Source organism: Thalassotalea fusca, from assembly GCF_053485835.1.
In genome coordinates, this window is the sequence record NZ_JBQRUN010000001.1 from 115,343 (window position 1) to 173,013 (window position 57,671).

At 40.8% G+C, this 57,671-nt stretch carries 51 protein-coding genes and 1 tRNA gene (2 of these 52 running past the window's edge); 32 read left to right on the plus strand and 20 right to left on the minus strand.

What is annotated here, in order from left to right; genetic code table 11:
• The 3 genes from lptF to ACSLUK_RS00505 all read left to right on the plus strand — a co-directional run.
• A protein-coding gene (gene lptF / locus ACSLUK_RS00495) for an LPS export ABC transporter permease LptF (RefSeq protein WP_448546527.1) crosses the window boundary here: on the plus strand, nt 1–390 show its final stretch. Its footprint begins 738 nt before the window's first position; only the last 390 of its 1,128 coding nucleotides appear in the window; the start codon falls outside the window, past its left edge; the stop codon is at nt 388–390.
• The gene (lptG, locus tag ACSLUK_RS00500) at nt 390–1,454 is read left to right on the plus strand and encodes an LPS export ABC transporter permease LptG (protein WP_448546529.1); all 1,065 of its coding nucleotides are present in this window, start codon (nt 390–392) and stop codon (nt 1,452–1,454) included. Before lptF ends, lptG begins: the two co-directional genes overlap by 1 nt.
• A 159-nt stretch (nt 1,455–1,613) precedes the next feature.
• Nucleotides 1,614–3,002: a serine hydrolase domain-containing protein gene (locus ACSLUK_RS00505; RefSeq protein WP_448546531.1), complete on the plus strand. Its 1,389-nt coding sequence runs from the start codon at nt 1,614–1,616 to the stop codon at nt 3,000–3,002.
• A gap of 89 nt (nt 3,003–3,091) precedes the next feature.
• On the opposite strand, the gene ACSLUK_RS00510 is transcribed toward ACSLUK_RS00505, so the two are convergent.
• Nucleotides 3,092–3,592, minus strand: a complete 501-nt coding sequence (locus ACSLUK_RS00510; protein ID WP_448546532.1) for an RDD family protein — start codon at nt 3,590–3,592, stop codon at nt 3,092–3,094.
• 179 nt (nt 3,593–3,771) lie between these two features.
• On the opposite strand from ACSLUK_RS00510, the gene ACSLUK_RS00515 reads away from it, so the two are divergent.
• Nucleotides 3,772–4,176, plus strand: a complete 405-nt coding sequence (locus tag ACSLUK_RS00515; protein WP_448546534.1) for a hypothetical protein — start codon at nt 3,772–3,774, stop codon at nt 4,174–4,176.
• A 49-nt stretch (nt 4,177–4,225) separates the two neighbouring features.
• Here ACSLUK_RS00515 and ACSLUK_RS00520 read toward each other — a convergent pair whose 3' ends face one another.
• Complete coding sequence (locus tag ACSLUK_RS00520) at nt 4,226–7,312, minus strand: efflux RND transporter permease subunit (protein WP_448546536.1); 3,087 nt, start codon at nt 7,310–7,312, stop codon at nt 4,226–4,228.
• A 10-nt stretch (nt 7,313–7,322) separates the two neighbouring features.
• Nucleotides 7,323–8,423, minus strand: a complete 1,101-nt coding sequence (locus ACSLUK_RS00525) for an efflux RND transporter periplasmic adaptor subunit (RefSeq protein ID WP_448546537.1) — start codon at nt 8,421–8,423, stop codon at nt 7,323–7,325.
• 167 nt (nt 8,424–8,590) lie between these two features.
• On the opposite strand from ACSLUK_RS00525, the gene ACSLUK_RS00530 reads away from it, so the two are divergent.
• The 3 genes from ACSLUK_RS00530 (at nt 8,591) to ACSLUK_RS00540 (ending at nt 10,696) form a co-directional block, all read left to right on the plus strand.
• Complete coding sequence (locus tag ACSLUK_RS00530) at nt 8,591–9,214, plus strand: TetR/AcrR family transcriptional regulator (RefSeq protein ID WP_448546538.1); 624 nt, start codon at nt 8,591–8,593, stop codon at nt 9,212–9,214.
• Nucleotides 9,215–9,348: 134 nt separating this feature from the next.
• A tRNA-Leu gene (locus ACSLUK_RS00535) sits at nt 9,349–9,435 on the plus strand.
• Between the two features lie 133 nt (nt 9,436–9,568).
• Nucleotides 9,569–10,696, plus strand: a complete 1,128-nt coding sequence (locus ACSLUK_RS00540) for a hypothetical protein (protein WP_448546539.1) — start codon at nt 9,569–9,571, stop codon at nt 10,694–10,696.
• A 103-nt stretch (nt 10,697–10,799) separates the two neighbouring features.
• Here ACSLUK_RS00540 and ACSLUK_RS00545 read toward each other — a convergent pair whose 3' ends face one another.
• The gene (locus ACSLUK_RS00545; RefSeq protein ID WP_448546540.1) at nt 10,800–11,252 is read right to left on the minus strand and encodes a GNAT family N-acetyltransferase; all 453 of its coding nucleotides are present in this window, start codon (nt 11,250–11,252) and stop codon (nt 10,800–10,802) included.
• A 1-nt stretch (nt 11,253) separates the two neighbouring features.
• The gene (locus tag ACSLUK_RS00550) at nt 11,254–11,862 is read right to left on the minus strand and encodes a LysE family translocator (RefSeq protein WP_448546541.1); all 609 of its coding nucleotides are present in this window, start codon (nt 11,860–11,862) and stop codon (nt 11,254–11,256) included.
• A gap of 115 nt (nt 11,863–11,977) precedes the next feature.
• On the opposite strand from ACSLUK_RS00550, the gene ACSLUK_RS00555 reads away from it, so the two are divergent.
• Nucleotides 11,978–13,366, plus strand: coding sequence for an aminotransferase-like domain-containing protein (locus ACSLUK_RS00555; RefSeq protein ID WP_448546542.1), 1,389 nt, complete (start codon nt 11,978–11,980; stop codon nt 13,364–13,366).
• A 633-nt stretch (nt 13,367–13,999) separates the two neighbouring features.
• Here the strand turns inward: ACSLUK_RS00555 and ACSLUK_RS00560 are convergent.
• Nucleotides 14,000–16,420 carry an ABC transporter permease gene (locus ACSLUK_RS00560; RefSeq protein WP_448546543.1) on the minus strand — a complete coding sequence of 807 codons (2,421 nt, stop codon included), beginning with the start codon at nt 16,418–16,420 and terminating at the stop codon, nt 14,000–14,002.
• 285 nt (nt 16,421–16,705) lie between these two features.
• Entirely contained in the window at nt 16,706–18,544 is a 1,839-nt protein-coding gene (locus tag ACSLUK_RS00565; RefSeq protein WP_448546544.1) for an acyltransferase family protein, read from the minus strand.
• Nucleotides 18,545–18,824: 280 nt separating this feature from the next.
• Here ACSLUK_RS00565 and ACSLUK_RS00570 point away from each other — a divergent pair, with 280 nt between their 5' ends.
• The 5 genes from ACSLUK_RS00570 (at nt 18,825) to map (ending at nt 25,109) form a co-directional block, all read left to right on the plus strand.
• Nucleotides 18,825–20,291 carry an HDOD domain-containing protein gene (locus ACSLUK_RS00570; protein WP_448546545.1) on the plus strand — a complete coding sequence of 489 codons (1,467 nt, stop codon included), beginning with the start codon at nt 18,825–18,827 and terminating at the stop codon, nt 20,289–20,291.
• A gap of 139 nt (nt 20,292–20,430) precedes the next feature.
• Nucleotides 20,431–21,225 carry a substrate-binding periplasmic protein gene (locus ACSLUK_RS00575; RefSeq protein ID WP_448546546.1) on the plus strand — a complete coding sequence of 265 codons (795 nt, stop codon included), beginning with the start codon at nt 20,431–20,433 and terminating at the stop codon, nt 21,223–21,225.
• A 474-nt stretch (nt 21,226–21,699) separates the two neighbouring features.
• The gene (locus ACSLUK_RS00580) at nt 21,700–24,066 is read left to right on the plus strand and encodes an SLC13 family permease (RefSeq protein WP_448546547.1); all 2,367 of its coding nucleotides are present in this window, start codon (nt 21,700–21,702) and stop codon (nt 24,064–24,066) included.
• Nucleotides 24,067–24,136: 70 nt separating this feature from the next.
• A complete protein-coding gene (locus ACSLUK_RS00585; RefSeq protein WP_448546548.1) occupies nt 24,137–24,343 on the plus strand; it encodes a ParD-like family protein in 207 nt (68 codons plus the stop codon).
• Entirely contained in the window at nt 24,336–25,109 is a 774-nt protein-coding gene (map, locus tag ACSLUK_RS00590; protein WP_448546549.1) for a type I methionyl aminopeptidase, read from the plus strand. The genes ACSLUK_RS00585 and map overlap by 8 nt, the downstream gene beginning before the upstream one ends.
• 162 nt (nt 25,110–25,271) lie before the next feature.
• Here the strand turns inward: map and ACSLUK_RS00595 are convergent, their stop codons facing one another.
• The 9 genes from ACSLUK_RS00595 to ACSLUK_RS00635 form a co-directional block, all read right to left on the minus strand.
• Nucleotides 25,272–26,912, minus strand: a complete 1,641-nt coding sequence (locus ACSLUK_RS00595; RefSeq protein ID WP_448546550.1) for a sensor domain-containing diguanylate cyclase — start codon at nt 26,910–26,912, stop codon at nt 25,272–25,274.
• Nucleotides 26,913–27,183: 271 nt separating this feature from the next.
• The gene (locus ACSLUK_RS00600) at nt 27,184–28,938 is read right to left on the minus strand and encodes a putative bifunctional diguanylate cyclase/phosphodiesterase (protein ID WP_448546551.1); all 1,755 of its coding nucleotides are present in this window, start codon (nt 28,936–28,938) and stop codon (nt 27,184–27,186) included.
• Nucleotides 28,939–28,960: 22 nt separating this feature from the next.
• Nucleotides 28,961–29,407 (minus strand): response regulator, encoded by a 447-nt coding sequence (locus ACSLUK_RS00605; protein WP_448546552.1) that lies wholly within the window; start codon nt 29,405–29,407, stop codon nt 28,961–28,963.
• Nucleotides 29,397–31,649: a sensor histidine kinase gene (locus tag ACSLUK_RS00610; RefSeq protein WP_448546553.1), complete on the minus strand. Its 2,253-nt coding sequence runs from the start codon at nt 31,647–31,649 to the stop codon at nt 29,397–29,399. Before ACSLUK_RS00610 ends, ACSLUK_RS00605 begins: the two co-directional genes overlap by 11 nt.
• Before the next feature lie 143 nt (nt 31,650–31,792).
• Nucleotides 31,793–33,019 carry a hypothetical protein gene (locus ACSLUK_RS00615; protein WP_448546554.1) on the minus strand — a complete coding sequence of 409 codons (1,227 nt, stop codon included), beginning with the start codon at nt 33,017–33,019 and terminating at the stop codon, nt 31,793–31,795.
• Between the two features lie 45 nt (nt 33,020–33,064).
• Nucleotides 33,065–33,880 carry an outer membrane lipoprotein-sorting protein gene (locus ACSLUK_RS00620; RefSeq protein ID WP_448546555.1) on the minus strand — a complete coding sequence of 272 codons (816 nt, stop codon included), beginning with the start codon at nt 33,878–33,880 and terminating at the stop codon, nt 33,065–33,067.
• Nucleotides 33,861–36,236 (minus strand): efflux RND transporter permease subunit, encoded by a 2,376-nt coding sequence (locus ACSLUK_RS00625; protein WP_448546556.1) that lies wholly within the window; start codon nt 36,234–36,236, stop codon nt 33,861–33,863. Before ACSLUK_RS00625 ends, ACSLUK_RS00620 begins: the two co-directional genes overlap by 20 nt.
• Before the next feature lie 168 nt (nt 36,237–36,404).
• A complete protein-coding gene (locus tag ACSLUK_RS00630) occupies nt 36,405–37,007 on the minus strand; it encodes a TetR/AcrR family transcriptional regulator (RefSeq protein ID WP_448546557.1) in 603 nt (200 codons plus the stop codon).
• Nucleotides 37,008–37,153: 146 nt separating this feature from the next.
• Complete coding sequence (locus ACSLUK_RS00635) at nt 37,154–37,606, minus strand: MarR family winged helix-turn-helix transcriptional regulator (protein WP_448546558.1); 453 nt, start codon at nt 37,604–37,606, stop codon at nt 37,154–37,156.
• 104 nt (nt 37,607–37,710) lie between these two features.
• On the opposite strand from ACSLUK_RS00635, the gene ACSLUK_RS00640 reads away from it, so the two are divergent.
• The 4 genes from ACSLUK_RS00640 to ACSLUK_RS00655 all read left to right on the plus strand — a co-directional run bounded on the left by ACSLUK_RS00640 (nt 37,711) and on the right by ACSLUK_RS00655 (nt 40,566).
• Nucleotides 37,711–38,160, plus strand: a complete 450-nt coding sequence (locus tag ACSLUK_RS00640; protein ID WP_448546559.1) for a hypothetical protein — start codon at nt 37,711–37,713, stop codon at nt 38,158–38,160.
• Nucleotides 38,161–38,315: 155 nt separating this feature from the next.
• A complete protein-coding gene (locus tag ACSLUK_RS00645; protein ID WP_448546560.1) occupies nt 38,316–39,512 on the plus strand; it encodes an MFS transporter in 1,197 nt (398 codons plus the stop codon).
• Between the two features lie 170 nt (nt 39,513–39,682).
• A complete protein-coding gene (locus tag ACSLUK_RS00650) occupies nt 39,683–39,928 on the plus strand; it encodes a DUF2798 domain-containing protein (RefSeq protein WP_448546561.1) in 246 nt (81 codons plus the stop codon).
• 11 nt (nt 39,929–39,939) lie between these two features.
• Nucleotides 39,940–40,566, plus strand: a complete 627-nt coding sequence (locus ACSLUK_RS00655) for a LysE family translocator (protein ID WP_448546562.1) — start codon at nt 39,940–39,942, stop codon at nt 40,564–40,566.
• Between the two features lie 33 nt (nt 40,567–40,599).
• Here the strand turns inward: ACSLUK_RS00655 and ACSLUK_RS00660 are convergent, their stop codons facing one another.
• Complete coding sequence (locus ACSLUK_RS00660; RefSeq protein WP_448546563.1) at nt 40,600–41,247, minus strand: glutathione S-transferase family protein; 648 nt, start codon at nt 41,245–41,247, stop codon at nt 40,600–40,602.
• A 141-nt stretch (nt 41,248–41,388) separates the two neighbouring features.
• Between ACSLUK_RS00660 and ACSLUK_RS00665 the strand changes: the two genes are divergently transcribed.
• The 3 genes from ACSLUK_RS00665 (at nt 41,389) to ACSLUK_RS00675 (ending at nt 43,661) form a co-directional block, all read left to right on the plus strand.
• The gene (locus tag ACSLUK_RS00665) at nt 41,389–41,823 is read left to right on the plus strand and encodes a winged helix-turn-helix transcriptional regulator (protein ID WP_448546564.1); all 435 of its coding nucleotides are present in this window, start codon (nt 41,389–41,391) and stop codon (nt 41,821–41,823) included.
• A 160-nt stretch (nt 41,824–41,983) separates the two neighbouring features.
• The gene (locus ACSLUK_RS00670) at nt 41,984–43,051 is read left to right on the plus strand and encodes a M35 family metalloendopeptidase (RefSeq protein WP_448546565.1); all 1,068 of its coding nucleotides are present in this window, start codon (nt 41,984–41,986) and stop codon (nt 43,049–43,051) included.
• Between the two features lie 94 nt (nt 43,052–43,145).
• Nucleotides 43,146–43,661, plus strand: coding sequence for a hypothetical protein (locus ACSLUK_RS00675; RefSeq protein ID WP_448546566.1), 516 nt, complete (start codon nt 43,146–43,148; stop codon nt 43,659–43,661).
• Between the two features lie 32 nt (nt 43,662–43,693).
• On the opposite strand, the gene ACSLUK_RS00680 is transcribed toward ACSLUK_RS00675, so the two are convergent.
• The gene (locus ACSLUK_RS00680) at nt 43,694–44,437 is read right to left on the minus strand and encodes a substrate-binding periplasmic protein (protein ID WP_448546567.1); all 744 of its coding nucleotides are present in this window, start codon (nt 44,435–44,437) and stop codon (nt 43,694–43,696) included.
• Between the two features lie 265 nt (nt 44,438–44,702).
• On the opposite strand from ACSLUK_RS00680, the gene ACSLUK_RS00685 reads away from it, so the two are divergent.
• Both ACSLUK_RS00685 and ACSLUK_RS00690 read left to right on the plus strand, forming a co-directional pair.
• Nucleotides 44,703–46,430, plus strand: a complete 1,728-nt coding sequence (locus tag ACSLUK_RS00685) for a diguanylate cyclase (RefSeq protein ID WP_448546568.1) — start codon at nt 44,703–44,705, stop codon at nt 46,428–46,430.
• Between the two features lie 18 nt (nt 46,431–46,448).
• Entirely contained in the window at nt 46,449–47,501 is a 1,053-nt protein-coding gene (locus ACSLUK_RS00690) for a putative porin (RefSeq protein WP_448546569.1), read from the plus strand.
• 20 nt (nt 47,502–47,521) lie between these two features.
• Here the strand turns inward: ACSLUK_RS00690 and ACSLUK_RS00695 are convergent, their stop codons facing one another.
• Entirely contained in the window at nt 47,522–48,445 is a 924-nt protein-coding gene (locus ACSLUK_RS00695) for a LysR family transcriptional regulator (protein ID WP_448546570.1), read from the minus strand.
• A 149-nt stretch (nt 48,446–48,594) separates the two neighbouring features.
• Between ACSLUK_RS00695 and ACSLUK_RS00700 the strand changes: the two genes are divergently transcribed.
• The 5 genes from ACSLUK_RS00700 to ACSLUK_RS00720 all read left to right on the plus strand — a co-directional run bounded on the left by ACSLUK_RS00700 (nt 48,595) and on the right by ACSLUK_RS00720 (nt 53,027).
• Nucleotides 48,595–49,080, plus strand: coding sequence for a GNAT family N-acetyltransferase (locus tag ACSLUK_RS00700; RefSeq protein ID WP_448546571.1), 486 nt, complete (start codon nt 48,595–48,597; stop codon nt 49,078–49,080).
• 35 nt (nt 49,081–49,115) lie between these two features.
• The gene (modA, locus tag ACSLUK_RS00705) at nt 49,116–49,904 is read left to right on the plus strand and encodes a molybdate ABC transporter substrate-binding protein (protein ID WP_448546572.1); all 789 of its coding nucleotides are present in this window, start codon (nt 49,116–49,118) and stop codon (nt 49,902–49,904) included.
• Nucleotides 49,901–50,587, plus strand: coding sequence for a molybdate ABC transporter permease subunit (modB, locus tag ACSLUK_RS00710; RefSeq protein WP_448546573.1), 687 nt, complete (start codon nt 49,901–49,903; stop codon nt 50,585–50,587). The genes modA and modB overlap by 4 nt, the downstream gene beginning before the upstream one ends.
• Nucleotides 50,588–50,607: 20 nt before the next feature.
• The gene (gene modC / locus ACSLUK_RS00715; RefSeq protein ID WP_448546902.1) at nt 50,608–51,714 is read left to right on the plus strand and encodes a molybdenum ABC transporter ATP-binding protein; all 1,107 of its coding nucleotides are present in this window, start codon (nt 50,608–50,610) and stop codon (nt 51,712–51,714) included.
• 173 nt (nt 51,715–51,887) lie between these two features.
• A complete protein-coding gene (locus ACSLUK_RS00720) occupies nt 51,888–53,027 on the plus strand; it encodes a PEP-CTERM sorting domain-containing protein (protein WP_448546574.1) in 1,140 nt (379 codons plus the stop codon).
• Between the two features lie 6 nt (nt 53,028–53,033).
• On the opposite strand, the gene ACSLUK_RS00725 is transcribed toward ACSLUK_RS00720, so the two are convergent.
• A complete protein-coding gene (locus ACSLUK_RS00725) occupies nt 53,034–53,498 on the minus strand; it encodes an EVE domain-containing protein (protein WP_448546575.1) in 465 nt (154 codons plus the stop codon).
• A 108-nt stretch (nt 53,499–53,606) separates the two neighbouring features.
• On the opposite strand from ACSLUK_RS00725, the gene ACSLUK_RS00730 reads away from it, so the two are divergent.
• From ACSLUK_RS00730 to ACSLUK_RS00750, 5 genes are all read left to right on the plus strand, one after another.
• Entirely contained in the window at nt 53,607–54,458 is an 852-nt protein-coding gene (locus ACSLUK_RS00730; protein ID WP_448546576.1) for an AraC family transcriptional regulator, read from the plus strand.
• A gap of 54 nt (nt 54,459–54,512) precedes the next feature.
• On the plus strand, nt 54,513–55,238 hold the full coding sequence (locus ACSLUK_RS00735) for an AzlC family ABC transporter permease (RefSeq protein ID WP_448546577.1): 726 nt from the start codon (nt 54,513–54,515) through the stop codon (nt 55,236–55,238).
• Entirely contained in the window at nt 55,231–55,557 is a 327-nt protein-coding gene (locus ACSLUK_RS00740; protein ID WP_448546578.1) for a branched-chain amino acid transport AzlD family protein, read from the plus strand. Before ACSLUK_RS00735 ends, ACSLUK_RS00740 begins: the two co-directional genes overlap by 8 nt.
• Before the next feature lie 125 nt (nt 55,558–55,682).
• Complete coding sequence (locus ACSLUK_RS00745) at nt 55,683–56,240, plus strand: NAD/FAD-utilizing enzyme (protein ID WP_448546579.1); 558 nt, start codon at nt 55,683–55,685, stop codon at nt 56,238–56,240.
• 357 nt (nt 56,241–56,597) lie between these two features.
• Nucleotides 56,598–57,671 carry the 5' portion of a c-type cytochrome gene (locus ACSLUK_RS00750; protein WP_448546580.1) on the plus strand. The gene runs 333 nt beyond the window's last position, so the window shows 1,074 of its 1,407 coding nt (coding positions 1–1,074); it begins with the start codon at nt 56,598–56,600; the stop codon falls past the right edge of the window.

Below are 57,671 nucleotides of genomic sequence, written 5' to 3' on the forward strand. Positions count from 1 at the left end.
GAGCACAAGCGAAGAAAGCTTAGTGCTGTTCCTACAAAAGAGTTATTTTCACAGACTATCCCTGAATATCAGGCTGAAATTCAATGGCGATTAGGTTTTCCTATTGCGTGCTTGATCTTAACGTTAGTCGCAGTGCCTTTGAGTGTCGTTAACCCTAGGCAAGGTAAATTTGCCAAGATGTTACCGGCTATTCTTTTATTTTTAGGCTATTACTTGTTGCTCATCGCAATGCGCTCAGCCGTTGAAAATGGCAGTGTTCCTAGCATTATCGGATTTTGGCCAGTGCATTTAATTGCGCTGATATTTGGCATCAGTTTATTAATGAAAAGCCGAAAGAGCGGTTTGAAATTGAAGTCGAAGTTGCCTCGTTTTCGTAAGGGGGCCCAGTAATGAAGATACTTGACGTTTATATCGGTCGCATTGTTGCATCAACGACATTCTTAACTTTAGCCGTATTTACGAGCCTCAGTGGCATTATTAAATTTGTTGAGCAAGTAAGAGCGGTTGGCCGTGGTAACTATGATTTATCACACGCTGCGCTTTACGTGCTCTATGCTGTGCCACGGGATATAGAGTTATTTTTTCCTATGTCGGCACTTATTGGCGGATTGATAGGGATCGGCATGTTGGCGAGCAATAGTGAACTAGTGGTGATGCAAGCTGCAGGCTTGTCACGTTTTACCATTATTCGTTCGGTGATGAAAACGGCATTGATACTCATTGTTATCAGCATGGCTATTGGTGAATTTGTAGCACCTCGAGGCGAGGCAGCCGCTCGAGAAGTGAGGGCTCAGGCTATCTCCGGCGGAAGTCTTATTTCAGCTAGCAGTGGTATATGGGCGAAAGATGGCGAATTTTTTGTTCATATTGGCGAAGTAGAAAGTAAGAACAAACTCAATAATGTGCAAATTTATCGCTTTAATAGCGATCTTAAGCTCTCAAGTTGGTTGGCCGCAGATAGCGCTACCTACATTGGTGATTCTTGGCGCCTAAAAAACGTTGTTGATACCTATATTACCGATACGGAAGTTACCACGGAAAAATTGTTGAATAAAACTTGGCAGTCTTCTCTGACGCCAGATAAATTAGGTGTGGTAATTGTTCCTGAAGAATCTCTATCAATTCGAGATTTAATCGAATACTTAGATTATTTGGAAGAAAATGCTCAGGATCCAAGCCGTTATCAACTGGCATTCTGGCGTAAGTTAATGCAACCACTAACGGTTGCAGTAATGTTGCTGGTGGCATTGTCGTTTATCTTTGGTCCGCTTCGCTCGGTATCAATGGGCGCACGAATTATGATGGGATTAGCCACGGGTATTCTATTTTTTATTGTCAATGAAGTACTAGGGTCGTTGAGTATCGTGTATCAGCTACCAGCAATATTCGGCGCAACGATGCCAAGCTTGATTTTTGTGTCTGTGGCCATTTACTTGATTAAACGTAAGGCTTAAGCGCGATTTCCTCAAATTTTAGAAAGCAAGTGTCCACTTGCTTTCTTCCTACCGTTTCACGTTACATTAAACGACTTGATAAATAATTCAGCGAATTTGAACTATTTCATGATGTGTCTCGACAATATTAGAGAGCACACAAATTTATAGGGAAATCGTATGAAATATATAAGTGGTTTACTTTCGCTCGCTGCGTTTATGTTTTTTGCCAGTGCCAGTGCCAGTGCCCAAGAGACACCTTCCGACACTCAACTTGAACAAATACAGCAGTTAGTTCAAGACAAGTTTCCTACCTCCGGTGCTGGTGCCGCGGTACTGGTCTTAAAGAATAATAAAGTGGTTTATGAACAAGCGTTTGGCCAAGCCGTGATTGAGTTTCAAGTGCCTATGCGTACCAACTCGCTATTGAATCTTGGTTCAATCACTAAGCAATTTACTGCCGTTGCTATTTTAATGTTACAAGAAGCGGGCAAATTATCGTTAGAGGACAATATTGCCCAGTACATTCCTGAATATCAGCAAACCAAAAAGAACATTATTACTATCAAACATCTGTTAACCCATTCTGCTGGTATACCGAACTATGATGGAAAAAATGGCTATACGCACCACGGTACCGACAAAGATAGCTTTGAGGATCTCTTGGCCACATTCAACGCACTGCCGCTGGAGTTCAAACCCGGTAGTAATGTGAATTACTCCAATAGTGGCTACATATTGTTGGGCAGAATTATTGAGCAAGTCAGTCATATGTCCTACCCAGAATTCATTTCTACGCGCATATTCGACAAACTTGGTATGAAAAACTCTCAATTTTATGATTACTACTCGGTTGTACCAGGACTTGCAAAGGGATACGAGATTGAAGAACAGGCACCAAATAAAATAGTTCATGGAAAAGCGGTTAAGCCTAGTTTACTCGGTGATGGCGGCATCGTGTCGACGCTTGCTGACCTAACTAAGTGGTACAAAGCGCTAGACACCAATACTTTAATCTCTAGCCAAAGCCTAGCATTAGCGCATACTGCGTATATATTGGAAGATGGCCGAAACGCTAAAATAGGTTTAGGTTGGAAAGTAGCGAGTTTAGGCCCATTCAAAACTGTAGAGCATGGTGGAAATAATCATGGATTTGAGAACTACATTCTTCAATTACCTGAAAAGCAGTTAGTTATCATGGTTTTTACTAACCTCAATCGCAGCTACCCAGGAAGTTTGGCCGAAAAAATTGCTGCGGTGGTAACAGGGCTTCCATTAGATGAAAAACAACAAGTTGCGTTATCAACTGCACAGCTAGAGCGATTTGCAGGCAAATATCAATATGCGGACGGTGATATCAGAGCGATACAAAGAGAGGGCGATATTTTAGTGTCGGTCAGAGACGGTGGTAAAAAATCACGACTAATTCCGTTTGAAGATAACAAATTTTATTTTGCCGACGCCCCTGTTTACTGGCTCAGATTTGAAAAGGATAAAGTGACAGGTGCTAACATGATGTATTCTGAAAGTAGAGTTTCGCCTTATATTCAGGCCAAACAAGTGCTTTGATTGGCGCACGTGCACAGAGACGCTTGTCCTTCGTGGTTGAGCGTCTTGAACTAGATAAATCGCGCGGATTGGTATAAAACATTGCTGGATCAGATTTTTTGCTTGTTAGCGTCTAAAGAAATCACAACTACTTCTGTGTTAGTTAAACGGTCTTGTAAGCTTAGTTTGTTTTTTCTGTCAAAAATTACCGTTAAATTACCAAGCCCCAGTAATGTTGGCAGTATCCTTTTAACTGCTGTTGCTTTGGAAATTAAACTTCCATCTCGATTTTGTACGCGTAAACGCCACGCTTTCATCCCTAAGGTTTGGCCGCTACGCGTCCAAAAAAATACAAAAAAATAGGCGACCCAAGCAAAGCTCCAAGAGTAAATCAAGGTGCTATAGAGTAACGAGGATTGCTGCACATCAATTAAGTGCTCATGTCCACCCATATTGACCAGCCCAAGCTCGGCAAAGCCCTTAAAGATAAAAAAGCCAATCGCACCAGCTACCATATAAACCGCAATTGCAACGAGAACGTCGTAAATCCAAGACGCGAAACGGCGGCGAAAACCTGCTCGGGGAAAATCTTGATAGGGAAAATCAGGCATAGAATGACATCTTGTTAAAATTTCGCGCTAGTTTATCAAAGCCAAGTTAAAAAGGTAATAGGCTGCACAGAATAGCGGAAACGCAATAAATTGCGTACTATGTTCAACAGTGCTTTTCAACAAAAACTGCTAACCTTATTAGAAGGGTAGTGATGGCGTCGTATTTTTAGAGGTAGGCAATGCAAGTTGATTATGATGCTCACGGGGAATGCAGCATTCAAATTGTCGATGATATTATACTGATTGAAGCAAAGGGGCCGTGGAATTTAGAATTCACACGAGACTTGCATCGCAGGCTATCTAGTGTCGCGTCAAACTTTGCTGAAAACCAAACATTTCTACTGATCCGTTTTTTTGGAGAGGCAATTGCTGTTGAAGAGGCAATAAATGAACACATTAAATTTATTAACTATCGTCGAGCTACCGCAGTAGCAATTGACTTTTCCAATTGTACAACTGCGCATATGTCGCGGGACATCTATACTCGCATCTACAACTTGACCCAACAGAAACACCGCTTTTTTGACGACTATGATGAAGCTTGGGCATGGATCAAAAGTCAGCAATCTGCAACAACAGGATAAGGGCAAGATAGAAACCCACCCTTACCCCGTTATCATCTAAGTTCATCGACTAGCTCTTAGACAGAGTTAAATCATCAGGTACGCTGACCTTATAAAACGCACAATATAACGCAGGTACTACGCCTAAAGTGAGGATTGTGCCAACAGCTAAACCAAATGCAATGACGTTTGCCATACCGTAAAACAATGGATCTTGACCAATAATCAGTGGTAAAAGCCCCATAACTGTCGTAATGGTTGTCATTGCGATAGGACGCAGCCGAGTCAAACACGCATCTACAACGGCTTGATAAGGCGACTTGCCCGCTGCTTGTTCAATGTCGATACGATCAATAAGTACAATGGCGTTGTTAATAATTATCCCAGCCAAACTATACAATCCAAGGGTAACCATAAAGCCAAACGGCGCTTGCATAACAATTAACCCAATCACCGCACCGATAAAAGACAAAGGTATTGTTAGTGTAATAATTAACGGCTTGCGATAAGAATTAAACTGCGCAACCAGTAGTATTAAGATGAAACCCAATACAATTGGTACGTTGGCACTAAGGGCTTTTTGCGCATTTGCAGATTCCTTGATAACCCCGTCGTACTCTATCACGTGGTTAACAGGTAGATCGTGGGCGAGCGCCATTATTTCTTCGTCGACGATACGTTTTAGGTCTTCAGCTGACATTTGTGTATTGCGAGCTTCAACACTAATGGTTCTAAACATATCTTCATGCTGTATTACCGAGAATTGTGCAACCGGCGCAAAGTCAGCCACTTGGAACAATGGAATGGCATTACCTGTTCTAGACGAATGAATATTCAGCGTGCGCAATCTATCTAAGCTATGACGTTCTGCTTCAGATGCTCTTAGCACGATCGGAATAACTTCGTCGTCATCTCTAAATGATGTTATGTGAGCACCAGTGAAATAGCTGTCCAATGCCTGAGCAATTTCGCTAGAGGTCAATCCTGCGCGTTTTGCTCGGTGTTGGTCTATTTGCACTTCCACTTTAACAATGAGATTTTCCCAGTCATTTCTTACGTTGATAGTATTAGGCACCTCATTTAGCACATCCATGATTTGCTGGGCTTTCTTGTAGATAACATTCTTGTCGGGCCCTTTAACCTGTACTTTTAAAATGCTTGAATCAGAAGGTCCTAAGAACATTTTTTTCACGCGAGCCGATACGTTAGGGAAATTAGCTTCAATCTGTTCATCGAGTGACAGCGTGAGTGCACTAATGTCAGCGCCTTCGACCGTATTAATAACAATAAAGCCTTTATTTTCAGCAGGGTCTTCTGGATTTAATGACAACACAAAGCGTGGCCCACTAAAGCCGACATACCCTGAAAAACTCTCGATGTAGTCGTGCGTTGATTTGTCATTCAGCCAGGCAAAAATGTCTTGCATTTGGCGGTTGGTTTCCTTGGACGATGTACCATTGGGCAAATCAATGTTGACTAATACTTGGGTTCGGTCTGAGTTTGGAAAGAATTGCTGAGCAACAAACTTCATTGAAGCACCTGCGCCAATAAACATGGCGAGCATTAGCAACATGAACACAGTCTTATGCTTTAAAACCCAATGTAGGAAACGAGCATATTGCAGCTGGTAGCTGGTTTTATTGCTACTTTCTGTTGTTAATGTTTGTGCGTCGGATGCTTTAGGTACCTTGATAAAGAAATAGCTCAATATTGGTGTAACACACAGTGCTAGTACCCAACTTGATAGCAATGTAATAAGTATAACTAGTGAAATTGAGCGCGTGTATTCGCCGGCAACATGTTCAGCTAACATCAGAGGAACAAAGAATAAAATGGTTGTTGCCGATGAACTTAACAATGGAATAGCCAGTTCCTTACAGCCTTGAATCATTGCATCATAACGTTCTATGCCTTCTTCCAGACGACGCTTAAAATCTTCTGCGATAACAATCCCGTTATCAACGAGCAAGCCAAGTGAGATGATCAAAGTGGCCAAACTCATACGTTCTAGCTTGATGCCGCTAAATTGCATGATAGAAAGCGTAACCAGCATAACAAACGGCACAATGGCGCCTACGATCAAGCCAGTGCGAACGCCTAGGAATAGCACGACAACGACCAACACTATTGCCAATGTTTGCAGCACGTTAAGCGAAACACCGCGCACGGTTTTTTCCACCTGCTCGGCTTGATAGGTCGCAATATCGAGTTGATAGCCAATGGGTAACGTTGCTTGAATATCGGCAAGCGCGAGTTTGAATCGCGGTGCGTATTCCAAGATATTGACATTGGATAGCATCGACGTTGCAAAGAATATGGCTGGCTCGCCATTGAAATAGGCCAGTTTGTCTGGCGGATCGATAAAGCCTTTACGAATAGAAACAACGTCTTTAAGCGCGATGAAATCTTCAGTGTTCGGGATGTTTATATAGGTATCTGCAATGTCAGGTACACTGTCAAAATTCCCTGTGGGTTCAATAATAAAACTACGAGTGCCGGTATCAACTTGTCCGCCTGACTGGATGATGTTTTGTTTTTGTAACTCAGAAATGAGTGTATATGGTGAAATGCCTAGTTGAGACAGCTTGGCATTTGATGCCTCCAAGAAAATACGTTCTTCTTGGCGCCCTAGAATATCAATTTTCTTTGTACCTTCAACGCCGTATAAACTGTCGCGAACATGCTGGGCAATGTCATACATTTCAGCCATGTCAAAACCGTCTGCGGTTAGCGCCAATGTAATCACAGATACGTCGCCGAACTGATCGTTAACAAATGGGACTGAGGCGCCGTCAGGTAACTGGGCACGAGCGGTGTTTACTTTGTTGCGTAAATCTTGCCAAATATCATCAAGATTAAAGAAACGATCGTATATCTTAACGTGGATGGTTGATAAACCCGTTGAAGACGTAGACTTGATCTCTTTTACTTCTGGAATTTTTCGTATTTCTTCTTCCAGCTTTCGCGTTATTAACTGTTCTACGCGATCAGGCGCCATACCGGGAAATGACGTCGTGACGATTGCTTCACGAATGGTAATTGAAGGATCTTCCTGTGCGGGTAGCGAGAAGTAAGCAAATACACCGTTGATTAACATTAAGCCGATAATCAACAACACCGTTTTTCGGTATTTAAATGCGAGTTCCGTTAAATTCATGGTGGCTACCTTAGTTGAAACGCTGGGTATGTTTGTCTAACAAGGTAACCTGTTGGCCATCGCGTAAAAATGCCACGCCAGCGGTTGCAACAATTTCACCATCTTTAAGCCCTGACGAAATAAATACATCATTATTAAGCACATTTTCAGTTTGTACTGGACGCTTATGTACGGTTTGTGTTTCTGGGTTATAAACAAAGACGAAGGATTCTTGCCCAACATCAGCACCAAGTGCATTGACTGGCACTTTGATTGTCATGCCGGTATAGCCAGTACGGCCAACACCTTCAAATGCAAACGCGACTTCTGCTGTCATACCAGCACGCAGGTTGCTGTTATCACCTTGTAGAACGACTGTTAGCGGAAAGGCATTGGCAGATTCTGCACGCGTCCCAATTTCAGTGATACGGCCGTTGCGTTCGAGGCTAGGTAAAACAGGAAATGTCACTGGCAGTATCGTGTTTTTCTTTAGCTGCTGAATCAAGTTTTCTGGCACCATGACACGCACTTCCAAGCCATGCTTACCTTCGATTTCAAATGCGGATTGACCAGCTGCAATTTGCTGGGAAGGTTCAATGAGGCGTTTAGTAATGATGCCATCATAAGGCGCTAACAAAATACTGTCCTGCAGGTTTTTACGGGCGATATCGAGTTGTGCCTGAGAAACAGCAACGGCACTTTTTGATGATTCATACATTGCTTTGGCATTGTCAAAACCTGAACGGGATACTAACCCTTGCTCAATGAGTTGTGCATAGCGTTTATATTCATTTTCTGCTTCGGCATACGATGCACGAGATTGGTTGAGCGCGGCTTGTGCGGATTGCAGGCTTAAATTAAAGCTGCGTTGATTTAGGCGCGCAAGTTCCTGACCTTTTTTAACCTCATCGCCTAATATCACCTTAATTGACTGTACTTTGCCGCTAACTTCAAAACTCAGGTTGGTGGCTTCAACAGGCGCAACAATGCCAGATAAAGTGCGTATCTGTTCAAGCTTGGCTAGTTTCACTTCTGTCCAGGCAATAGGACGGATAACGTTACGTTCGGGCGCGGGTTCTTTATTGCATGCCGCTAACAAAGTTAGCACAAGCAAAGAGGTCAGTAATCGCATAAATAATCCTATGGTTTTCGCCAAGTTAACTCATCTAAAGCCTAGCCTAGATTGCTAACAATGGTGTTAAATTTATCAAAAATGTTATTTGGTACTACAAAGTACCACTTATTCTGGTACTATGTAGTACCAATGTCAACAACAGATTTATACGAGTTAGTTACAAAGTGAAAAATATTGAGCAACAGTTCCCCTCAAAACCATTGTCAGATAGAGGAAAACTCATATTGCAAGCGGCACAAAAATTGTTCTTGTCGCATGGCTATGAAAACACCTCTTTAGAGATGATCATTACTGAGTCAGGAGGATCAAGGCGCAATATTTATAGCGAGTTTGGTAACAAAGAAGGTTTGCTCAAGGCGGTAATGCAAGAGCAAGTGCGTCAGCAAGTAGGTACACTAACCTCTATTGATTACACATTGCCACCTGCAGAAGCATTACAAAAGGTGTGTGTGCCTTTTGTTAGCGGGTTCTTAAGCGAAACATTATTAGGGTTATTTCGGTTGATGGTTAATATAGTGCCACAGCACCCAGAAATAGGTGAGCTTATCTATAACTATGGCCCTCTAACGGGTTGTCAGCCGCTAAGTGACTATTTAGCAAGCTTGAACGAACAAGGCATACTGGCAATTGATGATACGCAATTTGCCGCTAAACTTCTTATCGAAATGGTGAAAGGGCGTCTCCACATTCGCGCATTGCTATTACCGGAGCACACCATTCCGGAGCAAGATGTCGAAGACCATGTGGCCAAAACAATCGAGATATTTTTACGCGCTTATAGGCCATAAGAATACTTTCATCTATTTGAGTGCTTAATAAATCAGCAATTGAATGAAAGCGTTGAAAAAACCTGTTGCCATGCGTACTTTTTCTCGTATAATGCCAATCACTTCAAGCAGCAATGCTTGTTAGTCACTGTGTCGCCGGAGTGGTGGAATTGGTAGACACGACGGATTCAAAATCCGTTGCTTTTGCGAGCGTGACGGTTCAAGTCCGTCCTCCGGTACCATTTTCTTGTTTACGATAGCAAGAAAAACGAAACCAGCTATTAAGCTGGTTTTTTTGTGTCTGAAATTTGTGATGCAATCAAGTACTTGGTACCTTATTGTGTTGCATTATCTTGAACTGTCCAAGGAAGTGACGTGAACAAAAGCTTTATAGGAATATTTACCGTACTGGCGTTCATTGGCAGCTTTCTGCTTGCCAACTATTTCAGCGACCACAACGTTAATTTGCACACTCAGCTTAATAAGGCCATTCATTGGGCAGAGTCATTATTTCATGCTGAGCCAGAATTAATTCAGCAGCCAGTTATTGCGGAGCAAGCTACTGCTAAGGCACAACCTAAGAAACAATACCTACATGTAGAAGTTGGCAATTCCAAAGTCTGTAAAGACACTTCCTTAGGCGAAGTCAAATATAAAAAGGTCGGTGAGGTTTATACTTGGATTGATGAAAGAGGAATAGCCAATTTTAGCAGCACGCCACCTAAAAATGGTGACTACACGCTATTGAACTATGCAGGCGAAAAGGTATTTGATTATTTTAACTTAGACCTAAACACCGAAAACCTACCTTATGACTTTCATCAAAAACTAACATCAAAGCTAAATAAGTTATTTGAGATTTATGGGCTACTATTGGATAGATCATCTCTAAAAAAGGTAGATATTAATCTTCATGTATATCCATTTAAGGTGGCTTTTGATCAAATAAAAACCAAGTACAATATGCCAATTGGCGATAATACTCCCGGGTTTTATAGTCATGCCTCGAACCAAGCTCATATTTTGCTTACCAACCATGTGGCAACAATGCGAACTGCCACGCATGAAGCAGCCCATGCTATTAACCGAGGTATAATTGGCTATAGTCCAAAGTGGCTAAATGAAGGCTTAGCTGAATACAGTGAGTATATTGAGGTGAAGGGCAAGAGTACTATGATTTATCCCAATCAAAACTGGACTAACAATGGCTTTATATCAGAACAGTTGTTGCCTTTAGATGAATTGCTATCTGCCACCACAAGTGATTGGAAATCAGAGTTAAGCAAAAGGTTATATGCGACCAGTTGGGCATTTATCTATTTCATGATGGAAAATCAGAAAAGAAAAAGCATGTTATCTCAGGTTATCAAATATGAGCAACAAAACCTGTGTAATGTTATTGAGTATCAACAGATAGAGAAAGTATTGGGTGTTTCTATTCATGAGTTGCAAAGTAAATTCAGCGATTGGGCTAGCGTAAGACCTATGCCGCAAGCTTTATAAATAATAAGCTCAGGTCAGATTCAAATTAAAAGCTTGAAAATAATGTGTAGCTGACCCTATTTACCTATCTGACCCGATTTACATTCTGACCCTATTTACATACTCACCCTTGTTTCAAATAAATTCCTGGCCTTGCAATTTGCATCATCATTTCTGGGTTATCTACTGAACTAAAGCCGAATTTCTTATATAGGTTATGTGCATCTCTGGTACATAGCATGAATCGTCTTAATCCCTGTAGATCTTGGTGTTGCATCACAAAACCAATTAAGGCTGTTCCTAATCCTCTTTGGCTGAATTCTGGCAATACAAAAACATCAGCCAAGTAAGCAAATGAACACTTATCTGTGGTCACTCTGGCAAAACCAATCTGGCTTTTGTTCAAGTACAGACCAAAACATAATGAGTTGTCTATGGCTGTAATGATCAGGTTTTTTGGAATGCCTTCTGACCAATAACTCTGAGATAAGTAACTGTGAATAACATCAGGTTGCAATTTAGTTTTATCATCACTCAGAAAGTATTCCAGGCCATCATTAGTAAAGTGCTTTTCCATCTTAAACTCCAACCACCATAAATACACTGGCCAAGGTTGCGAACGCCAATGTAAAGTTGAATACTCGCCATTGACCATCAGTTTTTAAGATCTTTTGCATTGCCACACCACAACATACCCAAAACAAACTGCCAATGAGTCCAGTAACAGTCCATACCAATATCACCATTACCACAGAATACATATAACCATCGCCTGCCAGTGTAAAAGCCGTTAAGCAAGTGATTCCTGTCATCCAGGTTTTAGGATTGATGAACTGGAAACTTGCACCGTGCCAAAAGCCTAATGGTCGACCTTTGTTTTCACTTTGATTAGCAGGCGGCGCAAATGCGATTTTCATCGCCAGATAAACCATGTAACCAACACAAATTATCTTCAAAAAGTGCTGAGTTTCGGGGTAGGCGATAAACAGTGCACCCAGTCCTAAACTAAGTAACAAAACCAGTAATAAGTTTCCTAAGCGAATTCCCCAAACAAAAGGCATACTGGCCCTAAATCCGAAATTTGCACCATTTGCCGAGAGTAAAAGGTTATTTGGTCCAGGAGTAGATGTTGCCGTAATAGTAAAAATCATCAGGGGGATAAACAGAGCGAGCAATTGTTCGTACATAATTAATCCTTGTATTTTTAAATTGTATGGGTACAATTTTGTTTGAATTAGTATCAATGTGAAGAATTGATATCATATTAGAGAGAATTAAATAGACAAGGATTTTATTGTCACCATGACAATCTGGACTCCAACATTAGATTCAGGCACTGCCAAATACCTAGCCCTTGCAAATGCTATTGAGGCTGCAATAGAAACTGGCACATTAAAACCAGATGAAAAGCTGCCGCCACAACGCCGCCTAGCAGATGCACTTAAAGTAACTGTTGGTACCGTAACAAGGGCATATAGCGAAGCTGAACGAAGAGATCTGGTTGTCGCTAAAGTGGGCAGTGGTACTTTTGTTAAGGCAGCAAATAAAACCGACTCAACAGCATATACTATGGCGCACAGTGTTCCCGGCAAAATTGATATGCGCGCAGCCTTTGCGCCTCAAGGGCCACAAGCGAGAATGTTGTCAAATGCAATGTCATTAATGGCTACCGATCAAAGGCTACTCCAAGATCTGCTGTGTTATGCACCTGAATTAGGACACAAAAAACACCGAGAGTCCTTTCAACGATGGTTGGCAAATGAACCTGTCGAGCTAGACACCTGCGATTTCTTAATTACTCACGGTGGCCAGCATGCAATTAGTGTCTTAATCAATATGCTCTGCCGTGAAGGTGACTGTATTCTCACGGAAAATATGGTTTTTCCAGGTGTATTGTCTGCTGCACAAGACAGAGGAGTTAAAGTTGTCCCAATCGAGATGGATGAGAATGGAATAATCCCTGAAAGTGTCATTATTGCTTGTCAGCGTCATAAGCCAAGAGCGATTTATTTAACGCCAAATGTTCAAAATCCGAGTGGCACTCAACTTTCAGTCGAGCGAAGAAAACAACTAATCGATATTTGCCGTCAATTCGACATGAAGATCATCGAAGATGATGTGCAATTTTTAGCGAGAGAAGATAAACCAATAAGTATGCAACAGTTGGCACCAGACATTTGCTTCTATTTAACCAGCTTTTCTAAACGCTTTGGTGGTGCTATAAGAATTGGCTTATTAGTGACGCCAGAAGAATTTTTCAACAAAACCAGATTGTCTTTGAGAGCATCATCTTGGACGAATTCCCCGCTGCTCATTCACTGGTTGTCGCTTTGGATAGACAACGGTGAGCTAGCCAATCTGGAAAACTGGCTAGCTAGTGAAATGCGTAAAAGACATAAAATAGCCAAAGAGTATCTTTCTACTTGGCTTAAACCAACACCTGATAGCAGTTTTAATTTGTGGTTACAGTTACCTCCGGGCTGGTTAAGCCATGAATTTGTTTCACAGGCATTTGAACAAGGGGTATTAGTGAGAAGTGCTGATGAATATCGGGTCGCATATTATATGCCTGCGCCCGCCGTTCGTTTGTGTTTAAGCCGTCCAATCGACCACGAACAATTGACCGAAGCCGTGAAAGTACTTAGAGCCATCTTGGAAGGTGGTCCGTTGATTAAGGACGCGCTCATATAAGTAAAAAATAAATGGGTCAGGTACAATTAATCGCTAGAAAGTAATGTGTAGCTGACACTAAAACCTATGCTACTCCAATTCCATGAACATGACGATGTAATGCCCAGGGATCAGGTAACTTTCAGTTTCAGAGTAAACACAAAATTTTCTCGAACCTCTTGATTTGGTGCGGATTTCGGCATTCATGACCACGTGTTTACCATCACTTGCGTCGTAAGTTTCAACGGCCAACTCCCAATACCGAGCTACAACCTTTTGGTAAACTTTATCGGGAAATGCGGTTTCCTACCATGTGTTTTTGTCAGGAATACCTTCTACTGTATAACCTATTTTTCTTAAAAATTGCTCGTTCACAAATACAACTTAGTGATTAAGCGATTTTCGATCATCTTTCACGACAATTTCTCCCAGAGGGCTGGGGGAGTTTAAGTATTCTTCAGGTATTAGGCTCGAAGTCATTATTCAAGCTTCCTGTAATTCACCAAAGTCGTATTTTGATAATCTATTGTTGCCATGAATTAATTTTAGAACATCTAAGTTATTTGAATAGCCTTAAAGAAGGTGTCTCTAATGCAGAATAATTTATGTACTAGAGACGGGAATGTATTTTGTAGCCAACTTTTTCCTGTTCAATCAGTCATAACTGCTTCTTAAATTGTTGATAGGCCTTGTGTTAATGTACTTTCTCAATGGGAGGTAACATGCGAGCAGTGACATTGTCAGTATGAAAGTAAATGTTAGTGTAATTGAGATTAGAAAATCTAGATGCAGCCCACTATCGCTACCGAAATTCAAATAATTAATAGTGACTAGCATTATTATAGCGCTTGTGAACATGCCCAAATAAATGGGTCTCATATTGTCTGATAATACCAAATTAACAACATCTCGCTTTTTCGCGCCAATGGCTAAATGGATACCTAGTTCAAATTGGCGCAATCTAGTGTTGTGATTTACCAACCCATATATGCCAACACCCGACAAAAATAATGTGAATGTTGCAATGATAAGAGAAGAAACCGCTGCGGACACTTTTGTGAATAGCAATTGGTCATGTATTTTCTTCAATGGCGTATAGTCAAATAGCGTCCAGTTCGGTGCTGTTTCTTGTATGAGGTTTAGTAACTCACTTCTTGCAAGCTCTTGATTTTCTTGGGTGCTCAAAAGCAATGTTGCGCTTGACAATGTCGCTGGACGATAAGAGCGCATTGGAACGTTGCTCGAACCCGGTATGACTATTCCTTTCACTACACCAATAATTGTAAGTGACTGGTTGTTAGGTGTACTAAGTGTCATTCCTACAGCACTTTTATCAGGGGCAATATGTTTGGCGAATGATTGGTTAATAATAATCACAGGATTTTGGTCTTTAATATCTGAATAATTAAAGTACCGTCCTTCAAGCAATGGCTGTTGAATCAATTTAAAGTATTTATCGTCTACGCGTCTGTTTTCAACTGTATATCGAGAGTTTGTATCTGCAGTGATGAAAGCTGCTTGGCCTGTCGCTATCAACGGAGAATTGGATTGGCTTATCGAAGTAACAGAAGGCAAGCGCTTTAATTTTTCTATCATCTCTAACATGGTGGCCTTTCGCTCATCAGTTGATAAGTCTCTTGGGCTGGAAAGTACCATATGGCTGTTATTGTTTGTGCTAAAATTCAATGGTTGGATGATCTTGGCTAACGAATTATCAAATACATTCATGCTCGCAAACACAATAACGCTGGCTATTGTCACTTGAGCTGCTAAAAAAGCGTTTCGAACCAATTTAGACACTTGCTTACTTGTACCTTTTCCACCTGTATGAAGTTGAGTAATGAGGTGTTTTCGATCAATCATTTTATTGCAAACCCATGCAAAAAAAGTAGCAAGTAGTAAAACTGATATAACCGCGGAGACCAACGTCACATCGTTAATCGATAATTCTTCAATCCTAGGTAGTGTCGACATGAGCACTTCTTTGGTTAACCAAATGCCCGTGGATGCTACTAGTAAGCCAATAACTGTTGAGAAAAACATTAACAAAATGGATTCGGTAAAAAAGTGATTAAAAATATGATTAGATTTAGCGCCAACAGCCGCTCTAATGGCGTAGTTTCGCTTTTGTTCACTTACTCGAGACATAAAAAGGTTAGCGATATTGGTACAGGCTATAATCAATAACCCCAGAATAGCGCATAGCAATAGATAGGCTGTTTGGTCAGTATCTCCTAAAATTATTTCGTGTAGTGAACGAATGTGCATTTGGATTTGCCAACCGTCAAACAAACTGATATCAGCCACGTTTTGCTGCCAGATATCGTTTACTAAATTTGAAATACTTTGCTCAGCCTGTGCAAAAGATACATTCGTTTTTAACTTGCCGATAAAAGTTAAATTTGGTCTGATGTGGCCCCATTTATTCGCCAACATGGCATTTGAGTTAAAATCCCAAGGAAGCCAAATGGCAGTTGTGCTGTTACTGTAAATGCGTGGCTCAATGAATGATTTGTCCATCACCCCAATAATTGAGAAACTTTTGCCTTTGATAGTTACTTTTTTTCCTACAATATCTTGGTCAAATTGATACTCGTTCTTCCATGTTTCATAGCTTAATACTACGACAGGATTGTGTGTGTTTAACCCTTCCGATGGCTCAAACCCTCTTCCTAATACTAAAGATGCGTTGAGCAAAGAGAACCATTCAGGTGTTACGTAAGCGGTATTTACCAGAGGCTGAGCAATTGATGAAAGTAAAACATCATTTTCGTAATTAATGAGACTGGCTTGATCAAAAACGTTTTGGTTTTTATAGAGATGGATTAATCCGGGGTAGGTAAAGGCCGTAAGGTTATTGATATTGTTTTCATTGAATAGTGCATGATCAACTCTAACAAGCCTTTCTTGATCTGGATAAGGGAGTGGCTCTAGCAGAAGTAAATAAGCTAAGGTAATTACAACTAACAATGCACCAATCGTGGTTCCCAGTGTTGCTAAGACAGTTCCTACAAATACTGGCGTTTTTTTTAAACTAGCCCATGATTGCTGATAGGTATTTATCAAATTCAGCACAAATACAATCCCTTATATTAACTTTAGTTTTCGTATTAATAAGCGATAATCATGCCATACTACTTTGTTAATAAAAACAATAGATTAACATTAACTAAATAAATCAGAACTGCGCAACAGGTTCATTAGCGAACTTATTGGTTTCGAAATTGGGAATGCCGTGCAAAGGTTTTATGCTTGATTGGCGTCGTTGACATATGTGCCAATTTTAGGAACAGAGAAAAGCCGAATGCGTATCCAATTAAAACGAAATTTTTATCTGCACTTTTCTCTATAGTTCAAAAGTTATAAATACTTGGCAATCTCTTTCTTTAAGATGGTCTCTACAACAAACACAGAGCCTTCTAGTGACAAATGACCATAATCCCACACTAGTGGTGTATTTTCGTGGTCAACTTTTGCTAAGCAACGATTTTCTTCACATAAGTTATCTAGCAGAGAAATATGCAAAATGTCGGAACCTTTATAAGTCTGTTTTAGCTTATCGTTTACGTTGAATAGCTCTGAAACGAATGAGGGATCGTAAAAAGCGCGCTCGTCAGGATTGAAGTGTCGCTTAGCAATGGTGTTTGGTAGGGATGGTTGCCATTGTGGGACTGGGCCAACTAAGATAATTTGTGCATTAATACCTTGCTGCGTTAAATGGCGTTTTATCTCACGGAAGTCATTTTCATCGTGTCGTCTTCGTTGCACTAATAGAATCACATCAGGTTTGATATACAAAATGCTACTTATTGCTTTCTTGTTAGCTTTATCACAAATTCTCTTGGCAGAACCGGTCGTAAGTGTATCTTGCTTTACAAGTGGGCGACATCCTTGCGCTGTAACCTGATTTACAGTTGTTCCAGCGAAAGTTTCTCTTATTCCGTAAGATAAGGCGTGAGCGTGAGAATCGCCCCAGATAAATATGCCACCATGTCCGCTCAATTTGTTTTTATCAAATGTAGTGGCAGCTTTTTTAACTTTTCGGTAATTGTCTATATGATATTGGGCAAGATACTTGGCTTCGTTGGTGTTGCTAATGCTTCGATAAGTCGAATTTATGCCATCATTGTAATGGATTGCATATCCTAGACCTGAAGTGAACAACATTAGTATGACGGGCTTGGATGTTGTCATTTTAATAAGGCTCAACTTGTTGCTGAGCTTGGCCTGTTCAACAAAGCGATAAGACATATAGCCTAGCAACATTGAAAGTAATATCCCTAGGTAGGTTGCACTGCTGCCGAGTGAAAAGGTGTATATCGTTACGGCGATAGGCCAATGCCAAAGATAAATTGAATATGACCAAGATCCCAGCTTTTGCGAGATAATGTTACTAAATACAATATGGCTAGTGCACCGAGCTTGAATTATTAAAAACGTTGCGAACACTGGAAGCACTGTTAACGAGCTAGGCCATGGTGTGTGCGCATCAATCACAACAAAAGATAGTAGTAGCAATATGATCCCAGACCATACCATGTATCGCTGGTTATTTTTTTTGTGGGAATAGGGGTAAAGGTAGGCAAGTCCGCCTATGAGAAGTTCCCAAGCTCTCGTTGGTAATAGGTAGTATGAAGGTGTTGGCCATATATCAGTCGCCCAAACTGAAACCAAAAAACTCACTAATGCTGAAATTAAAACTAAGGCTTTTAGCTTTGCCACAGACATAAACTTCATCAAGGTGACAAGTACTATTGGATATAAAATGTAGAATTGCCACTCTACTGAAAGAGACCAAGTGTGGAGCAGCCACTTTTCATGAGAACCTGCTTCAAAGTATCCAGATTCCTTCCAAAAAACGAAATTAGAAATAAATGTTAGGCTGCTACTTATGTGTAACCCTAGCGCACTATACTCAACAGGGGTTAATACAAACCAACCTAAAATAGTTAATGCCAGGCACAGAACAGCTAAAGGCGGAATAATCCGATTTGCGCGAGCTAAGTAAAATTGTGAAATTGAGAAAGCATTCTGTTCGTGTTTTTCAATGATAATTTTGGTCATCAAAAAACCGGAAATGACAAAAAAGACATCAACACCGGCAAAGCCACCTGGCAACCACGCATCATTAAAATGAAACAAAACGACGGATATAACTGCGATTGCCCTCAGGGCATTTATATCTTCTCTAAATTGCACTTAAATCTTTCTTAAAAATAAAAAAACGTATTCTATACAAAACCACAACAGTTGAACATTCTTGAATAAGATTAGTACTTGATTCCGTAACCTTTATTAGAGCGTGTTGACCCTAAAAAGTAGCAGTATTACAAAGGGCTAGTTCTATTCTATATATTATCCATGATAAAACTGCGTCATTTAAACGTATAGGATTAAATAATTTAGACAACTAACTCGTTTGCGCGCATAGTTTATAGTACTTATGTCTTTATTCAATTGTGGATATTTAGTGTAATCAATGACGGACTATCTTTCTCAACAGAAGCAGCGTAAAACCACCCAGCAATGGATTGATCATATTGCTAACAGTGAGCTGCCCGCGATCACCTCTACAGTCGTCATGCTTGATAAATTTTCGAATGACGATAAATCTTCTTTGCCAAAACTCAGTGAGGCGATTTTGCATGATCAGGGTTTATCATCATGTTTACTTAAGGTTGCTAATAATACGCATCACTTTGGCGTAAACAAGGTTACTACGGTGTCTAGAGCCGCAGTGGTACTAGGGATTTCGGCAGTTAAGAATATTTGTTTAACCGCAAAGTTAGTAGAAAGTTTATTACAGAATAAAAACTTAGATATCAATGTTTACAACCGACTTACTCAGTTGATGGCTAATTCATTTTATTCAGGCATGTTGGCAAAAATGATGACGCCACAGTACAACGATGATACACAGGAAGAGGTTTATCTAGCAGCAATGCTCTATCGCATTGGCGAAACAGCATTTTGGAGTACTGGCGGCGAAGCAGTACAGCAACTGATACAACACACAAACATGCAAGATAAAGATTTTGCAGAGTTTTGTAAGCAAGAAATTGGCTGTAACTTCAACGAACTCAGTAGAGGTTTAGCCAGTACTTGGAATCTAAGCGACATATTACTCAAAGCCTTGGATGATCCAACCACGCGAACGGATGAAGTCAAAATTATTTATTTTGCTGATCAGCTAAGTTCGGCAATTGCTTCGCCTAAAAGTAGTTTTGAACAGTTCAATAAACTGCTGGAGAACATCGCTGCTATTATGAAAATCAATGTTAGGCAGTTAAAAGTGCGCATTGAGCAAACCCGTGAGTTGTCACAACAACTATTGGCATCTTATGGTGCTGACAAACTACAAGAATTAATAAAACCTTTGCCGTCTGCGGGTGAATTTGGCAAGCCTGTTCTACCGAAAATAGAACAGGCGAGTAAAGAGAAAATAGTGTTAGAAATGTTTATGAACTTGACTCAATTGACAACACATAGCAAGAATCTCAATGAATATATTCAAACGGTAATTCAGGGGAGCGTTCTTGCTTTTGGCTTTGAGCGTTGTTCATTCTTAATGCTGACAGATGATAAGTCTACCGTAAAATTACGCTTTTCCCACGACATTCATGGCAACAGCGAACCAAGCAATATTGCGATTAATTTGACGCGAAGTAATAATGTCATGGAAAAATCGCTTAAGCATAAATTACCGCTCCTGATTAATAATTATCAGGATAAACAATGGCATGATCTAATTACGAGAGAGCTGAGCGAATTTATCAATGAGGGAGCATTAGCTATAGCGCCAGTGAAAATTTCAGATAAAGCCATAGGTGTTATTTGTGCGCAAACATTTCAAGATAAGCGAAAAATACCAGACGATGATTTTCAACAACTGTGCTCGTTAACCGAACACCTGAATATGTGTCTTACTATGATCATGATACGTTAAATCCAATACGTTCATTTATATTAATATTCTGTTGTAACACAAAAAACAATCATACTTGAACATTCTTCAATTCTTATACGATTTTCCAGATTGAACTATACTCACACAGTAATGGTGAATTTATTTACGAGAAATTTATTTGAATAAACATTTCACGGTGCGTGGAGTTTCGTTCGCTAAACTATTGGCAACTATTGTGTTAGTCCTAGCCATATTGGGCGTCAACGGCCATGCCACGACAATTGTAGTTAAAGTAGGCGCTGGTACTCGTCCGCCGTTTCTCATCGATAAAGTTGCAGGCATGGGGCCTGAAATTATTTCTGCACTAAATTTAGTACAAAGCAAATTTACCTTTGAGCTAGTGCCTGTACCTATTTCCCGCCGTGTTCAGTCATTAAAAGATGGCTGGGTTGATATCGTCATGTGGGACAATATCAACTGGGGGTGGGAAGGTTTAGAGCTTGACGTATCCGTACCACTCTTACACTCGAAAGATATTTTTATTTCATATGCAAACGATAACAAAACACAGGCTTATTTTAGTAGTTTTTCAGATAAGCGGATATGCGGTGTGAGTGGTTACCATTATAAGTTTCTAAACTATGAAACTGAGTATTACAAGCTTAAGGAAATGTATGACATAAGGTTTGTTCGAACTGAAGAGGAATCTATTAAAATGGCGTTGCACAAACGGTGTGACGTAAGCGCTGTTAGCGAATCGGCGCTCAATTGGTTTTTTAAATTACACCCGCAAAACCAGGAAGAAATCATCATCTCCAATATTTATGATACTCAGTACACTAGACATTTTTTGCTGCCAAAATATGCGCCCATTTCTGCGGCAGAGGTTAATGTAATCGTAAAAAAAGCCTACGAACTTGGTTTGCTTGCGCCCATTTACAAAAAATACGGCCAAACCATAACGTTGAATTAATGTACTTAAAAGTGCGCAATCTCTCTAGCGCTGAATTAAAAAGTGCAACCCTTGATACCCGCCATGTATAAAATTGGTAAATGGCTTTCCGCTGCATAGTACTGATGATTCAGTGTGATGTTTGGTTAACTCGCTTCTTGTACACTTTTGACAAAGTCTTTAGCCCATAGTGTATTCGTTGTGTATTCGTTGCCTCGTGCTGTTCTAAGTAATCATTGTTGGCTATAGCAATGAGGGTTTTCGCATCAGCGTTTCTTACTCGTTCACAGCTTTCGGACAAAAGATTGTCTAAATAAATGTTATCCAGAACAAAAGCAAGATTAGCTACACGGTAGTCATCCAATGAATTGAGTTGTAGTTACAAAAAGGAAACTCAATCGGGACAAAAAGCACACTATCTAACCACTAGCTATACTCTTATATGTTCAAGATAAATAAACGTTTACTTAGTTCAAGGTTCAGGACGCATCGCATATGTCATATGAAATGATCACAGTCATTGCCATTTTAGTTGTTACTTTAGTATTGCTCATTGGTGAATGGATTCGTGTTGATCTAATTGCTTTCTTTGTTCTAGGTGCGCTTGCAATAACAGGATTGGTGAGTCATGAGAATTTATTTTTAGGATTCAGTAATCCCGCAGTGGTAACAGTATGGGCAATGTATATTCTTTCTGAAGGCTTAACCCGTACTGGTAGCACTAATCAAATCAGTTACCTCATTGGTAGCTATTCAGCTACAAGCGAAGTGAAGACCATTCTCGCTATTATGTTTATCAGTGGCACGCTTTCAGCATTTATGAATAATATTGGTGTGGCAGCGTTAATGTTACCCGTGGTATTAGAAGTATGCCGTCGAACAGGTCAATCACCGTCAAAGCTTTTAATGCCCCTAGCGTTTGGGTGTTTACTTGGTGGGCTCGTTACCATGATCGGAACACCACCCAACTTATTGGTGAGTGAGTTCATGCGCACGCAAGGCTTAACACCTTTTAAAATGTTTGATTTTGCACCCATTGGTCTTGTTATTCTTGTGTTAGGCAGTCTTTTTGTGGCATATGTTGGACGTCACCTGTTGCCCGAAAACGGTGGCATTCTAGATGCTGGACTGGAAAAGCAAGACAAACTCGTTACCCAATACGGTCTACAAGAACGTACGTTTGTTATGAAGCTAACGTCTGACTCAGTGCTCATCGATAAGCCTTTGTATGAAACCCGCCTTAACAGCGTCGCAGGATTAGTTGTTATTAGTCTCATCCGCAAAGGCAAAACCATATTTCAACCTCAAGCAAATACGGAGCTCCAAGCCAATGACCGGTTAATGGTTCAGGGGAAGTTAGAACGTTTTCATGAAATGATTGATTGGAGCCAGTTGGTTATTGAACGGGAAAGTATCATTCTTAAAGATCTGGTCAATGAGAAGATTCAATTTGCCGAGGCTGAAATTGCTCATGATTCTCTATTAATTAATAACACACTTGATTATCACACCTTATATCGGCGATTTGGCGTTAATGTGCTGGCGATACGTCGAAATGGGTTACTCAGGCGAACTAATTTGTCCAGCGTGCCATTAACTGACGGAGATAAACTGTTAGTTCAAGGCGATATTGAATCACTAGATAGCCTAGCCAAATCAAATGAGTTTTCCAATTTAGCTATGATTGATTCCGTTACGATGCAACAGCTCTATCATTTGGATGAGCGTTTGTTTGTGTTGCGTGTGCCGCCCAAATCCGGCATATCTGGCAAATCAATTGCGTCGAGTCGTATTGGTGATGCGTTTGATTTTCGCCTACTTGGCGTTTTTCGCGATAATGAGCTTTTGCTCATGCCGACGCCAGAATTTGAAATATTAGATCGTGATTTACTACTTGTTCAGGGAACATTTGAAAATTTAGAAGTATTAAAAGGAATACAGCAACTTGAAGTCGAGAAAGTGAGTGTTAACCCAATCAACATGTTAAATGACGAGCAAATTGCACTGTCTGAACTGATTCTGGCGCCACGATCCTCACTTACCGATCAGAGAGTCGCTGATATCGAATTTAAGAACAAGTATGCTGTTGAGGTGTTAGCGGTTTGGCGAAAAAGCAAAGTGTATCGTTCTGATTTTGGAGATATTAAATTACAAAGTGGTGATGCAATTGTCGTGATGGGCACGAAAGAAAAGCTGCGAATGCTACACGAAAATGACGACTTTATTGCATTAACTAAATTGGCATTCGAATTTACCAATAATGAAAAGTCTAAAACCGCATCTCTTATTATGTTAGTTGTTGTTATTGCGGCTGTTTCAGGTTGGTTACCCATTGCTGTAGCGGCCGTGATTGGTGCTGGTATGATGGTGCTCTTAAACTGTTTAACTATGGATGAAGCCTATCGGGCGATTGATTGGCGCGCAGTATTTCTTATTGCGGGTATGATGCCTCTAGGGGTTGCATTGCAAGAATCTGGAGTCACAGCGTTACTTGCACAGCTAATAGTTGACAATGCTGGCATCCTTGGCGAATGGGGCATGTTGATATGCCTGTTTTTACTTGTGTCATTCTTTACACTTTTTGTGCCTACTGCGGCATTGGTCGTCATGGTAATGCCTATCGCTTACGATATTAGTCAGAACTTAAACTTAGCGCCAGAACCATTTTTGATGGTAGTTGCTATTGCTGCATCAGCAAGTTTGGCGAGCCCAGTGGCGCATCCCGCAAATATCTTAATTATGGTGCCGGGAGGGTATCGTTTTGTTGATTTTTTAAAAGTGGGCCTTGCCACGACGGTAGTTGTGTTGCTAATCACTATCGCGTTGATGCCTCTCGTATGGCCGCTCGAAAACGTCTCCTAGGCAATTTATTATTTAAATAATAAGTTAACTGTAGCATAATGTAGCAAATCGTATGTTATTGGTGTCGTTTATGGGAATTGTCAAAATATCAGAAGATCTACATGAAGAAGTGAGAAAAAACAGTGCTGTAATGGAGCGTTCAATAAATTCTCAAGCAGAGTTTTGGATGAAAATAGGGCGTCTCGCCGAGCAAAATCCTACGTTGACCTATGAGCAAATTCTTCAACGGGAGATGAAGCTACAAAATGTGACAACAGTGAAGCTAGTACATGACTAAAATACACATTAAATCGGCCGAAGAAATCGAGTTAATGCGTGAATCAGGCCGACTGCTAGCTAAAGTTTTCAAGGCTTTAGACGGATACGTTGAGCAAGGTGTTTCAACGTTGGCCATCAACGACTTTGTTGAGCACTATATTATCGATACGTTGAATGCGCGTCCCGCCAGCAAGGGACAGTACGGTTATCAATTTTCATTGAACTCGTCGATTAATGAAGTGGTTTGTCATGGCATACCGTCACCAAGCAAAAAGCTCAAAAATGGCGATATTGTTAATATCGACATCACCCTAGAAAAAAACGGTTTCATTGCTGATAGTAGCAAAATGTATGTTATCGGTAGCGCTTTACCTATTGCCAAGTCGCTGGTTGATGTTTGCTATCAAGCGATGTGGCAAGGAATAAACGTGGTAAAACCTGGGGCGAAAACAGGTGATATAGGTTATGCGATTCAGCGTTATGCTGAAAAGCATGGGTTTAGTGTGGTACGTGATTATTGCGGACACGGAATAGGGCGTGAAATGCATGAAGCGCCGCAAATCATGCATGTTGGCAAACCAGATACGGGAATCACGTTAAAAGAAGGCATGGTGTTTACGATTGAACCAATGATCAATCAAGGCACGCATAAAACCAAAGAGAAAAAAGACGGTTGGACGGTTATCACCCGAGACAAAAAGCTTTCAGCGCAATGGGAACATACTATTTTAGTGACAGCGGCAGGTTATGAAGTTTTAACGCTGAGGCAAGAAGAAATCAATTAGTATATGAGGGAACAAAATGAAAAAATATATGTTCGTCGAACGGTTTAAACCCGGCTGTATAGAAGCCAATTACGAACGCTACAATACCAAAGGCAGAATGTTTCCAGAGGGATTGGTATAAGAAATGGCAAGATTTTGTTGAATTTCAGCTAGTGCATAGGATTAGACCTTAAATTGAACCACCTTATTTCGCCCACTCGCTTTGGCTTGGTACAATGCTTCATCTGCTTGATTAACAAGCGTTTCTGCGGTCAATGTTTCTTCTGAGAGTGCAGCAAAACCAAAACTAGACGTAATTGAGAATTCGATACCTTCTGCGGTAAATGATAATGATGCTATTTCAAGCCTTATACGATCCAAAAATGCCGTAGCAGTCTCGGCCGGACAACTCTGCAATACTAAACAAAACTCTTCACCACCAAAGCGCGCAACAATATCAGACGTTCTTACGGTTTTTTTCAGTAGACTCGCAGTTTGTTTTAAAACGTGATCACCTACGGCATGCCCGTAATTATCATTAACCGACTTAAAGTGATCTATGTCTAACATGGCAATAGTTAAAGGTAGTTGATAGCGCTTGGCTCGACTAAATTCATAAGCAAGTATTTCGTCGAGTTTTCTGCGGTTAAAGAGCTGGGTTAACGGATCAATCGTCGCTAAATGCTCGAGTTGCTTATTTGCATCCTGTAATGCCTGAGTTTGGTTATCTACTTTGGTTTGCAATTGGGTATTAAATTCTCTTAATTCTTTTATCATATGCTTAAAATGAGTATTTAATTGCTTTACTTCGTGCCAGCCGTACGTGTCGGGCGGATCTTCTAAGTGGCCATGACCGACTTTTGAAACATGGTCACTTAAAGACTCGATTGGTCTAGCAATAAACATCGCTAAACCGATACCTGTGAAAATTGCAATCAAGACGATGACAAATTCGGCAATATAAATTGCAGTTTTGTTTTCCTTGATCAGCGCATTAATCTCAGCTTCATCAATTTTGGCGACAAGGCCCCAATCAAATTCAGGCAAGTAACGGGTAGAAGCCAGAACAGGAGTATTCCGGTAATCTGGCGCCTGCTGCATAATGATTTCATTGCCCAACATGGCTTGGGTAATTGGAATATCTGTTCTTTCCTTAGCTATACGCTTTTTAAAGGCTGCTTTATGATCATATTTAAGAGGTATAGCAAAAAGGGCGTCACCGCTGTCGTCGCGGACAGCAAATAACCATTCTCCCGTCTTTCCTAATCCAGAACGATCACTTATCAGTTCAGTAATAAAGTCACTGTAATATGTAACGCGGATATAACCAACAGTTTGATTATTAAGTGTTAAAGGCGCAAGACTAACCACTACCACATCATCATTTTCTTGCTGTAGGGTTATGTGGGTTCTATCTATTGCTGTAACGTCGATAATAGTTTTATTGATGAAGTGATCGGTCGTACCCACCTGTTTGCCATGAACATCAAACACTGAAATACTTTTTAAATGGATCAAGCCATTTTTAGCGTCATTAATAATTCTTGTGACTTTTTCTTGATGTGCTTTGTCTGCCGTTTCATTCCATAGCGATAATGAGATACGCATTTGTGTGCGGCTTGAAATAAGAGCGGTATTGTCTTTAACGCGGTACATCGCGTTGGTTATACGTGTTTTAGCGATTTGCGATAAAGCGGTCAAGTAATTAATATTCAGCTCTCTGGTATAGTTCCCAGCCTTTGTGTTTAGATACTCTAAGCTCAAAAACAAGGGAATTGAGGTAAGAATTATAAATGCTATGGTTAATAGATATTTTAATTTCAAAACAGTCCTTACCTTTGAGCCAAATTATTCATCCCTTTTCTGATGGGGCGTTCAACTACTTATTATTGTACAGTTAAGTAAACTATTTGTTCAGTAATCAACTAAAAAAATAAACGACAACAAAACTATAGCGCTAAACTAATAAGTTACTAAATTGATAAGTAAATTAATGTAACTACACACTCGGTTCAGCTTTAATTTAACAGCAAGCTGCGTGCATATTCTCCTTGAATTCGGTAACTTAGCAAACTTTTTTGCATAGCGTTAGATATTATTGGCTTAAGCCAGTTATACTCGCTTTATCTTTACAAATTATATATTTAGGCATGTCTAGTTGAGAGCAACTTATGGCTTCATCTAAAATGTCCCACATTTGTGAGGTGCTCAAAGGTTTGTTAAACAAATAACCTTGCACACAATCGCATTGCATATCGGCCAACGCATTGAGTTGTGGCACACTTTCTACCCCTTCGGCAATTACATTCACGTTTAACTTATGCGCCAAGTTGATCACAGCATCAGTTATTGCCAAATTTTTATCATTATTTAACATACTCAGGGTAAAAGATTTATCGACTTTTAGTACATCAAACGGCAAATCTTTCAAATAGCTTAACGACGAATAGCCTGTGCCAAAATCATCGATAGCAATACGCACACCATTCTGGCGCAGCTTTTCCAGTAAGTGGCAGCAATGCGATAAGTTCTCGATTAACATATCTTCAGTTATTTCCAATTCGAGTAAGTGAGGTGGAAACTTGTTTATGGCCAGCTGTTCAAAAATAAAATCAGGTAAGTTATCGAGCGTCAGTTGCTGAGGTGCAATATTAATGCACATCTTTAAATTTCTTGTATCAAACTGCCACTGCTTAGCTTGTGCAATGGCTTTTTTAATTATCCATTCACCAATAGGTATAATTAAGCCTGTATCCATGGCAATTGGTAGAAATTGCGCTGGCGAAATCAGCCCTTGACCTACTTGTTGCCACCGGATGAGCGCTTCACACCCGATCATTTTGTAGGTCGCTAAGTCAATCTGCGGTTGAAATAATAATTGTAATTCGTTTTGCTCAAGTGCGCGGTGTAGGCCTTTTTCAATTTCCAGATTTTTTTGCAGTTTTTTGTTCATATCGTCATTGAAAAAACAGGCCTGATTGCGTCCGTTATTTTTCGCTTTGTATAGCGCAATATCGGCATTTTTCATTAATACGTCCATTGACTCTATATCTCGCTCACCAATGGCAATACCAATACTGGCAGACAAATGTAAGGTGTTGTCTTCTAAAACATAGGGGATACTCATCACTTCAATAATTTTATTGGCGGCGCTACTTGCTTGTTCAGCGTTTTGCAGGTCATCGATAAGTAAAATAAACTCGTCGCCACCTATACGGGCTAAGACATCCTCTTTACGTATTGATTGTTGTATTCTATTTGCCGCTTCCACTAATAACCTATCGCCCATAGTATGACCTAGCGAGTCATTGACGAGTTTGAAGCGGTCAAGATCGATAAAAAATAAGGCGAGTTTTGTTGATTGACGCTGCACTCTGGAAATACTCTTGTGCAAATATTGTTGAAGCAGTTTGCGATTTGCTAAGCCAGTAAGTACATCGTGGTCGGCTAAATAGAGCAATTTCTCCTCCATATTTTTTCGCTCAATTGCATGGCGAATACTACGATCTAGTGCAGAGGCAGATAACTCTTCTTTCGGGATATAATCAGACGCACCCATAGCAATAGCTTGGTCGTCTATTTCTCGGCTGGAAAAGCCTGTGAGCAAGATCATCGGGGTAGAAGATTCTTTGGCGGTGTGTTGTTGTATCAGATGCAAGCCATTACCATCAGCAAGTTTATAGTCAACTAGGCAAATGTCGAATTCATCTGATTCTAGCGATTTTGCAGCTTCTGTATAGTTATCAATCCAAGTAATATGGTAATGAGGATCGTTGTACTTGCTCAACATTTTCTTGATGATTATGGTATCTTCTCTATCGTCTTCAATTAGCAATACATTAATATCCATATTAAGATCCTGCGGTTAATAATTACATTTTAGGAGGCAGTCGCACGATACTGACCCAATATTCACTTAGGATTTTCATTGCATTCATAAATCCATTGAAATCTACAGGCTTGGTAATATACGAATTTGCCCCTAACTTATAACTTCTAATAATTTCTTCATCTTCTTTTGAGGTTGTAAGGACGACAACTGGGATAGCTTTTAATTTGGCGTCACTCTTAATCAACTCTAGTGCCTCTCTACCGCCCATTCGTGGCATGTTTAGGTCAAGCAATATGATATCTGGGAAAGGAAAGCGTTCAGTATCGGCGTATTCGCCACGTCGATTGAGATAGTCCATCAGAAACACGCCGTCATTGACAAAATTTAGATTGTTGAGCAGCTTACTCCGCTGTAACGCTTTTTTCGTTAGAATTTGGTCATCTTTATCGTCATCTGCCATCAATATTTCTATTGGCTTATAATGCATTAGTGTTGTCCTCTATATTTGGCGATTTTGGAAGCTTAAGAGTAAAACAACTGCCTGAACCGACAGTGCTTTTTACCGAAATATCCCCGCCATGACGTTCCAGTATGCGACGACAAATCGCAAGACCTATGCCTGTTCCTGGTATGTCATGTTTGTTGTGTAATCGTTGAAAGATTTGAAATATTTTATCTGAGAATTTTTCATCCAACCCGATTCCATTGTCGGCGATACTAATGAGCCAATCATGTTGGGTTTGTTTGGCGGATATCTTTATTTCTAATTGGCGCGAAGGTTCTCTAAATTGAATCGCGTTGGCGATTAAATTTTGAAACACCAGCGAAAGTTGTGAAGCGTCAGCCATTATTTGAGGCAGTTCTTCAACAGATAATTTAGCCTGGTGTTCTTCAATTTGAATGGTCATATCGTTAAGTACATTGCTAACGATTTTATGAAGATCGCACAACATCGCTTTTTGTCCACGTGTTGATACGCGCGAAAATGACAACAAATCGGTAATAAGCTGACTCATTCGACCGGCAGCGTTTTGCATGGTCTGAATATAATATTGTCCATCGTCGTCGAGCTTTTCTGCATATTCTTCAGCGAGTAAATTACCAAATGCCTGCACTTTTCGTAATGGCTCTTTTAGATCATGGGAGGCAATAAATGCAAACTGTTCAAGGTCGCGATTCGAACTAGTTAGCTTGTTGTTTATTTTGATTAATTCCGATTGAGCTGCTTGTTTTTCATCAATTTCTTGTTTGAGTCGTTGATTGAACTTTAACAGTTGATGTTTTTCTTTTTGCGTTTGAAATAGATGAATTAACCAGAGTAACAAAAATAGAAAAACCAACCCTATAACTGCTATCAAAATAGGCAGATTAGCGCTTTGCTGAGCAAGCACGTCATTAGTTGGTTTTGCAGTAACGGATATTTTATAAGCCAATATAGTGAATTCGCTGTGCTGTGTTAATTCATCACTGCTATCTTGTATAAAGTCGCTTGAGCGGTAAATTAAGTGTTGTGCCAACTGCACTTCTAAACTCAATCTGTTGGACAAGCCAGCTTTCTCCAATATTTCATTCATTAATAATTGGTAATCAATCAAGGCATTTAAGTAGCCGCTACGTTGGCCAGCATTTACGTTTAACCAACCCAAATAATGATTATTCTCAGGAGAAAATGGTGGATACAACCCAACACTTAAGTGAGGTGATTTTGCGTACATGCTCGGTGCTTGATTGATTAAATGAATAAGTTGAGGATTTTGCGTTGCCCACTGTGGTGATTGGGATTGTAGCTTGAAGTTGTTTACACCATTGATATTGATAAACGCCAAAAATGGAAAGTCGTTAAAATATTCTTGTATGTCTTTATGCCAAAGCGATAAGTTAGTCGACTTCGTGTTTGATACGCGATCTGCCATACGATGCATTGCTTGTAGAAAGTTTTGCAAATTAGACTCTAAGTAAGTGGAAAAATAATGGGATTCTCTTTCAAGCATATCTTGTTGTTTTTTAAACTCGTTAATGGTGATTGCTTGCCACGTGAGGGTGATGGTAAATATCACCGTGAATACTATTGTCAATGCAATCCATTGATATTTAGGCATACGTTGTTGCTGAGATTCGGCCAACGCTAAACTGAATAAACTGATACTTAACAGAATAAAGCCAACAGAGGTATGAATTGCCATTTGCGTTAACTTGCCCCAACCGTAGAGTGTATCAACGCCATATAAATAGCCAAATACGGCTAACGCACTAAGCGTTAATAAAACTGCAGGGATCAATGCTAGTAACGCCATCTTAATTTTAGCTTTGCAATACAAATACGTGATAATCCCTCCGCCTGTTAAGGTAAAACATAGGGCGGTATTTGGTGCCATTCTGCCTGGGTGCGATGTTTTTACCGTGATGTAATGTTCCATCATGAGTTGGTCGATACCAAGATTAACGGTAAAAATGTATTGAATTAAGGTAAAAAAACCGAGCACCAGCACAATAGAGCCACAAGCTTGTGCTGTTTTTAGGTAATGATTTTGCAATGCGATAACGGCAATGCCGGATAATAAGAAACCTAACGCTGTGTTGTATTGCATTGGGACAAATGTGGTGTGAATTTGTACCAGTGCTGGCACATGCGTGTACCAGCCAACTAATACAACAACGCCAATGAGTATTACTAGAAATGCAAGAATTTGTTGCTTCCAGCGAGCGACGGTCCCTGTGTTTATCTCCATAACCTGTTGGCCCAATTCCTAGTCAGTGCCCCACTTAACTATAGAAGTTAGGCCCAAATATACCAATTTTATCTTTTAGTTTTTGTTAACGTTTTGGAATAGGCAGTTAACAAATTGGCTAACGTACATAAATGTCGCAATGATTAGAAAAAGCGCTTTAATTCAATTTGCAAATAGTCGTCATCTCTTAGCGCAAAGGTGGGCGATTGTGCGTTGGTGTTACTAAAAAAACGTGCTTCAGCGGCAACTGACCAATCATTGTTTATGCGTCGGCTGGCTTCTATGGAATAGAAGCGACTTTGGTCGTCTAAATCAATGCTTACAGCAGCGAGAACTTCAGTACCGGCGACGTCGTTAAATGCGTAGCGCATGCCTACAGCTAAGTCATTTTGACTGGTGGTTTCGCGAATGCCAGAGCGATCATCGAACTGATATTCGACTAGCAACCCTAAATCAATCGCCGTGTCTTGAATACCGAAGAGTGTATATTCAAACCCGCCAACAAATGCGGTATTTCTTCCAGCGTCTTTGTGGCCAATACTGATTGCTTCCAGCTTCCAAAGCATTGCCCCTAGCGTTGCTTGTACATCAAGCCCAGTTTGTTCTATTTGTTCGTAGTAAGGCGTAAGCGACGTTATTTCTCCATTGGTTTGTTCCATTTGTGGAATAAACAACGGGTCACGCGAAGTGCCTGAAAAATGGCTAAGGCCAATATCCCAATCGCCAATCACATGACTCCAGCGTAGCGCCCAGTCAACGTGCTCTTGCTCGGCTGAGGATTGATAAAGAGCATCGTCTTGATTGATAGGCAACGAAGCGCGTAATCGCCCCTCACTTCCTACAAATGTGCGTTCACGAAACCCAAGTAACGCAAAGGCCTCGAGGGAGCCCCAGTCTCTTTGCATTAGAAGACTCACCATAGGTTGTCCAAGTTTGTCTTCACCATCAATGTTTTCTACCGCATCTGTTTGGTTGATCACATCAACCAAATGTGTGGTTTCGGTTACGCCCCAGAAAACGTGGCGTAACCCTGCGTAAATTTCAATGTCGTTGTCAAAAGCTTGCCAGTAATAAAGTTCTCTAATATCCCCATGAGTTCGTTCACTGTCGTTGGCATCAATACGGGCAAAGCCGGTGAAAGCCACTCGTTTATTGCCATCGTCCCAATCGTGATAGTAATCCAGTTTTACACTGGCAGAGGCATTATGGCGTGTTTGTTCTTCATGCTTAGGTGATTTTGCAAACCATTGCGTTTCAAAACCAAGTTCGGTGGTGAAATCATTGGCATTTACATGGCCAAGCACCAATACTGATGCAATCGTAATCGCTAGTCGCTTAACGCGTTGCGATGGATTGAAAAAACTACTCATGAATACCTCTACCTTTGTCTTTTTATCACTGTTACAGCGTTCTATTTACTTAGCTCGGGCTAAGCTGTTCTTGTTGAAATCACGGTCGTCTAAGCCATTGTTGAACTGGTATTGTTCAAAGTTAAGAACGGTGGCTTTGCCAGTTTGGTGGTTGATCATTTCCCATGTGTTGGCTCGCCAGAATTTATTTAAGTATTGCTGGTAACCAGACACGGTAAGGGATTTGAGTAAATCGCCTTTGCGATCATAAAAGTCGACTTTTTTAACGCGATACTCTTTAGTGTCAAGCCAGGCAATTTGTTTGGAATAACCTGATTTCGGATCAACAGGGTCACGTTCGATAACAAAATGGTTCTCACCGTCCACAACTTCATCGCGTAGGTAGGTATAGGTATATTTTTCTACTTCTTGTGAAGAAATGTCTTCAAAAGCAAACTCACTACCCATGAAAGGCCCTGATTTGTTGCTAGACGCAATGCGTTTTACACGTTTTAGGGCTGGCAAATACAGCCACTGGTCATCAGGCCCTGATTTATGGGTAAATGATAAAAATGCGGTACCCTTTACATCGCGAGGGTTGTCAAAAACGATCAGGGCTTTGTCGCCATCGTTATTCTGTTCTAAGGTCTTATTGCGCATAACGCGTTTGGTTTCTTCACCGTATTGATTGCGCAGTACCATTTCCATTTCAACGGTGCTGTCACCAAAACCCGTGTCGCGTTTGTCGGCTTCAATAGCGATAGCCAGACCTTTTTCTTGCGGGTTTTCTGCTTGTGCGGTGACGCTATAGGCGCTAAGCATTAAAGAGCCTGTGATAATACCTAGCGCTAGTATGGTTTGTTTAGTTTGTTGTAGAGACATAATTTGCACCTTCTTGAATTTGTGATTGAGAAACCTGTGAACTGTCAGCAATCGTTGCTTTACTATCTATTTTGAGTAACAGGGCAGGGAGTAATAAAAAGTCAGCGATTACCGCAACACCAATGGCGATAGCGGTTAACATGGCCATAGTTGAATTCAGGCCAAAGGCTGATTGTGCCAGCACGGTAAAGCCAGCGATTAAGATGAGCGAGGTCACCACAATAGCCACACCAACAGTTGAAAACGCGTAATGTACCGCTTGCTCTGCGTTTAGCCCTTTTTCACGGCGCGCACGTTGGTATTTACTAAGGAAGTGGATGGTGTCATCAACAACAATACCTAAGGCAATACCTGTCACCATTGAAACTGCCAAATTGACTTCCGCAACTAACATGCCCCAAATACCAAAGGCAAGGCCAGCAGGTAATAGGTTTGGTATGAGGCTAAGGAAGCCTAGTTTAACGTTACGTAGTGCCAACATGATCAATAATGAAATCACTAGCAACGCTGACAGTGTGCCGTAAATCATGCCTTTGATATTGCGGTCAGTGATGTAAGCGAACATGATTGATGGGCCAACACCATACGAAACAATATTTGCTTCACTTTGCAGCCATGCTTGCCCACGTTCAGAGATATCTTTTAGCTTATTAGTGCTCATGTCATTCAGGGTGACAATGACTTGCGTAGACGATTTACTGATATTGAGCTGATTGTTCAGATCGAGCCCGTACGGCAAAGATAACTCGTACAATAGCAAGTACTGAGCGGCCAATTCTGGATTTTTCGGCAGTTGGTAGTAGCTATCGTCATCGCCATGCATGTTTTTATTTAGACGCAAGAATGTATCGCTAATGGTATTAACGTGACGTACTTCGGGCTGCGCGCGGAGCCAGTCGGTGAAGCTAGCAAGTTTAGCTAAAAACTCAGGATCACTCACACCATTGTTGTGCTGTGAATCAAGCGAATATTGCAGCTGATATACGCCTGTTAGGTTGTCGTTAATGAAATCACTGTCAGTTCTAAAGGTTATTGACTCATCAAAGTAACTGAGAAAGTTGTCATCAAGTTTGTTACTTGGTACGAAGGCCAGCACAGCAAGCGAAACAACGATGCTACCGAACAAAATAGGGCGTTGTTTACGCACAACAAAACTGGCGATTCTGTCCATGTTATGCGCGAACTTGCTTTCAGATTGCTTAACGCTAACAGGAAGCACCGACATCAACGCAGGCAACAAGCTGAGTGAGAACACCATAGCGGCGAGTACGCCCATTGCAGTGATATTACCTAAGTCATGGAAAGGTGGCGTGTCACTGAAGTTCATCGATAAGAAACCAATAACGGTTGTCAGAGAGGTCAATACCACCGGATTCATGTTGACACGGATGCTTTCTTTGATCGCCTCACTTTTCGATTTTCCTTTGCGCATTTCCGCTAACATAGTGATAAGTACGTGAATTGAGTCGGCCACCGCCAGTGTCATGATAATAGTCATTGCAGCAGACGAAGGCGGAGTTAATTGAATGCCTAAATATCCAGCCAAGCCCATGCCTGTCATAATGGAAAACAGAATAACAAAGAAGGTAGATACCGTTGCGCTGATTGAACGCACTAAGGCATAAGTGATGACTAAAATAATCAAGTACATGGCGGGAACAAGCGTAGCCATATCGCTCATTGATGCTTCGAAAAATGCATTGCTCAGCATTACCATGCCACCCAAATAGATGTCCACATCGTATTTTGCTTCCAACTTGGCAGCTAATGCACGTGCTTCGGCTACCGCACGTGGCGCTTCATCTGCAGACTTTTGTGGCATTTGAAACGTGACATTTACACCTGTTATTGATGCGTCTTTATTGAGTAATTGACCGTTAAGGTATGGCTCACTGAGTGCAACTTGCTTGGCGTTTTCAATGGCGTCAGCACTGAGAAACTGTGCCCCTGAAACCAAATCCTGCACTATCAAGTCGTCGTTTTCTGCTTTGGTGTGTTGAAAGTTGGATACGGAATCAACACGGAGCGAAAACGGGAGTTGCCAAGCGCTTTCTGTAAGCTCTTCAACTGCTTGTAATGTTTCTTGCGTAAACACATTGCCATTTTTAGGAGCGACGGCAAACAAGATATTATCTATCTTGGTGTATGTACGCTGCACTTGCTCAAATGCTTGCAGCTGTGGGTTCTCTTCACTAAAGAAAACCCGGTAGTCATTATTAGGTTGAATAAACCGCCCGCCACTGCCTGCTGCAATCGCTAACAAGATGGTTGCTAGGATCACAAACCAACGATAGCGGATTATCCAGTCGGCATAGCGACTGGCAAAACCTATCTTTGTATTGTGTGCTTGATGCATTATGCTCTTCCTGTAAGTTAGTACCGACCGTTCGGTATGTTTGTGGTTAATAAAAAAGGCAATGAAATTCATGCCTGAAATTATGTTTGTTTATCTTTTTTATACCGACCGTCCGGTATGTTAATGGTTATTAAAAAAGGCAAGTGATTATTTGCCTTTATAAAATGCTTATTTTTTCAGTGAACGAAGAAAATCTTGTAATGCCAAGGTTAAATTAGACATCATGTTGATATCGCGCGATACTTTCGCAACACTGGAAATTCCTTGCATACTTGCCCAAATAAACAAAGCGCTTCGCTCAATGTTTACATCGTCTTTTAGCAAACCTTGTTGCTGGCACTTAGTTAGTGCTTTCGTAAACATCTGGCACATACTGTTATAAAGCTGTTGAGTTAACTCGCGAAAGCCTTCATCGTCAGCCGACATTTCCTGTGCAATGGTATTAATAGGGCAACCACATTCCATGTCTTGCTCAGACATGTTGTCAGGTAAGCAATTAAGTTTGCTGCATAGTGCTTCAATAGGATCGTCTTGATCGAGCACTGATTCTTGCCAGAGATCGTTGTTTTCTTTCATGAATACTTCAGAAAAAGTGGCGTAGCCTAATTCTTGCTTATTCGCAAAGTGGTGATATAACGCACCTTTAGAAATACCGGCGTTCTTGATAATTTCAGATAAACTGGTCGCCTTAAACCCGTGACGACGCATTTCATTTGCCGTTACCTCTAAAATACGGGCCCGTGTTTGATCAGGATCTCGTAAAGCTACCATATGTACTACCTTTAACTGTTATTGGCGATAATATAACAGACCGCTTGGTCGGTTTGCAACTCTAAATGTGGTATAAATGCAAGCTGACGGTATTACTATCTGATTTGTATCTCTTTATTTTCTTGTTCAGATTTTTCGATTTTTATTTAATCCTCGTCACCGTCAAGCTGAGTCGTCAGCTTTTGTATTGTTTTAAGTGTGGTGCTCAGATCTTCTTCATTAATGTCTGTCGCTATTCCATTGGCCCATGGGATCTGTTTAGCTTCGAGCTGCCCAAAAACACTTGAACCTTTTTCGGTTAGCGTAACCAACTTGGCGCGCTTGTGGTACGGATTTTCAAGCAGTGTCAGAATGTCATCTTTGCACATTACGTCGACCAAGCGCTGGACGGCTTGTCGTGTTTGCCCCATTGAGCGTGCTATTTGCGAAACCGTTAACGGTTCAGCGGTGAGCGTTAAAGCGCCTAATACCTTCCAACGCGCGCTACTTAATTGAAATGGCGCGGCTAGCTTATCTCCTTCAGTTGCCAGCAGACCGCTGAACTTAAATGTTTCTAATACGATTTGAGTAAATACGTGACCTTTGGTTGTGTGTTCCATGGTAGCCTCATTACTTATAAAATTTGACAGTATGTTGTCAATATTGGTGTTACCTGTTATTATGACAGTGTGTTGTCATAATCCTATCATTGAGGGTATATAAAATGAAACTGCTAATTCACCGAGTTGCGGCTGTTATTGCTACGCTTTGTATCGTCATCTTTTTCACCGCTACTATATTGAGCGAATTGTTCGGTACGCAGCAAATGTTAGTCACAGTCAAGCAAATGATTGTCTTCCCTGGGTTGTTTATCTTGGTTCCTGCAATGGCGTTGACAGGAATTACAGGTGCAAAGTTGGCAGGTAAACGCACAGGCAGGGTAATTGCTGCAAAGAAAAAGCGTATGCCTTTAATCGCATTTAATGGATTGATTATTCTGATGCCTGCAGCAATTTATCTGAACTTGTTAGCGACTCAGGGAGAGTTCAATGTCGAATTTTATGTGATTCAGGTGTTAGAGTTAATCGCTGGTGCAACTAATATTACGTTAATGTCACTGAATATTCGTGATGGCTTGAAAATGTCAGGCAGACTACGTTTAGCAAGGGCGTAAGGCAATTTTAGCTAAGTTATATGCATTAACGGTAGCGGCGAATTAGCGTTGTTTTACCAATGAGAGTTATTTATTTTTCAAAATAATGATTGACCTCAATCATACTTGAGGTTTTAGGGTTGTCGACAGTTTCGAATCGGATTGTTGGGAATCTTATGTTGAAAAAATCTGTGCCTTATTTAATCGGCCGTTTCTTTGATGGTATTAGTTCGGGCTTATTCATGCTCGCTTTACCTTGGTTGATGTTGAAAAGCCCTAATATGGGAACTTTTGTTGCACTTGTCTCACTCGCATGTACAGTTTTTACTTTTCTGGTGACTCCTTATTTTTCTGCATTGATTGATCGCATGTCGAGAAAACGCTTACTGGTTGCTATTCAATCGTTTCAAATGATGGTGGCATTTGTACTCGCAATCATTTACATGCAAGGCATTGAGTCTATTTGGATATTAGCGTTGGCTCAACTTGTCTACTGGGTATCGAGTAATGTGGGTTGGTTTACTAACAACGCTTTTACTCAAGAAAACTATGAAAAACATGAATACGCACGCATTTCCAGCTATCAGGAAATCATATTGCAGATCACCACACTTGGGGCAGGGGCATTGGGAGTCATCCTATTGGAGCTATGGGGCGTCATCGAATTTTCTTTATTTGCTGCTATCGCATCGACCATTGCGTTGATTAGCTACGTATTTACACCCTACAGACAAAAAATCACTGAAAGTAAAAGACAACCGATGGTTGAGCAGATAAAAGAAGTAAAATCTGTATTCACTCAAAATCCGACATTTTTTGGTTTTATTTTACTGTCTTGTGTCGCATATCCCATGCTCACATTTCTTGGAAAACTCGTGCCCATTTATTTTTCAGAACAAAGCATTTCAGGTAATTGGGTTGCGATGTATAACGTAGCTTTAGGGTTAGGCGCAATAATGACAGGGATTCTTATTCCAGTGGCTTTGGCTCGCTACAGCCACCAGTCAATTATGCGTTACTCTACGCTGGCGTTAGCGTTAGTATTATTGTTTATGGGAAGTGCACAGCAACCCATTTTCATCATAGTAGGGACGCTTATTTACGGCAGTTTTAATGCGTTAAATAGGATCACTCGTGTGAATTGGATGCACCATGAAATTGATGTTTCTCAGCGAGGTCGCATTGATGGTGGTTTAGCAATGTTCTCAACGACTATTCAAAGCATTAGCTATGTTGTAATCGCGTTATTGTCTCACTATGACTTAACAAGAATGGGGTTTTTCATTGCCGGTTTTGTGTTATTGGTTAGTGCAATATTTATGAATCAACTAATCCGCAAGACTCCGAATCGGCATGAATTAGTGTTGAATTAATCCCATGCTCGTGGGGGATCGAATTTCGATTAATTGATTAGAGGCAAAGTGCCAATAAAATGCACCTAAAGATTTTTTACAATCTTATTTGCCTATTAACGGGTTGAGTTGATTATAATGATTTCTTGGTTAGCTAGGAGTAATGTGGCGTAGTCTATCGGTTAAATATCATGAGTAAGTTATCGTTTAAGTTTTACCCTTTAGTCATGTCTTTTTTTATGGCGTTCTTCATGGGAAGTTCCATGTCGTTTATTGTCACTTATTTAAATATCGGATTGACTGAAGACTTTATTTCACGATGGTTAAGTGCAATTCCTTTTGTTTTTATGTGTGCTTTTCCATTGACGTTTGTTTTTTCTCCTCTTGCAAGAAAGCTTACGTTACTCATGGTCAAAGAAAATAGAGATGTAAAATAGCAATGGATCTAATGACGTTAATATTGTTTGTGCCTGCATGTTTTGCTTTGAATATGGTGCCGGGGCCAAATAACTTGTTATCGATGAGTAATGCTCAACGATTTGGTTTTAAATATGCCGTTGGTGCAGGGTTTGGACGATTAGCTGCATTCGTCATAATGATATTTTTAGCTGCGACAGGTCTCGCCACTATTCTATATGCCTCAGAAACGTTGTTTTTTGTTATCAAAACAATAGGGGCACTTTACCTTTTGTGGGTAGCCGTTCAGCTATGGCGTTCAAACACTTCTGAACAAGGTGTTTATGAAAACCATGGTCAGTCGATAATGTTACTCGCCAAGCAAGAATTTTTCCTAGCAGCAGGGAATCCAAAAGCCATATTGATTTTTACCGCGTTTTTGCCCCAATTTGTTAATATGGGCAAGAGCACAGATAGTCAGTTTGTCATATTAGGGACGGCATTTGTGGTTTTAGAGTTGCTGGCCATAGCGTTATACGCCTGTTTTGGCGTGTACCTGAGAGGGTGGTTCGAGCGCCCACGGATGAATCAGTTGTTTAATCGTATTTGTGCTGGGTTTATAGGCATTCTTGGTATTGGTTTGTTAGTAGAAGGTAAAACAGAAATAAGCGCACCATAAAATCTTGATGATGCGCTTTAGTATTTAGTACGCTTACGAAGACAGTCCTGCAAACATATCACCACCTTCTATATGTGACATGGCCTTTTTGAACGATGGGCGTTGTTTGATTGCGCTTATCCAAGCGTCTATTTTGGGGTATGGCGATAAATCTAGCCCGCTATGCACTACCGTTGAAAAATAGCTAAAGGCTATAATATCGGCAATGGTGAGTTCGTTACCGGTAATAAAGTCGTGTTGGTTTAGTTGGTTTTCGAGAGCGGGTAATTGTTGCGACAGGAATGTCTGCGCCTCGTCAACGGCACTAACATTAGTTTCACCACCAAATAGTACGGGCTTGAGACTATTCTCAAAGAACAACACAGTTAGCCATCGACCTACGTGCAAGGTTGCCATATCGGTCCACTCATTAACTATCGCTCTTTGTTCCGGGGTGTCACCGTAAAGAGCATTGTTATTACGTTCAGCAAGTAAACGACAGATGGCATTGCTTTCAAAGTAATTTTTACCATCGATTTCTACTGCTGGGACTTTCCCTAATGGATGACGGGCTAAATGTGCTTCTGTCTTATGCTCACCTTTCGCAAAATCCAATAAATGAAGCTGATAATTTTCCCCCAACTCTTCTGCAGTGAGCAATATTTTTGTCAAGTTGAAGGTGGGAAAGCTGTATATGTTCATAACGAGTCCTTTATAAGTTCTGGCCAAATAGGTTGGTGTAAGTTACTTGTGTTTTGCAAGTAACTTTAGCTTAGTCTGCTTTACTTGTATTTTGCAAGTACATTTTTTAAACTTAGCAAGTATCTTTTCGTTGAGGAAATCATGACTGCACTTCCTACATGTCACACATCACGTTCACCTTGTGCCATAGCAAATGGTTTAGAAATATTAGGTGATAAATGGACTTTGTTGATCATTCGAGACTTAATGTTCACTAATCGCAACGAGTTTGGCCATTTGTTGCAATCCAGTGAAGGGATTTCAACCAATATTCTTACTGAGCGACTTCATCGGTTGCAGAAATACCATGTCATTGAAAAACTTCCACACCCGAGCCACGGTAAAAAATCTGTTTATCGATTAACTGAACATGGTATTGCTTTGTTTCCTGTGTTAATTGAGTTCATGCTGTGGGCTAAACGTGTAATTGACGGCTGTTTTATTCCTGAAGATATCTATCAACTGATGCAAAATGACAGAGATTCACTCTTTGAAAAGGTTAAAAATCGCCAACCTTTAGTCGTGCTGCCGCTCTAAAATTAATCGCTTTTTGTCGTTTTGTTGTGAATATTTGTCGTTAATTTACTATCTAAAAACTGCCACTGATTCATGCTGTTAGTTGTCAGTGCAAGCACTAACTTGTACTGGCTGATTAATAACAATAACTATCCAAGAAACATATCAATGGGAGAATCGTATGAAATTTTCATTACGACACTTGATCGCGATAACAGCAGCTATAGCATTAAATGTAAGTGCTGCTAAGCCTCAGCTCGATGTAACAGTTGATGTTAATGCGTTAAGCAATGGCGATGTAAATGCCACGCTAACCATTACTAATAACGGCAAAGGTAATCAAAAAGTACTAGGTTGGTATACTGACTTAGAAGAAGAGCATATTTTTAAAGTAACACGCGATGGTGAAGCTGTAGCGTTTTATGGCCCACACTATAAGCGTCCTGCACCAACTGAAAATGACTATATCAAGCTGAAATCAGGTGAGTCACTGAGCAAAACATTTGAACTATCTGGTTTGTATGACATGAGTCAAGCTGGTACTTACGAAATTGCATACGATGTTGCATCGTTCGATTTATTCAGTAACAAAGGTCAGCAGAAGAAAGCACAGAAATTTGATGTTGAAACATTGTCTTCAAATTCTGCTGTAGTTTATCTAGACGAAATTGCTGCGAAAGGTGCTGCCGCAAAAGGTAAACCTGGTGGTGGTTCAAACGATTGTACTGATGGTACTTGTTTTACAGGTCGTTGTTCGAATAGTCAGCAAACTGAGATTTTAAGCGCGCTAAACTCGGCTGACGTAATGGCAAACGATGCAGTAAGCTACTTCAATAGCCACTCAGCAAACAATGTTTCGGCACGTTACCAAACTTGGTTCGGTCAAGCGACTTCTAGCCGTTACAACACTGCTAAATCAAACTTTGCTGCGATCAATGATGCCATTGACAATCAAGCGAAAACATTCGACTGTAGCTGTAAGAAATCTTACTTTGCCTACGTATACCCAAATCAACCATACAAAGTTTACTTGTGTCGTGCGTTCTGGAGTGCGAATGAAACGGGTACAGATTCTCGTGCGGGTACTATAATTCATGAATTAAGCCATTTTAATGTAGTGGCAGGTACAGACGACGTTGTTTATGGTCAAAGTGGTGCGAAAAGCTTAGCTATTTCTAATCCTGATCAAGCATTAACTAATGCTGACAGCCATGAATACTTTGCGGAGAATACACCGCATCAAAATTAATTCAATGAGGTTTGTGTTAAGGGTTGTAGTTGCTACTTAGCACAATTAGACTTGATTGAATGAATACACTTAAACTAGCTGGAGAGGGCCTGCTGTGAATAAAAAAATCCATGTTTTGCTATTCATGTCAGTGCTCTCTTTTTTAATGTCTGCATGTATACATGCAAACTCGGTAAAAGCATCAACTCCAACTATGAATACTATGTTTTCGTGTCAGCTTAGCATCGCACCCACACAAAAATTGGGTACGTCAATTGAATTAACCGTCAGCATCCAAAATATGCTCGCAACGCCTGTCAATCTTTTAACTTGGTATACACCATTTGAAGGTTTTTTATCTGATTTAGTACTTATCGAAATCAATGGCGATGCATTGCCTTATCAAGGGCCGATGGTAAAACGTGGCGATTCAACTATAGATGATTTTGTAGAAGTGGGGCCACAGCAACAGTTAACTACAGTCTTAGATTTATCAAATGCTTATCCGATAGGCGTTGGTAAGGCGACGGCATCGCTTAAACCGAGATTTGTTCAAGCGATTGTGAACGGCAAAATGCAAACTATTTCATTATGTACAGGGCAAAACGTGACGTTTGAAGTAATACGTTAACTTTAGTTGACTGAAAATTGTCATCTACACCATCATGGCTTGCGGCCGTTATTTTCGATTACTAATTTTTCTGCTTCTGCAATAAGAATATCCAGTTCGCCAGTTGCTTTTAGGCGCCTAATCTCGTTATCTATGATTGTAACTAAGGCTTGATGTTTTTTGTGAATGTAGTGATAGAGCGGTAGTGTCGCTAATGGGTATTTGAGTGGTTTGATTTTACCCAGCCCTAATCGCTTTGACACCAAAACGCCGTCAATTGTATTCGTTAATGCCACATCAACCTGACCACTAGCCAATAGTCTTAGCATGTTTTCTGTAGAGTTGGCCTCATAAACATCCAAAAGCCCTTGGGTAATATTGTTGGTATGCTTAACACCTCTTACTTTTACCAGTCGGTAATTTTTAAGATCGGTTGTTTGAGTAATTGAGACATCGCTGCCCTCAAGCACAAAAGGCATGGTCTCTAAGTAATAATAAGGGGTTGGCACGCGAATCGTATTGGTATTTTCTTCACCGTAGGTAAAAATACGCATGATTTCGCCATCTTTAATACCTGTTGCCGCGACATGCTGTGCGTGCTTTCCTGGAAGTGGGGTTATGTCAACGGTAATCCCTAAGTTCTTGTAAATTTGAGGAATAACGATTCTGCCGACTTCTTGTTCAACAAGATATTCAATAGATGAGAATTGGTAATGTTCATTTATATTACTTTTACGTTCTTCGCTGGCATGGCTAAAAGCAGTAACAAGTAATAATACATACAAAACATATTTCATTTTGCAAATCCGACTATGCGTATCAAATGATTATATTTGATTGGGTTATTGAGCTACTTTGTCAATGTTATAAGCATAGCTTACTGTTACAAACAACTGGGCGTGTTTAGGTAACTTACATCAAACTGGTTATTTTCAAGGTAATGCTTTAGAAAATTCGCACAGTTAATATTTAAAGCTATATAATGGCACAATATAAATAGCTAATTGATTTTATTGGCTATACTTACCAACAAAATATAACAAGAGCAGGTATTGAAGTTAGATGCTACGTCACCATAAATTGAAAGTAGAAGGTTTAAGCATTGGCCAGAAAATGGCGATAGTGTTACTGATCGTGGCATTTATTGCGGTGCTGCTCACCACGGCGATATTTTACCAAAGAAGCCAATCGACACTGCACCATCTCGTCAATGAACATTTACTTTCGGTCTCCAGCCAACAATATGAGCAGGTGTTACAGTCAATTGAGCGTAGCAAAGATCAGTTAGCCCTGATTACTAGTAGAACCCAGTTAAGGTTGTCTTTTAAGCAGTGGCTAAATGACAAAGAGCTGGGCAATAGTGAAAACCCAGTGCACCGAACAAAAATGCTCAAGATACTTGCTGATGCGAAAGAGTCAGTTTCAAATATTGTCGACTTAATTGTGATTGATGTGCGTGGTAATGTAGTGGAGTCTACGAACGTCTCTAACCTTTCACAACAGGAAGAAAAGCTACTGACTGCTGTTGTATCAAAAGGGGCAATATTTAATGCATTTACACTCACTAAAGCAGAGAACAAACATCACCTAGTATTTACGCAGCCGCTAGTGCTTGAAGGTGAAATGCTAGGTTACTTATTGCTTGAATCCGATTTGTCTTCGTACAATAACGTATTGCTAAATCATAAGGGGCTGGGCGAAACGGAAGAAGCCTATCTCGTATACCGTAGTAAAAATAATACGGCCATACCTCTGACACAGTTAAAGTTTATGCATACAAATGTTGATAAAACCAATATCAACCCATTCTTTGTTGCAGATAAAAATACGTCGCTTATTAATAATTTCATCGATTATCGCGGGGTAGACGTTTTTGCGGTAACGCGCGTTATTCCCATTTTGGATTGGGGACTGGTGTTTAAAATTGATCGTGAAGATGCGATGAAGGAAATCAATGATCAGCGAGACTTCATTATAATTGCTCTATTGATATCGAGCGTTGTCGTTTTGGTTTTTGCGATCATATTGGGTCGTTCATTAACTCGTTCAGTAATCGATATGGTGGAGGTAGCTACCGTTATTGCACAAGGGGACTTGTCAAAACGCATTGATAAACTCAGTAATGATGAGTTGGGACTACTGGCGATGGCCATCAACAAGATGGCAGATAAGCTTATTGATGCCAACTTGCATTTAGAAAAACGTATAGATGACAAAACCAGTGAGCTAACAATTACCAATAAAAAGCTGGAAAAACTGAGTGAAGAATTGCAAAAACGGGCATTACAAGACGGGTTAACGCAAATTGCCAACCGCCGAGCTTTTGATGAAGCGATGGCGTCAGAATGGAAGCGTGGTCAACGAAATGGCGCAACGTTATCCCTTATCATGCTCGATGTTGATCATTTTAAAAATTATAACGACACCTTAGGGCATCCTGCAGGTGATAAATGCCTTTATAACATAGCTCAGTTACTGAAAAGCTTTGGTCAACGCGAAGGCGATGTTGTGGCAAGGTATGGTGGAGAAGAGTTTGTTGTTTTATTGCCAAATACTAATCAACAAGATTGTGCGCTAATTGCTGAACGAATTCGAACGGTCATCTTTGCTGCGAAATATTCACATCCAGATTCACCCATTAACGAATTTGTAACCGTCAGTATTGGTGCTGGTACGATTATCCCAAGCGATATGTCCAGTAGTACGCTGTTTATTCAAGCTGTTGATGTTGCGCTTTATCACGCGAAAAACAAGGGACGAAATCGAGTTGAACTGGCAAAGTTTAGTTAATGCTAATAGGTATCCCTCATGTTCAAACTAACCTGGATATTGTTATTGATAGGCGTAACAACATATGCAAATGCTGCTGAGAACCAACTAAATCTGAAAGGTAGTACATTACTTAGATATGAGCATGAATACGGTGCTAATAATCAAGTAGCAGACAGAAAAAGGTTACGCACAATTGTTAAGTTCAATGCACAATACTACTACAGTGACTCACTCACATTTCAGTTAAAGGCTAGAACGGGACAAAGTGATAATCCCGGCGCTCCGGCTATTACACTTGTTCGCTTTGACGACCATAAAATAGGTGATAGAGACTTATATTTAGAGCATCTGAATATTAATGTTCATCATGAAGTTGGCAACACGTTGATTGGCCAACAATCAATGCCATTACGTGCTTCAACGGACTTTTTCTGGGACAAAGACATTCCCGTTTTAGGTGCCACCTTTAAACGACATGACAACGCAGACACGGTATTTGGGGAAAATATGACTTGGTCTGCGCATTTATCAACGATTAATGAGGGCGCAGGCGACTATATCGGTCAACTTACGAGTTTAAGCGGTGAACTTAAGCCGTCCAATTCTTGGAAAGTAGCGTTGAATTTTGTTCATTATCAAGGTAAAGCAGGAGCCGAAAATCTGACCAAAGATACGGCAAACGATGGTTCGTTTGGCGTTGTCAGTTTGCGCTATTCAGTAAGCAAAATGTGGCCGGTTGATGTTTTTGCTGATGTTTTCAAAAACTTCGATGTGCACGGAGCAACAAACAAATTCAGTGGGCAAGATATTGGTGGCGGCATCGGCATTGAAACTCGCCAATTACCTAGGCTACCCAATTGGCACTTTAAGTATCAGTATGCCTATGTTGAACGTCATGCTGCTATCGATGACTTTGCGCAAAATGGTTTGTCGAGGTTTGCGAGAACGAATGTTAAAGGTCATGATTTACATATTAAATACAACTTTAATAAGCGCCATTTCATTCGCTTACGGTTTGCGCGAACGCAACAGATCATCGGCAGTGAAACTGGCAACAGGTTGCGGCTAGATTACCTGTGGCGTTGGTAGTGTGATTGCTGTTCTACACTTTACTTTTTTAAGGATTGCCCATTAAACAACTCGCGGACAACACCAACGAGCCATTTTATTTCAGGTTTGTCATTGTTCAGTTTGTGCCAGTATATATTTAGCTGGTACTTAGGTATCTCGATAGGCGGAATAAATATTTGGCATTGGCTGTTACGACTCACTTGCTCGGCAATTTGCTGCGGCAGAGTCAGCAAATAATTTGAATTAGCCAGTACGTGAGGAGCAACCAATACGCTGGGAAGCTGCACTGCGATTTTTCGTGATAGTCCTTGTTTAGCCAATACCTGATCAACAATACCTCTTCGTTCTCCCCATGGTGCAATAAGAATGTGTGACGCTTGTAAGAAACGTTCAAGTGTTAACATATCTGAAATTTCAGAGTGCTCTCTACTAACAAGCGTTGCATAGCTGTCGGTTAACCAAGTACTGTAAGCAATCGTTGAAGATTGAAATGTTTGATGTTCAAAGCCGAGAGCAAAATCTATCGCGTTGTCTTCGAGCATCGCGGATACATTTATGTTATTGGCGGGTAATACACGCAACGATATGTGAGGCGCTACTTCGGCCAAATGACGCACTAATTTGGGCAGTAAACAATATTCGGTATAGTCTGTGGCGACAAGTGTAAAAGTCCTATTAGCGGTTTTGGCATCGAAGGTGCTTGGTGAGTATACCGCTTGCTCAATAATTGGTAGCGCCCGCTCCATTTGCGCGGCGAGCTCTATCGCTCGTTGCGTTGGTGTCATGCAATTATTAATTCGAATAAACAGGGCGTCATCAAGCTTTTGCCTTAAGCGTGCTAACGCATGACTTAGTGCTGACTGACTTATACAAAGTTCCTCGGCTGCTTTTGAAACCGAGTTATGTTGATACACACTATAAAAAATAACGAGAAGGTTGAGATCAAACTGTTTTAGATTCATGCGTAGTTGTGAGTCGAATAATTGCCTGAGATCAAAGTATGCGCTTTTTATGAAAAATTTTCATTCATATATGATTAATATGCACTGGTATCATGTTGGTGTTACGTTATGATGCGCGTATCGCAATTTGAAAAATTTCAGAGGGTACAATGTCAAATATTCGTATAAGAGAAGCAAGCATCGACGATGCAGATTCCATATTGTATTTCATACGTGAGCTAGCAATATATGAGAAAGCGGAAAATGAAGTACTAGCAACGGTTGAATCAATCAAAAAAAGTATGTTCGGTGAGCATTCCGGCGTATATGGCTTGATTTGTGAACTTGATGGGAAAGCGATCGGATTTTCGGTATATTTCTATAACTACTCAACTTGGCTAGCTAAACCCGGTCTTTATCTTGAAGATTTATATGTGTCACCAGACTATCGAGGCAAAGGAGCAGGTATCGCTTTGCTTAAGCGACTGGCACAAATTGCACTGGCGAAAGGATGTGGTAGATTTGAGTGGAGTTGCTTAGATTGGAATACGCCTTCACGTGAGTTTTATGAAGCACTTGGTGCGCAGCCACAGAGTGAGTGGATAGGATACCGAATGAGTGGTCAAACGTTAGAAGAGTTTGCGCAGCAAAAATAGATATTGGAGTGTTTTGATTGTTAGTACGATGTTTATTGATTAGCTTACTACTGGTTGTTGCAGGACAAGCAAAAGCACAAACAGATCGCATACATGTTGCTGTTGCGTCAAATTTTACTGCTGCCATGAAACAATTGGTGCATGAGTTTGAAGCTTCGACAGGCCATCAGGTTTCTGTTTCTTATGGTTCATCAGGGAAATTTTATGCACAGATACTCCACGGTGCACCATTTCATGTGTTTTTTTCGGCTGATCAGGATAAAGTGACGGCTCTCAATGATAAAGAACTAACCGTTAAGGCGAGCCAAATAACGTATGCTGTCGGCCGACTGGCACTATGGTCTAATAAAGGCGGCATTGGTATTCCGTCAGCTGAAGCATTGGTAGAAGGAAACTTTAACCGTATTGCTATCGCCAACCCCAACCTTGCACCATACGGTATCGCAGCGATGGAAGTAATTGATGCACTCAACATTACTTCAGCAGTGGCAAACAAGCTAATTCGCGGTGAAAACATCGGGCAAACTTATCAATTCGTTAGCACTGGTAGTGCAGAGTATGGTTTTGTTGCTTACGCACAAATTTTGGCTAGTTTAAGCAATTCGTCAGGGGCGTATTGGTTGGTGCCTGAGCATTTGCATCGTCCGATAAAACAAGACGCTATTTTGCTTAAGCGTGGTGAAAAAAATAGGGTAGCCGAAAAGTTTCTTAACTTTGTCCAAAGTGCGCAAGCACAAGAGATAATTGAATCATTTGGTTACCAAAGCGCAACCGAGTTATCAGAAGTACAAGCAAAGCTGGTCATGCTTGAGGATCATGAATGACTCTGTCTGGTGAAGATTTATCTGCGATTTGGTTAACGTTGAAACTAGCCACTACGGTCACAATCATTTTATTACTCATTGGTACACCCATAGCATGGTGGTTAGCTAAAACAACGTCTTGGTTAAAAGGTCCGGTAGGAGCGATCGTTGCATTACCTTTGGTGCTGCCACCAACGGTGCTTGGCTTTTATCTTCTAATCGCTATGTCGCCTGAAGGTGTTCTTGGACAGTTCACTCAAAGCTTAGGACTAGGTCTGTTGCCTTTTACCTATAATGGCTTAGTGTTTGCGTCAGTTATTTATTCAATGCCCTTCGTCGTTCAACCTATTCAGAATGCGATAGAGGCGGTAGGACAGCGACCTCTGGAAGTGGCTGCGACATTGCGAGCTGGTCCTTTAGATCGATTTTTTACGGTGGTAATACCCCTGGCCAAACCGGGTTTTATCACTGCCACGATAATGGGATTTGCCCATACTGTGGGAGAGTTTGGGGTTGTCTTAATGATAGGTGGTAATATTCCTGATGAAACACGTGTCGTGTCAGTGCAATTATATGATCATGTTGAATCGCTAGCCTATTCGCAAGCTCATACACTTGCAGCGATTCTTATTACATTTTCATTTGTTACATTGGTTGCGTTATATTGCTTTCAGCGCAAGCAATCGCCTATCGCAATTAAATGAAGGAATTTGCTTTGACAGCTGTGAAACAGGTAATTAAAGAGCATTGTATTAAAGCACATTTTAAGTTCAGTAAATCAAGCGCTTTGCAAGACAGCCTTTTACTCGATGTTGATGTTAAATTACCCGGCAGAGGTATTATTGCTGTGTTTGGTGCTTCTGGCTCAGGAAAAACCACCTTACTACGTTGCATTGCTGGGCTTGAAAGACCACAACGAGGCGAGCTAATTGTTAATGACAGCGTGTGGCAATCGGCTGACCAATATACGCCGACACATAAACGGCCACTCGGTTACGTTTTTCAAGAAGCGAGTCTATTTCCTCATTTGTCTGCTCGCCAAAATATTGCTTATGCGATTAAACGTGCCGAAGAAAAAGTATCGGAAAAATTTTATCAACATGTGGTAGACATTCTTGGCATAGGAGAGATTCTTGAACGATATCCTGATCAGCTTTCCGGTGGAGAACGTCAACGCATAGCTATTGCACGCGCGTTAGTTATCAAGCCCAAAGTTTTGTTGATGGATGAACCGTTGGCCTCGCTAGATTATGCGCGCAAACAGGAAGTGCTTCCTTATCTTGAGCGTTTACATAAAAGTATTGATATTCCAATTATTTATGTCAGTCATTCGATGGATGAAATAATGCGACTTGCCGATTACGCATTGGTAATGCAACAAGGAAAAGTAATTGCTCAGGGCAGTTTAAACGACGTTTTTTCACGGATCGACCTTCCTTATTCTAGGCAAGAAGAAATTGGTACAGTAGTTCAAGGACAAGTTGTTGAGCGTGATGCCAAGTGGCATTTATCACGCATAGCGTTGACCGATCAAAGTATGTGGCTGCGAGATGATGGTGATGATATTGGTCAACAGGTGAGAATACGTATCCTTGCTCGCGACGTGAGTATTGTGCTGTCAGTGCATGATGATTCGAGTATCTTGAATCGACTGCAGGTCACTGTAGTTGAGATAGGCTTAGATAGAGATGAAGCGATGGCACTCGTTAAGCTTGCACTCGGTGAAGATTTCATAGTTGCCCGTCTCACCCATAAATCTGTCGCACATTTGCAACTTATCCCCGGTATGTCTGTTTGGGCACAAATAAAATCTGCTGCAGTGGTGCGATAGAGTCTTAGTGATTAATACCTCTACCCAAGTGTCGGGTTTCTTTACAATGTCATTAGTTTGGCCAATAGCGCGCCATATGCAGTGCCGCTAAGACTTTGATTCCATTTTAAGAGTTGTTTAACGGCGTGCCTTATGCATAAAAAATGGCAGTATCGCTCTTGTTAGGGAGTTAAATGATGTTTTTATTTAAACATTGGTTAAAACGTAGTGTTGTATTATCGCTGCTGATAATTTCTCCGTTGTTTCATGCAAACGCTACAATTACACTGCCAGATCCAGATTGCGGATTTGCAGGTGGTGATAATTGCTTAATTTATGACGACTTTACCGTCTTTTCTATGGCTTTCTTACAGTACAACTTGGACGGTTCGTTAAAGCCAGTCGCTAATGACACCTTTTACATCGACTCCAGCCCCGGTAAAATTGCTGATGACATAGTCATAGCTTCTTCTCCTGCTGCTGCGATAGATAACACTGATATTGGTACTAATTTAGATGATGCCTTTGAGTCGCCCGTGTCCAATGGTAACAATGTTGCCTTATTCGCCATGATGGCCGCTCATGAACCTACCCCTGATGGCTGGACAGGTGATAATGTCCAACAATCAGGCTCTATGTTGTCAAACCCTGATAATTTGGATATAGACAACGATGGTATTGGTGATGGCGACCTCGATGGCAAACTATCGCTTTGGGACATTCAAACCAGTGAATTAACTGACTTTTTGGATGGTGATGATCTGTTGTTTTTCTTCAACTTGAATGAAAAAGGTAATCAGGAAGCGCTTGATGCTGGACAAGATATGCTAGGTTGGATGCGGGTTTATTTAACTGATTCAGCAACCGGTGCGTCAGTATCTTTTACACTTTCTGGTAATAATACCGCTGCACCACTTATTCAGGCGCATGCACAACAGTCAGGAATAAACAATATTCTAACGGAAGATGAGGATTTATGGGCCTATGTTCGTGGTGAAATTTGTGTTGATAGCACTAATGGCGCAGTTCTGGCGTTGTCTTCATGTAGTTCGGCGGGTAATCCTGCCAATGGTGTGTCTGTAAACCAAAACCTCGGTGCAAATGCGGCAGCGTTTGGTTTGTGGAATAGTGATTTAAATGAAGCACTATATAGCGGTTTGTATGATGTAATGTCAGTAGATATGCGGATGGCACATATTGATAACGGTTATGATCAACTGTTTATCCGCGGTGGCAATGTCGGTGTGCAAATATCAGAGCCTTCCATGTTGGCGTTGTTGGCATTTGGTATTCTTGGCTTAGCATGGCGACAACGCATGCTGTATCGCAGATAACCAATACTATTCGTTTAACATCGCATTTATCGCATGCCAGTGGTCTTGTGCCACTGGCATTATAGATAGTCGATTACCCTTTCTTAACAACGCTAAATCTTCTAATGCCGGGTTTGCTTTTAGTTGCTTAAGCGTTAACAAATGCGTAAATTTCTTCTCGAAAGCGACTTGTACCGCAAACCACCTTGGTTCTTCTGGCGTTGATTTTTCATCAAAGTATTTGCTGTTAGGATCAAATTGAAAAGGATCAGGAAAGGCGGCTTTAATTATCTTGCCAATACCTGCTATACCTACGTTTTTACAGCTGGAATGATAAAAAAATATATAATCACCAACGGCTACTTTGTCGCGCAAAAAATTCCGCGCTTGATAGTTCCTGATACCTTCCCAGCATTCTCCCATTGGGCCGGATGCTTGGAGATCATCAATACTAAATTCGTCGGGTTCAGATTTAAATAGCCAGTAGTTCATTATTTACTCCTTGTTGAATTGATGATATTAACAAGTTCAACAGTTAATACCAAACCGACTGTTTATCACTAATTGATTATAGAGGTATAGCATCAAAAGGAGATGTGCTTGCTTGTTCAAACTAACAAAGATGACGTTGCTCACTATCAAATGGCACAAGTGCTTGATGGGTTAGAGATAGTTAATGCGTGTTATGTAAAGCGCACATTTGCTAAGCACGTTCACGAAGAGTATACCGTCGGACTCATTGAACATGGGGCGCAACGTTTTTATCGTAGTGGAAATGTACATGTTGCCGATCAGCATACGATTATTTTAGTGAATGCGGATGATGTACACACAGGAGAAGCTGCAACTGACTATGGCTGGCAATACCGTGCCATGTACCCGACGTTGGCACATTTTTCATCGGTAGCGCGAGAGCTCTTTCCAAACGGGCATTACTTGCCTTTTTTTCAATCTGCGGTTGTGCAAGACGAAATGTTAGCAAGACAATTACGGCAATTATTCTGGCATATTGATAATCATAGTGCCGCGCTGATGCTTGAAACACTGACGTATAATATCTTATTGGGGCTATTAACTCGTCATGCAACTAATCGCAGTTTGCCTAAAGATATCACTGGATGTCGTAGCAAATTATTACGTGCAAAAGAGTATTTGGACACGTATCCGCAAGAAGAGGTTTCGTTAGAATCCTTAGCAAGTATAGCTGGCTTAAGTCAGTACCACTTTGTTCGCCAGTTCAAAAAAACGTTTGATATTACGCCGCATAGCTATCAAATACAGGCGCGACTGAAAAAGGCCAAATCACTGCTCAAGTTAGGCGTGAAGCCTGTAGATGTGGCAATTGATTGCGGCTTTCACGATCAAAGCCATTTAAATCGCCACTTTACGCGCGTATTAGGCATCTCTCCAGGCAAGTTTTTCCAACAAGCAATTTTGTACAAGACGCATTAGAAATGATTGGTTAGTGTATCAATTACCTTTTTAATTGATTCACTGAGTATCATAATGTCTGAATCTTATTCTTTCACGACGGTAAAGAAACCTATGCCTAGTGGTGTGGTTCGTCAGGCAACGCTTGATGTGATGCCGCTAGCCCTAGCGACTGTGCCGTGGGGCATTTTATGCGGCTCTATGGCGATACAAATAGGTTTGACTGCGCTGCAGGCTCAACTCATGTCCTTATTGGTATTTGCAGGCGCGGCACAATTGGCGGCATTAACGCTAATGGGGGCGGGCAGTGCGCTCAGCTCAATTTATTCATCAACATTTGTTATCAGTTCACGACACTTGCTTTATTCTGCGGTGTTTCGCGAGCACATTCTCAAATACCGATTTAGTTTGCGCACGCTTTTGGCCTTCTTGCTCACCGATGAAATGTTTGCGTTGACTTGTGCGTATTTAGATAAACATAAAGTATTTAGTGCGATGTATGCGTTTGTCACGGGACTCGTTTTTTATCTTGTTTGGAATATCGCTACGTTTACCGGCATCTATTTGGGTCAGCAGTTACCTGATTTATCAGAATATGGTCTGGAGTTTGCCATTGCGGCTACATTTATTGCGATTGTAGTGCCATCAATTAAATCTAAAGCCACACTTTGCTCTGTCATTATAAGTGGTGGTAGTGCGTTGATTCTTACTGCGATTGAAAGTGAATATACGTTAGTGATTGCTACCATACTTGGTATGGTAGGCGGTTACGCTTTGTCTACGGAGAGCACCGATGGATAACTTTTGGATTATTTTACTGGGTATGAGCTTAATAACATTTTCATGTAGATACTTGTTTCTTTCTAAGACTATCGCCTTTGATCTTAATGAGCGCACTAAGCGGTTATTGAGTTTCACTGCACCGTCGGTTTTAACAGCGATGTGGGTACCTATTGTATTCATGGGACACAAAGAGTCTTCACATAGCTTTTTGGGAAGTCCTTTTTTGTGGGCAGGCATGCTTGCTTTGTTATTAAGCATGCGTAGCAAAAATACATTATTTATTGTCATTACCAGTATTGCATGCTTCGCGGTGATCAAAGTAAGCACTAGCATGTAAGGCCTGAAGGTAAGCTGGTACTTGCATTTCTTCTGCTATAATTAGGAGATAGTTGGTCAACTGCGGCTAACGGCTCCAGTCGTCCATATTTGTTAGGGCGATTAGCGGCTTAGTAGGAGAGTGTTATGTTAAGACATTACTACGTGACTGAAGATTTAGACGAGCTTGAAAGAGTTGAGTCCGAATTAGAAGAAAACGGCTTCACTGAACCACAAATTCATGTGTTAAGTGAGCGCGATGGAGATGTAGAAGAGCATCATTTGCATGAAGTTGCTGCGGTGCTGAAGCAGGATGTGGTTCATTCAACCGAATTAGGTGCGGTTGTTGGTGTTATTGGTGCAGCCTTATTATTAATGGTTGTTTATTTTCTTGGCTGGTATCAATCACCAGCTGGTTGGTTACCATTTATATTTCTGGCAATTATCATCCTTGGTTTTTGCACATGGGAAGGTGGATTCATTGGCATTCAAGAACCTAATGTGAATTTTGAACGCTTTCAGGCTTTACTACATAAAGGGAAACATATCTTGTTTGTAGATGTTCGCCCAGATCAAGAAGTGGCCATAGCGAAAGTGATGAAGATGCACCCCAACGTAAGTCCTAGTGGGTTTGGTGAGTCGACACCTAATTGGGTGGTCAAAGTGCAGGATTATTTCAGGAGCTTTATGAAAACTATGCCTTAAGGGCGTAGCGAAGCTCGGTTCCATATCTACTTTATTTAAGACAAAAGCTTCACGTTAATTCGTGAGGCTTTTTTGTGCTTAAACGCTGAGAAAATTACTTGTTTTTCAACTAAGTTTTAAGCTGATTCGACAATTATGGACTATGGTAATACTAGGGCGTGTAACTAACTGAAAGTGTACAGCAAAGGTCAACACGCTCTGAGCATTAATAATAAACATGGTCTGAACTATCTAATAGGTAAACGGTTTGAGTTGATAAAGTGTTCAATATATTCTGCCGTGTGTTGTTTCCGTATTAATAGGTAACTTTTCAGGCTATCTCTTTTGAGGCTGTTTTGTAAAAAAAATGGACCATTTATGGCGATAGCAATTGTATTAGTTCTGTTGGTCATTGGCTCACTAATCTTTCACTTTGTGAGCCCTTGGTGGTTTACGCCGTTAGCATCAAATTGGCAATCAGTAGACGACACTATTACCATTTCTTTATGGGTCGTCGGAATTGTGTTTGTTCTAGTGGGGCTATTCCTCGCTTACGTGGTTTACAAATACCGACATCAGTCTTCGCGGCGAGCCGAATATGACCCAGAAAACAAAAAGCTTGAGATTTGGTTGACAGTATTCACCACCGCGGGGGTTATCGCTATGTTGGCTCCCGGATTGGTTGTGTGGGCGGACTTTATTAACGTACCGGAAAATAGTACTGAAGTTGAAGTGCTGGGACAGCAGTGGAGTTGGAGCTATCGACTGCCGGGCAAAGATGACAAGCTGGGAAAAACACACGCTGACTTCATTACTGAGAACAACCCTTTTGGTATTGATCCGCTTGATATAAACGGTGCAGATGATCTGCTTGTTATGGATAACCAATTACATTTGCAGGTTAGCCAACCAACCAAAATGCTATTACGCTCCAAAGATGTTTTACATAATTTCGCTGTTCCTCAATTTCGCGTCAAGATGGACTTAGTTCCTGGTATCGTAACTTATGTTTGGTTTACACCAACTAAAACAGGCGCATATGAAGTTCTTTGTGAAGAATTATGTGGAATGGCACATTACACCATGCGCAGCAAAGTTATTGTTGATGATACGCAAGACTATCAACTGTGGCTGTCTACGCTGCCGACATTTGCTGAAACACAGCAACAACAGCACGCTAATATCGAACTTGGTAAACAAGTTTATCAAAGTTGTATTGCTTGTCATGGTGAGCAAGGACAAGGGAGCACTCAACTTAATGCACCTGCTTTAGCAGGATTAGGACAATCCTATATTGCTCGCCAATTACGCTACTTTAAATCGGGGGTACGTGGTGGAGAAGGTGCTGACCAATTCGCGCAGCAAATGGCAAGTATGTCTGTTGTGCTATCGAATGATGAGGCCATTCACAATGTTAGCGCCTACATCAACCAATTACCTGTTGAGTCGGCA

Coding starts and splice junctions, on each gene's coding strand:
- ACSLUK_RS00685 (WP_448546568.1), top strand. CDS start 44,703: ATGCTACGTCACCATAAATTGAAAGTAGAAGGTTTAAGCATTGGCCAG.
- ACSLUK_RS00660 (WP_448546563.1), bottom strand. CDS start 41,247: ATGAACATATACAGCTTTCCCACCTTCAACTTGACAAAAATATTGCTC.
- ACSLUK_RS00610 (WP_448546553.1), bottom strand. CDS start 31,649: ATGGAGATAAACACAGGGACCGTCGCTCGCTGGAAGCAACAAATTCTT.
- ACSLUK_RS00600 (WP_448546551.1), bottom strand. CDS start 28,938: ATGGATATTAATGTATTGCTAATTGAAGACGATAGAGAAGATACCATA.
- ACSLUK_RS00690 (WP_448546569.1), top strand. CDS start 46,449: ATGTTCAAACTAACCTGGATATTGTTATTGATAGGCGTAACAACATAT.
- ACSLUK_RS00735 (WP_448546577.1), top strand. CDS start 54,513: ATGTCTGAATCTTATTCTTTCACGACGGTAAAGAAACCTATGCCTAGT.
- ACSLUK_RS00550 (WP_448546541.1), bottom strand. CDS start 11,862: ATGTACGAACAATTGCTCGCTCTGTTTATCCCCCTGATGATTTTTACT.
- ACSLUK_RS00505 (WP_448546531.1), top strand. CDS start 1,614: ATGAAATATATAAGTGGTTTACTTTCGCTCGCTGCGTTTATGTTTTTT.
- ACSLUK_RS00545 (WP_448546540.1), bottom strand. CDS start 11,252: ATGGAAAAGCACTTTACTAATGATGGCCTGGAATACTTTCTGAGTGAT.
- ACSLUK_RS00740 (WP_448546578.1), top strand. CDS start 55,231: ATGGATAACTTTTGGATTATTTTACTGGGTATGAGCTTAATAACATTT.
- ACSLUK_RS00725 (WP_448546575.1), bottom strand. CDS start 53,498: ATGAACTACTGGCTATTTAAATCTGAACCCGACGAATTTAGTATTGAT.
- ACSLUK_RS00680 (WP_448546567.1), bottom strand. CDS start 44,437: ATGAAATATGTTTTGTATGTATTATTACTTGTTACTGCTTTTAGCCAT.
- ACSLUK_RS00665 (WP_448546564.1), top strand. CDS start 41,389: ATGACTGCACTTCCTACATGTCACACATCACGTTCACCTTGTGCCATA.
- ACSLUK_RS00585 (WP_448546548.1), top strand. CDS start 24,137: ATGGGAATTGTCAAAATATCAGAAGATCTACATGAAGAAGTGAGAAAA.
- ACSLUK_RS00745 (WP_448546579.1), top strand. CDS start 55,683: ATGTTAAGACATTACTACGTGACTGAAGATTTAGACGAGCTTGAAAGA.
- ACSLUK_RS00630 (WP_448546557.1), bottom strand. CDS start 37,007: ATGGTAGCTTTACGAGATCCTGATCAAACACGGGCCCGTATTTTAGAG.
- ACSLUK_RS00720 (WP_448546574.1), top strand. CDS start 51,888: ATGATGTTTTTATTTAAACATTGGTTAAAACGTAGTGTTGTATTATCG.
- ACSLUK_RS00555 (WP_448546542.1), top strand. CDS start 11,978: ATGACAATCTGGACTCCAACATTAGATTCAGGCACTGCCAAATACCTA.
- ACSLUK_RS00700 (WP_448546571.1), top strand. CDS start 48,595: ATGTCAAATATTCGTATAAGAGAAGCAAGCATCGACGATGCAGATTCC.
- ACSLUK_RS00510 (WP_448546532.1), bottom strand. CDS start 3,592: ATGCCTGATTTTCCCTATCAAGATTTTCCCCGAGCAGGTTTTCGCCGC.
- ACSLUK_RS00580 (WP_448546547.1), top strand. CDS start 21,700: ATGTCATATGAAATGATCACAGTCATTGCCATTTTAGTTGTTACTTTA.
- ACSLUK_RS00625 (WP_448546556.1), bottom strand. CDS start 36,236: ATGCATCAAGCACACAATACAAAGATAGGTTTTGCCAGTCGCTATGCC.
- ACSLUK_RS00520 (WP_448546536.1), bottom strand. CDS start 7,312: ATGAATTTAACGGAACTCGCATTTAAATACCGAAAAACGGTGTTGTTG.
- ACSLUK_RS00570 (WP_448546545.1), top strand. CDS start 18,825: ATGACGGACTATCTTTCTCAACAGAAGCAGCGTAAAACCACCCAGCAA.
- ACSLUK_RS00605 (WP_448546552.1), bottom strand. CDS start 29,407: ATGCATTATAAGCCAATAGAAATATTGATGGCAGATGACGATAAAGAT.
- ACSLUK_RS00645 (WP_448546560.1), top strand. CDS start 38,316: ATGTTGAAAAAATCTGTGCCTTATTTAATCGGCCGTTTCTTTGATGGT.
- ACSLUK_RS00650 (WP_448546561.1), top strand. CDS start 39,683: ATGAGTAAGTTATCGTTTAAGTTTTACCCTTTAGTCATGTCTTTTTTT.
- ACSLUK_RS00655 (WP_448546562.1), top strand. CDS start 39,940: ATGACGTTAATATTGTTTGTGCCTGCATGTTTTGCTTTGAATATGGTG.
- ACSLUK_RS00515 (WP_448546534.1), top strand. CDS start 3,772: ATGCAAGTTGATTATGATGCTCACGGGGAATGCAGCATTCAAATTGTC.
- ACSLUK_RS00695 (WP_448546570.1), bottom strand. CDS start 48,445: ATGAATCTAAAACAGTTTGATCTCAACCTTCTCGTTATTTTTTATAGT.
- ACSLUK_RS00525 (WP_448546537.1), bottom strand. CDS start 8,423: ATGCGATTACTGACCTCTTTGCTTGTGCTAACTTTGTTAGCGGCATGC.
- ACSLUK_RS00670 (WP_448546565.1), top strand. CDS start 41,984: ATGAAATTTTCATTACGACACTTGATCGCGATAACAGCAGCTATAGCA.
- ACSLUK_RS00615 (WP_448546554.1), bottom strand. CDS start 33,019: ATGAGTAGTTTTTTCAATCCATCGCAACGCGTTAAGCGACTAGCGATT.
- ACSLUK_RS00640 (WP_448546559.1), top strand. CDS start 37,711: ATGAAACTGCTAATTCACCGAGTTGCGGCTGTTATTGCTACGCTTTGT.
- map (WP_448546549.1), top strand. CDS start 24,336: ATGACTAAAATACACATTAAATCGGCCGAAGAAATCGAGTTAATGCGT.
- ACSLUK_RS00635 (WP_448546558.1), bottom strand. CDS start 37,606: ATGGAACACACAACCAAAGGTCACGTATTTACTCAAATCGTATTAGAA.
- modB (WP_448546573.1), top strand. CDS start 49,901: ATGACTCTGTCTGGTGAAGATTTATCTGCGATTTGGTTAACGTTGAAA.
- lptG (WP_448546529.1), top strand. CDS start 390: ATGAAGATACTTGACGTTTATATCGGTCGCATTGTTGCATCAACGACA.
- ACSLUK_RS00620 (WP_448546555.1), bottom strand. CDS start 33,880: ATGTCTCTACAACAAACTAAACAAACCATACTAGCGCTAGGTATTATC.